Below are 48,587 nucleotides of genomic sequence, written 5' to 3' on the forward strand. Positions count from 1 at the left end.
GGCGGGGCGGGGCGGTCCGCAGGATTCCGCCGCCGCCAAGGGATTCTACGAACGCGCTGCGGCACTCGGCAATGCCGACGCCGCAGCCGCTTTGAAGCGCGCCGACTGCCCGTATTCGATTAAGGACAAGCAGGGGAAGCTTGTGACCAATCTGTGCTTCTAAGGTCTTTCCAGCGACGCCGCCGGGGCATTCCGTCCTGACTTGAAAATCTGCTAGCGAACGAATTCGGAAAACGGCCCGGATCAGACGGCGCGGCCGCGCGTCTGATCCGGGCCGTCTGATCCACGTCAACAACAGAGCACGGCCCCTATGAATAGAAACGCGGGATCGGAATCGGACGCCGGCCGGCAGGCTCGGCCGGTGCGTTGTCCGGATTGCGGTGGCGATCTCATGCGACCCGCGCCTCACGTCCAGGCCGGCCGCCCGGTCAGCCCAGAGGGCGAGCGATGAGCCAGCACAAAAGCAGCGTCGGACTGCTGATCAGCACGGTCGGCGTCGTGTTCGGCGACATCGGCACCAGCCCGCTTTACGCGCTGAAGGAAACCTTCGCCGGCCATCACCCGATCGCGGTGACGCCGGACAACATTTTCGGCGTGCTGTCTTTGGTATTCTGGACCGTGATGCTGCTGGTCACGGTGAAGTACGTGATCATCATCATGCGCGCCGACAACCACGGCGAGGGCGGCAGCCTCGCGCTGCTGGCGCTGGTCACGGAACTAACGCGCGGCCGCCGCGTGCACTATCCGCTGATGATGCTCGGCGTGATCGCTGCAGCGCTGTTCTACGGCGACAGCATGATCACGCCGGCGATCTCGGTGCTGAGCGCCGTCGAAGGCCTCGAGGTGGTGACGCCGGACCTGAAGCTCTATGTCGTGCCGGTCACCGCCGTGGTGCTGACGGCATTGTTCGCGATCCAGTCACGCGGCACCGGCCTGGTCGGCCGGCTGTTCGGGCCGGTGATGACGATCTGGTTCGTCACGCTTGCGGTGCTCGGCATCGTCAACATCGCCCGCTCGCCGGGCGTGCTCGAGGCGATCAGTCCGGTTTACGCGGTCGAGTTCGTGATCCGCCATCCGCTGATGAGTTTCTACGCGCTCGGCTCGGTGGTGCTCGCCGTCACCGGCGGCGAAGCGCTCTACACCGACATGGGGCATTTCGGCCGGTTTCCGATCCGGCTGGCGTGGTTCGGCCTGGTGCTGCCGGCGCTGCTGCTGAACTATTTCGGCCAGGGCGCGCTGCTGATCCACGACCCGAGCGCCATCCAGAACCCGTTCTTCCGGATGGGGCCGGAATGGATGGTGATGCCGATGGTGGCGCTCGCCACGGCAGCCGCGGTGATCGCCTCGCAGGCGGTGATTTCAGGTGCCTATTCGGTGGCGCGGCAGGCGATTCAGCTCGGCCTGCTGCCGCGGATGACCATCGTCCATACCTCGGGCGAGGAGGCCGGACAGATCTACGTGCCGTTCACCAACTGGACGCTGTACATCGCCGTGATGGCGCTGGTGATCGGCTTCCAGTCGTCGAGCAATCTGGCCGCCGCCTACGGCATCGCCGTCACCGGCACGATGATGATCGACACCATTTTGGTGTCGTTCGTGATGGCGCTGCTGTGGCGCTGGAACATGGCTCTGGTGATCGCGGTGATCGGCACGCTGCTGGCGGTCGACTTCGCGTTCTTCGCCGCCAACATCATCAAGGTGGCGCAGGGCGGCTGGTTCCCGCTGTTCATCGGCTTCATCTCGTTCACGGTGCTGACGACCTGGCGACGCGGCCGCGCGCTGGTGCGCAAGCAGCTCAAGAAGCAGGCGGTGCCGCTCGACGTGGTGCTGCGCGCGCTCGGGCCGAACGTGTCGCGTGCCCGCGGCACGGCGGTGTTCCTCACCGCCGCGACCGACGGCGTGCCGCCGGCATTGCTCCATAATCTGAAGCACAACCAGACGGTCCATCAGCGCGTGGTGCTGACGACGGTGATGACGGCCGAGACGCCTTACGTGCCCGACAGCGAACGCGTGCTGATGACCGATATCGGCGACGGGTTCCATCGCCTGATCATCCGCTACGGCTTCATGCAGACGCCCGACGTTCCGGCCGCACTCGCGCTGTGCAAGCAGTTCGGGCACGAGTTCAACATGATGTCGACCTCGTTCTTCCTCAGCCGCGAGACCTTCGTGCCGAGCCTCAATCCGGGCATGGCGTTGTGGCGCGAGCGGCTGTTCACCTTTATGACGCTGAACGCGACCCGGGCGACGACCTTCTTCAAGATCCCGACCGATCGCGTCGTCGAGCTCGGCACACAGCTCGAGATCTGATCGCAGCGCTCAGGCCAGCCCGAGCGCGAAGGCCAGCGTGCCGATCGCGGCGTGCGACACGATCAGCGGCCAGATGTTGCGCATCCACAGATAGGCAGCGCCCCACACCAGGCCGAGCAGGAAGGTGTTCAGCAGCAAGGCCGGGTCGCCGTAGCAGAGGTGGATCAGCGAGAACATCGCCGCCGAGTACAGCACATAGGCCCAGCCGCCGCGCGATAGTTTGTCGGTGATCAGTTTGGGGATCGACCGGCACACCACTTCTTGGCACGGGCTCGACACCAGTACGTAGAACGGCGCGAAGCTCAGCCACGCCGGTGGCTTGGCGTCGAACGTGAAGAACTGCGTCTGCAGCAGCATCACGGCCGCGATTGCGAGCGTGAGTGCCGCGCAGCCAAACCAGTGCCGCCAATGATGTGGCTTGCCGAAACCGAGTTCCGTGAAGGACACGCCGGCCCACACGCAGAGCCCGATGCAGAGTCCCGACACCATCAGCAGGGCGTGGATCCGGTAGGCGAACGGCAGCAGGCCGAAATGGATCGCCAGCCCCGGAGCGGCCAGCAGCAGGGTCAGGCCCGCCAGCGGGACGAGCTGGTGGGCCATGAAGCTGGGGATATCGACCGAGGCCGGCGGCGATTGTCGTAAATTTGTCATCTGACAATCATCGGCATTCCGCCCGATGAGGCCAGTCACAACCGCGCCAGCTCTTCCTGTTGTGATCCCGAGGCGGCCCCGTGGTTCTGCGGGAAACGCGTCAGCGCCGGCTGCTGCCTCCGACCCCAACGTCCAACGCGCCGCCGATCTTCACGCAGGTGCCGCCGCCTTCGACCTGAACGAAGCCGGGACCATACGCCGCGCAAGGATTAGTGGTCGTCGTCTGTTTCGGAGGGGGCGCGGGCTTGGGGGCGAGCCGCCGGTCGTCGGCGGCGGCCGCCGGCGTCACGGTAGCTGCGAGCAGCAGGGCGATCAGCGTGGTTCTCATGCGGATTGAGTAGCGCAGAAGCCGCGCGCCTGCCAGCCGGCCGCAGCGGTTCCATTGCCCCAAACCCGCCGCAATCAGAAGGTCGAGCTTGGTCCTGGTGAAAACTCGAGCCGAGCGCGGGGCATTGCGCTTGACGCCGCCTCGGCGCTCGGATTGACGTAGCGTCGCTGGTGAACAACCGCCACGGCGCGCGGCGTGCCGGGTAAGCGTATCGACGGGGATCTCGATGAGAACGATGGTTGTCATGGTGGCGCTGCTGGCTTCGAGCGCGGCGTTGGCGCAGAGCGCGGGCACGCCGAGCAGTCCGCCGATGGTCGGCGATCGGCCGCTGGTCCAGATCAAGCCGCGCGGCGACAAAATGGCGACCTCGGAGGGCGCCGGCAAACAGGCCAAGTCGGGCAAGCCTTCTGTCGCGTCGCAACTGCAAGCCTGCCTCGAGATCGAGGATGGCAGCAAGGAGCGACTCGACTGCTACGACGCGATCTTCCCTCCCAAGCCGAAGGCGCCGAAGAAGGGGGCCAAGCAGGCGGCCGCAAAGGCTGTCGCGGAGTGCCGCTTCACCAAGGAGCAGGACGAGCGACTGGCCTGCTACAACGGCTTCGCCGACGCGATTCCGAAACTGCCGAAGACCTGACCGGCTTGCGTTTGTTCCGTAGCAGCCTGCGCCCCGCCGCGATCGTGCAGGGCGCATGACTGGGCTTTCTCCAGATACGCCGCTCGGACGCCTGATTGCTGCGCCGATGCGGCCCGGCCGCCTCGCTTGGATCGGTCTGCGTCCGGCGCGGCACGCCGCGATGACGATGCCGACGGAAGCGACGCTGATCGCGCAGACCGGCATCGTTGGCGATCGCTACCGCACCTCCCGCAACGGCACCCGGCAGGTCACGCTGATCGCCGCTGAGGATCTCACGGCCATCGCTGCGTTCCTCGGGCGCGACGCAGTCGCTCCGGAGTTGTTGCGACGAAACCTCGTCACCAGCCGCATCAATCTCGTGGCTCTCAAGGGCCAGCGCTTTCGCATCGGCACCGCGCTGCTGGAAGGGTCGGGCGACTGCGCGCCGTGCAGCCGGATGGAAGAGACGTTCGGCGTCGGCGGCTACAACGCCGTGCGCGGCCGCGGCGGCATCACCGCCCGGGTGATCGAAGGCGGCACCGTGCGGATCGGTGACCCGATCGAACGCATTTAGGATAGGCTGCGGCGCGGCTGCCGCGCGGTCGATCGTAATCAGGAGTTCGCCGATGTCTCTCCGCCTGCTCGTGCTGTACGGCTCGTATCGCTCCGACCGGATGGGAATTCGTCTCGCCAACTATCTGGTCGGGGAGTTCGCGGAGCTTGGCCACGAGGTGGAATTGATCGACGCCAAGGCGATCGGCCTGCCGATTCTGGACCGCATGTACAAGGAACATCCCAAGGGCGAAGCGCCGGCCGCGATGGAAGCGCTCGCCGACAAGATCCGCAATGCCGACGGCTTCGTGTTCGTCACCGGTGAATACAATTGGGGCGTTCAGCCGGGACTGAAGAATCTCACCGATCATTTCCTCGAGGAATGGTTCTGGCGGCCGGCGGCGATAGCGAGTTACTCGGCCGGACGTTTCTCCGGCGTCCGCGCCGCCACCGCGTGGCACGGCACGCTGAGCGAGATGGGCATGGTGGTGATCTCGTCGACACTCGGCGTCGGACCGATCGCGCAGACGCTGGACGAAACCGCCACGCCGATCGGGGACGGCGGCAAGTCGCTGGCGCGCGCATTCCCGCGCTTCGCGGCCGATCTCGCCTGGTGGGCCGAGGCCGCGAAAGCGCAGCGTGCCAAGGTCAAACCGCCATATTGAGCGGCGGCGCTTCGCACCCTACATCTGCCCGATGCACGACATTACCGAAGCGCAAATCGCCGAGCTCGTCCGCACCTTCTATGCGCGGGCGCGCGACGACGATCAGATCGGCCCGATCTTCAATCGCGCCGTCGCGGATTGGGATCATCACATCGCGCAGATCAGCGATTTCTGGTCGTCGATGCTGCTCAAGACCGGCCGCTACGGCGGTCGGCCGATGCGGCCACATCTGATGCTGGGCTTGGAGCCCGCGCATTTCGATCGCTGGCTCGCATTGTTCGAAGCGACCGCGACCGAGTTGTTCGAACCAAACATCGCCGCCGCCTTCATCCTCCGCGCCCGCCGCATCGCCGACAGCTTCGAAATGGGCATCGCGACGACGCAGGGCAGGGTCGCTGCGCCAAGGCATAGTGTGTAGCCGCCCGGGCTGATTGTTCAGCAACTCGTCACTGAGTCCTCATCCTGAGGAGCCCGGCGAAGCCGGGCGTCTCGAAGGATGGGCCACGCAGCACCTGTGGCTCCATGGTTCGAGACGGCGCTGCGCGCCTCCTCACCATGAGGCGGTGTTAGTGGCATCTGCAAAGTGGATTCCGGGTCTGCGCTGCTGCGCAGCGCAGACCCGGAATGACGGGGGAGGCGGTGGCCTTGCTAACGGGCGTTGACATTGCCCATCCCCGCATTCGCTTGTTACTTCGCCGCGAGCTTGTCCTGCGTCTTGGTCTCGAAGTCGCCGGCGTCGTGGCGTTCGTGGAGCTGGGTGGAAGGCTCGCCGGAGACGCGGTTGACCATGCGGCCGCGCTTGACGGCGGGGCGCTCGGCGATCGCCTTGGTCCAGCGCTGTACGTTGGTGTAGCTGGCGACATCGAGGAACGTGGCGCTGTCACCGTACAACAAGCCGCTGGCGAGGCCGCCATACCACGGCCACACGGCGATGTCGGCGATGCTGTATTCGCTGCCGGCGAGATACGCGGTCTCGGCAAGACGACGATCCAGCACGTCCATCTGCCGCTTCACTTCCATCGCGAAGCGGTTGATCGGATACTCCCACTTCTCCGGCGCATAGGCGTAGAAGTGGCCGAAGCCGCCGCCGAGATACGGCGCGCTGCCCATCTGCCAGAACAGCCAGTTCAGGCATTCGGTGCGGCCGGCCGGGGTGGTCGGCAGAAACGCGCCGAACTTCTCGGCCAGATAGAGCAGGATCGAGCCGGACTCGAAAACGCGGATCGGCGGATTCGTCGAGCGGTCGAGCAGTGCCGGAATCTTCGAGTTCGGATTGACCTCGACGAAGCCCGACGAAAACTGATCGCCATCGCCGATCTTGATCAGCCAGGCGTCGTATTCGGCGCCGCTGTGGCCGAGCGCCAGCAACTCCTCGAGCAGAATCGTCACCTTCTGACCGTTCGGCGTCGCCAGCGAATAAAGCTGCAGAGGATGTCTGCCGACCGGCAATTCCTTGTCGTGGGTCGGGCCGGCGATCGGCCGGTTGATCGACGCGAATTTCCCGCCGTTCTCCTTATCCCAGGTCCAGACTTTTGGCGGCGAGTAGGGGGCGTCGGTCATCGGCTGCTCCGGGTTTGTTTCTTGTCGCGCGGTGAGGTGGAAACAATGGCGACGCCGCCGCGCTTTGCAAGGGCCAGTTCCGAGGGGCGCTATGCGAACAGGGCGGATGCGATTGTTCGGCCGCGAGCTACGCGGCGGACAGGCCGGCCCGCGTCGCCGTGGGTTTGTGTTCGCTCACGTCCTGGCTGGCCTCAGGCCAGGCGCAGCCGCCGCCCGAGCGCTTCGCCGCGTACAGCGCCTGGTCGACCCGCTCCAGAAGTTGCGCCGTCGGATTGGCGGCGAGGGCGCCGTCGCAGACCACCAGCCCTGCGCTGGCGCCGATCCGCACCGGGAGCTCCGACAACAGGAATGGCATCGATAATTCCAACACGGCGGCGCGGGCGAGTTGCAGTGCTTCCTCGCGGCCGAGAGGGCCCTCCGAGATCGGCTTCAGCAGCATGAATTCGTCGCCGCCGAAACGCGCTGCAATGCCGGTCGTGCCGGCGCAGGCCTTCAGTCGCTCGGCGACCTGACGCAGCAGATCGTCCCCGGCATGATGGCCGTGACGGTCGTTGACCGGCTTGAACCCGTCGAGATCAATCGCGACCAGCGTGAAGCTGCCGCTCATCTCTGTCAGCGCGGCCAGGAAGCCGGCGCGATTCGGCAGGCCAGTGAGGAAGTCGTGTGTCGCCTGGCGGGACAGCCGATGTTTGGCTTCGAGGCGCTCGGTGAATGCGGCGCTGAGATGCTTGGAAGCTTCGCGCAGGGTGAGCCAGAACAGCACCAGCATCGCCGCGCCGATGTTGTATGCGAGCTCCGGCCGCAGCAACCCGGCGATGATGGTGGGGGTCAGCAGCATCGCCGACGCCGTCAGGATGATCCATGGCCGGATCGCCGCCCGCGACACCATGCCGACGCAATACGACATCGACAGGCCGAAAGCGATCCAGGCGCCGGGGGCATCGCCGAGCCACAACGCCCGGAACGATAATGCGCCGAGCGCGAGGCTGAAGGCCGAAGCGCCGACGCAATACAGCACTTCCCAGCGGACGACGTCGGCATCGGTGAATTGAGCGGCGCGCGCCTTGTAGCGCAGCAGCGAGACGACACGGGCCACCGCAGTGATCAGGATGAACACCGAAATTGTCGCATAGCCGGGATCGCGGTCGATCAGCGTCAGCGCGACCGCACCAGTCACCGAGGTGACGCCGATCGCCGCGACCTGCGGCATCGACGTGTACAGCAGCTCGACCAATTCGCGGCGAATCCGCGGATCGGCGTGCAGCAATCTGGCGAACAAAGAGACGATCATCCGCGGCACCATAAGTCGCGAGTTCCTAACAGCCGATGGCAACAAGGCGCCGCGCGGTAATATCGTCGCGGCAGTGTTAACGGCCGGTCAATGAACGGACTGCGACAGGGTGGACGATATCTTCGAAAGTCTGCTCGCTCGGGGTTCCGGATCGATGCCCTGCAGCGACAAGTCGCGATACGCAACCCACTGTTTGCGGAAGAGCAGGGGACGATCGTGTCGTTCGTTCATCGCGACGAGCGACGCCTCGGATCGAAAGGAACCGAGCAGAAGCTAAGGGCCTGAATCTATCACACCGGCGGCCAGCTACGCAGCGCCATGTCGGCGAGTTTGCGGAGCTGATCGCGCGAGGCGCCACCGGCCGCCTGGACGGCCATGCCTTGCAGGATCGCCGCAACGTAGCGGGCGAGGTCGTCGGCATTCGCGTCGGCAGGGAGGTCACCCTCCGCAATCGCGCGGCTCAAGCGGTCGCGCAGATCCTCTTCGGTCTTGGCACGGCGGGCGGCCAGTTCCTGCTTGATGGTCTCTGCGGTTTCGCCGCAGCACAGCGCGCCCTGCACCGCGAGACAGCCGGGGTTGCTCGGGTCACTCATGGCGTCGACGGCACCGCAAAGGATGTGCTCGACCACCTCGCGCGCTGTCGGCTTCTCGAGGCCGGCCTGATAATAGCGGCCCGGCCCGTCGACATAGCGATCGAGCGCTTTACGAAACAGATCCTCCTTGTTGCCGAACGCGGCGTAGAGGCTCGGCTTGGTGATACCCATTGCCTCGGTGAGGTCGGACATCGACGTGCCTTCGTAGCCTTTGCGCCAGAAGACGTGCAGGGCGAGATCGAGCGCCGTGTCGACGTCGAATTCGCGTGGTCGTCCAATGGCCATTGCAAAACGCCTCCCGAGATTTCTACCAAACGGTAGATAAGTCTCTTGACAGTGGATGTCGATAGTCCATTTATACCGGGCGGTATGGATATGTGCACTGCAGCGTGGTATGATGATCCTATCGCCAGGCTGCAGTCGTCATACGAGTTACTGAATTCGCTGAGCTTTTAGCAAGCTCGCTTAGGTTGAATGGGAATCACGATGGCCAAGACTTTCGCTCGAAACATGACGTTGGGTGCGGGGATTGTGGCGGTTTCGGCCGCATTGGCCGGCGGTGCGGTGTTGATGGACCGAACCGGGTCCGCCCAGGCCGAAACCGCACCGGCCGCGCCGTCTGCTGTCGCGGCCTCGGTCGCGCTGGTCGAGTCCAAGGCGACGACCCCGTCGGATGAGTTTTCCGGGCGGCTCGAGGCGATCGAGCGGGTCGAGATCCGCTCGCGCGTCGCCGGCGCCGTGCAGGAGATCAAGTTCCACGAGGGCACGCTGGTCAACAAGGGCGACCTGCTGGTGATCATCGATCCGTCGCTGTACGCCGCCGAGGTCGACCGGGCGCAGGCGCAACTCACCGCCGCCCGCGCCCGCGTGGTCTTTACCAAGGCCGATGTCGAGCGCAGCCAGCAGCTCTCCAGCTCCGCCATCACCCAGCGTGAGGTCGAGAACCGGCTCAACGCCTATCGTGAGGCCGAAGCCAATGTGAAGACCGCCGAAGCCGCGCTACGCACCGCGGAGCTGAACCTCAGCTATACCGAGATCCGTGCGCCGGTGTCGGGCCGCGTCGGCAAGATCGAGATCACCGTGGGCAATCTGATCGCCGCGGGGCCGAGTTCGCCGCTGCTGACCACGCTGGTGTCGGTGAATCCGATCTACGCCAGCTTCAATGCCGACGAGCAGGTGGTGGCGCGGGCGCTGAAGACGCTGGCCGACGAGAAGACCCCGGGCGCGATCGATCGCATCCCGGTGCAGATGACCACCGGCACCGACACTGCGCCGGTCAAGGGTAAGATGCAGTTTGTCGACAACCAGGTCGATCCGCGCTCGGGGACGGTCCGGGTGCGCGCGGTGTTCGACAACGCCGATGGCCGGCTGATGCCGGGCCAGTTCGCGCGGCTGTCGATGGGCCAGCCCAAGCCCGAGCCGGCGCTGCTGGTCTCTGAACGCGCGGTCGGCACCGACCAGAACAAGAAATTCGTGATGGTGGTCGATCCGCAGAACCACGCCGAATATCGCGAAGTCACGCTCGGCGCCTCGGTCGAGGGCATGCGGGTCGTCGCCTCCGGGTTGAAGGCCGGTGAACGGATCGTCGTCAACGGCCTGCAGCGGGTGCGGCCGGGCGCGACCATCAAGCCGGAGACGGTGGCGATGGACGGTGCCGGCGTCACGACCGGCAAGGCTCTGGCGCAGAACTAATCGCTGCCGATCCCGCGCCGGCGGGATCGGATCTCTCACCCGACATTCGATAGCCGCGCGGCCGATGGCTCGGCCGCGCTCGGATTTCTGCGCCCGCGAGCAAGCGGATCGATACGGACCAGTGCCATGAATTTCTCCAAGTTTTTCATCGATCGCCCGATCTTTGCCGGCGTGCTGTCGGCGGTCATCTTTCTCGCCGGCCTGCTGTCGCTGCCGGTGCTGCCGATTTCGGAGTATCCGGAAGTGGCGCCGCCCACCATCGTGGTGACCGCGAACTATCCGGGCGCCAATCCGAAGGTGATCGCCGAGACGGTGTCGACGCCGATCGAAGAGCAGATCAACGGCGTCGAGAACATGCTGTATATGAGCAGCCAGGCGACCACCGATGGTCGCATGACGCTCAACGTCACCTTCCGGCTCGGCACCGATCCCGACAAGGCGCAGCAGCTGGTGCAGAACCGCGTGTCGCAGGCCGAGCCGCGCCTGCCGGCGGAAGTGCGCGCGCTCGGCATCACCACCATCAAGAGTTCGCCCGACCTCACCATGGTCGTGCATCTGATGTCGCCGAACGACCGCTACGACATGACGTATCTGCGTAACTACGCGGTGCTCAACGTCAAGGACCGGCTGGCGCGGATCGAGGGCGTCGGCCAGGTGCAGCTGTTCGGCTCGGGCGATTACTCGATGCGGATCTGGCTCGACCCGCAGAAGGTCGCCGAGCGCGGCCTGTCGCCGAGCGACGTGGTGCGCGAGATCCGCGCCCAGAACGTCCAGGCCGCGGCCGGGCAGGTCGGCAGTTCGCCGGGCGAGCCGGGTCTCGATCTGCAGCTTTCGATCAACGCCCAGGGACGGCTGCAGACCGAAGAGGAGTTTGGCGACATCATCGTCAAGAACGGCGACAACGGCGAGGTGGTCCGGCTGCGCGACGTCGCCCGCATCGAGCTCGGCGCCGCCGACTACGCGCTGCGCTCGCTACTCAACAACAAGTCCGCGGTCGCGGTGCCGATCTTCCAGTCACCGGGCTCCAACGCCATCCAGATCTCCGACAACGTCCGCAAGACCATGAAGGAGCTGAAGGAGAACATGCCGGACGGCGTCTCCTACGACATCGTCTACGACCCGACGCAGTTCGTCCGCGCCTCGATCGAAGCGGTGATCCACACACTGCTGGAAGCGATCGCGCTGGTGGTGCTGGTCGTGATCCTGTTCCTGCAGACTTGGCGGGCGTCGATCATCCCGCTGATCGCGGTGCCGGTGTCGGTGATCGGCACCTTCGCGGTGATGCACGTGTTCGGCTTCTCGATCAACGCGCTGACGCTGTTCGGCCTGGTGCTGGCGATCGGCATCGTGGTCGACGACGCCATCGTCGTGGTCGAAAACGTCGAGCGCAATATCGAGCGTGGGCTCAATCCGAAAGACGCCGCCTATCAGGCGATGCGCGAAGTCACCGGGCCGATCATCGCGATCGCGCTGGTGCTGGTCGCGGTGTTCGTGCCGCTCGCCTTCATCAGCGGCCTGACGGGACAATTCTACAAGCAATTCGCGCTGACCGTTGCGATCTCGACCGTGATCTCCGCGTTCAACTCGCTGACGCTCTCGCCGGCGCTGGCCGCGCTGCTGCTCAAGGGCCACGACGCGCCGAAAGACGCGCTGACGCGGTTCATGGACAAGACGCTCGGCTGGTTCTTCGTGCGCTTCAACCGCTTCTTCACGAAAAGCTCCGAGGCCTATGGCGGCGGCGTCAAGCGCGTAATCTCGCGTCGCGCGGTCGGCATGGCGGTGTATCTGCTGCTGGTCGGCGTCACGGGCTGGCTGTTCCACGCTGTGCCGGGCGGCTTCGTGCCGGGTCAGGACAAGCAGTATCTGGTCGGCTTCGCGCAGTTGCCGGACGGCGCCACGCTGGACCGTACCGAGGAAGTGATCCGGCGCATGGGCGAGATCGCCCAGCAGGAGCCCGGCGTCGAGAACTCGATCCAGTTTCCCGGCCTGTCGATCAACGGCTTCACCAACTCGTCGAACTCCGGCATCGTCTTCATCGGCCTCAAGGACTTCGCTGAGCGGAAGGGCCCGGCACTGAGCGGCAACGCGATTGCCATGGAGCTGAACAAAAAGTTCGCCGGCATCCAGGATGCCTTCATTGCGATGTTCCCGCCGCCGCCGGTCGCCGGTCTCGGCACAATCGGCGGCTTCAAGCTGCAGATCGAGGATCGCGCCGGCCTCGGCTACGAGGCGCTGAGCGACGCCACCAAGGCGTTCGTCGGCAAGGCGTCGCAGCAGAAGGAATTGGCCGGGCTGTTCACCAGCTACCAGATTAACGTGCCGCAGCTCTATGCCGACGTCGACCGCACCAAGGCGCGGCAGCTCAACGTGCCGGTGACGTCGATCTTCGACACCATGCAGATCTATCTCGGCTCGCTCTACGTCAACGACTTCAACCGCTTCGGCCGGACCTATTCGGTGCGTGTGCAGGCCGATGCCAAGTATCGGGCGCGGGCCGACGATGTCGGTCAGCTCAAGGTGCGCTCCGACAGCAACGAGATGATCCCGCTGTCGACGCTGCTGCGCGTCAAGGAGAGCGCCGGGCCGGAACGGGCGATGCGCTACAACGGCTTCCTCACCGCCGACGTCAGCGGCGGCGCCGCGCCCGGCTTCTCGACCGGTCAGGCGCAGGATGCGATCGAACGCGTCGCCAAGGAGACGCTGCCGAAGGGCGTGTCCTATGAATGGACCGAGCTGACCTATCAGGAGATTATCGCGGGCAATTCGTCGTTGATCGTGTTCCCGGTGGCGCTGCTACTGGTCTTTCTGGTGCTGGCCGCGCAATACGAGAGCCTGACGCTGCCGCTGTCGATCATCATGATCGTGCCGATGGGCCTTTTGGCTGCGATGTTCGGCGTCTGGATCAGCAAGGGCGACAACAACGTCTTCACCCAGATTGGACTGATAGTCTTGGTCGGCCTATCGGCGAAGAACGCCATCCTGATCGTCGAATTCGCGCGCGAGCTCGAATTCGCCGGGCGCAAGCCGATCCAGGCGGCGATCGAGGCCAGCCGGCTGCGGCTGCGGCCGATCCTGATGACCTCGATGGCGTTCATCATGGGCGTGGTGCCGCTGGTGACCTCGACCGGTGCCGGCTCGGAGATGCGCCACGCGATGGGCGTGGCCGTGTTCGCCGGCATGATCGGCGTCACCGCGTTCGGTATCTTCTTCACTCCGATGTTCTACGTGCTGCTTCGCGCGCTCGCCGGCAACCGGCCGCTGACCCAGCACGGGGAGGCGACTGTCGTCGATGCCCCGACGCAGCCGCATGCATCGCACGCGCCCGAGCCCGAACCTCGCTCGGAGCGCGTGCTGATGCCGCACGACTAATCCGGAGGCACGCGATCGGCCCGCTGACGGTGAGCGCGCTGATCGCGGCACGGATCGGAGTAATTCTAAGCCATCGCGGCGAGACATATGGTCGCGATCATGTTTCCAAATGTGGCTGGGAGACAGGGCTTTCTTGATCTATTCTATCGCTCGCAATCGTGCGTGACGATGCTTCAGAGGTTACACGTCCGATGACGCTGACGGTTCAGCGGCATTGGGGACGTGTCCATGGACTTACGAACAAGAAAAGCGACGAAGCAGGCAGCCCTGCTTTGCACGGTCAGCCTGCTCGCCTTGGCGACCGACCTTCCAGGCCGCGCGATCGCGCAATCGCATCTGCCGGCGGTGACCGTCGACGCGCCGCAGCAGCAACAGCGGGCGCGTGGTGCGTCGACGAAACCGGCGCGAGCCGCCGCACGGGCTGCGCGGCCGACCAGGTCGACCCAGCCGGCGCGGCAAGTCGCGCCGATGCCGATGCCCTCGGTCGATCAGAGAATCTACGCCGGCAATCATGGCTATGTGGCGGGGACGTCGAGCTCGGCCTCCAAGACCGATACGCCGCTGATCGATACGCCGCGCTCGGTCAGTGTGATCGATCGCAAGGAACTCGACGATCGCGGCGTCACCAGCATTCCCGAGGCCGTCCGCTATTCGGCGGGCGTCACGACCGGCGGCTTCGGCTATGACCCGCGGTTCGATCAGATCTACATTCGCGGCTTCGCCACCACCACGCTCGGCGACTTCCGCGACGGGCTCAAGCAGTATCCCTCGGGCTTCTCGACCTTCCGCACCGAGCCGTATCAGCTCGGCAGTGTCGAAATCATCAAGGGGCCGGCCGCGGTGCTGTACGGCCAGTCGGTTCCAGGCGGCCTTGTCGATCGGCGCTCGAAATTCCCCGTCGACAACCAGGTCAACGAGATCGCGGTCCAGGCGGGCACATTCGACCGATTCCAAACCGCATTCGACATCGGCGGCGCTGCCAGCCCGGACAAGTCGCTGCTGTATCGACTGGTGGGCGTTGCCCGGACGGGCGACACCAATTTCAACGTTGCCGATCAGCGGCTGCTACTTGCGCCGTCGATCACCTGGCGTCCGACCGCCGACACCACATTCACCGCCTATGCGCTCGGGCAGAAGGACGAGACCGATGCGAGCGTCGCTGCGCTCAATCGCAACGGCAAGCTGCTGACCGTCAACGGCCAGTATCTGCGTTCCAGCGACCCTTCCTATGACTATCTCAGGCTGACGCAGGCACAGGTCGGCTACAAGATCGAGCATCGCTTCGACGATGTCTTCACCTTCCGGCAGCACACCCGGTTCGGATCACTGCATACCGAATCGCGCTATCTCAGCGGCAGCTTCGCCGATGCGACGACCCCGATTTACAACCGCGCCGCCTATGCGGTCGGCGACGACCAGACCAGCTGGCAGACCGACAACGCGCTGCAGGCGGATTTCGTCACCGGGCCGGTCACCCACAAGGTGCTGACCGGCGTCAACTACGACCATAATGTCTGGGATTTCAAGCTCGGCTACAGCAGCGCACTGGCAGCCTATGCACTCGACATCCGAAACCCGACCTATGGCATTGCCGGCACCACGCCGGCGTATAGTTCGGGGTCGCGTTCGACCCAGCAGCAGGTCGGGGTCTATGTCCAGGACCAGATGCAGATGGGCGGCTGGCACCTGTCGCTCGCCGGCCGACACGACTGGGCCGATCAGACGCGGATCAACACCTACACCAACGCCGTGACGGGGCAGCGCGACGATTCGGCGTTCTCTTACAGCGCCGGGCTGCTGTATCATTTCGACAACGGCGTCGCGCCGTATGTCAGCTACGCGACCTCGTTCCAACCGTCCACGTCGATGGCGCTCGACGGCAGCGTGCTGGCCCCGTCTGAAGGGGAGCAGTTCGAAGCCGGCGTGAAATATCAGCCGCGTCCGGACGTTTTGCTGACCGCTTCAGTCTACGACCTCACCGAGAAGAACGCCGCCAAGCTCGCGGGTTACGTCAACGGCGTCGCGTACTATGCCTCGGTCGGAGAAATCCGCGTCCAGGGCGTCGAGCTCGAGGCCCGCGCACGGCTGACGCCGGAGCTCGAGACGGTGACGGCCTATACGTATGCCGATGCCGAGATCACCAAGACGACCGTCGCGAGCGAACTCAACAAGGTGCCGGCCGTCACGCCGAGGCACACGGCATCGAGCTGGTTGAACTACACCTTCCTCAACGGTGGATTGGACGGTTTGGGGCTGGGGGCGGGCGTGCGCTACATCGATGCGACCTGGACCTCCAATGCCAACACCTCACGCAATAGCGGCTATACGCTGGTCGATCTGGCGTTGCGTTACGATCTCGGCAAGCTGGCGCGGCAGTTCGCCGGGTTCCAGGCCTCGGTGAACGCCAACAATATCGCCGACGAGCAGATCGCGGTGTGCAACGCCGGCTATTGCTATCTCAGCCAAGGCCGGACGGTGATCGGGACGCTGCGCTATCGGTGGTAGCCCGGCGTCGCGACTCAATCGGCCGGGACGATCGCGAGTCTGATTGTGTTTGTCGCGACGCCGCTGATCTGCAGCGAGAGTTCGCCCGCAGCGAGCCGGTAGCGCACCAGCTTGCGGAGACCATCGCACTCGGTGGCTCCGCTGAAGTCGGCGGGCTTGAGCGGGTGGCCGTTCTGCAGCGCATCGATCCAGCCGCCCGCGGACAGCGCGATGGTGTAGAGGCCCGGCTTCTCGATCTGCTTGATCCGCATAAAGCCGGCGAAACGATCCGGGGGCGCCGGACGCTCGGGTGGCGTCGGCAGGGCTGCGTCGGCGCCGGGCCGAAGCGCCAACACGATGGCGTCCGCGGGGAGCGATGCGAGTTCGGCGCCCGAAGCAACCTCAGCGGCGGCGGCGGCGGTGAGCAGCGCGCGCTCCCGCTCGACCGGCCATTTGAACGCGGCGCAGCCGCTCGGCTCCGCGACCGCTGCGGCGCTGATCCACAATCCCAATCCGATCGGAATGGACGTCGCCAAGGAGAGGGCAAATCGCACGAGGCGTATCGACATCACGTGACTCCAACCTGCGCCCGAGCAGCGCCGGGCGCGTTCTGAACGGTCGGAACCCTCGTTCCTGTGACAGACACGCGCTTACGGCGCGGGCTGCGGACAGGATAGCAAAAGCAAAGCGGGAGGGAAGCGCGCCTGATCAAGTCCGACGCGCTTCCGCTGTGGTGTGCCTCAGTATGGCGTGCCTCAGGCCGGCTGCGCGCCGGTCTTGATCAGCGTGCCGACGTGCTGGCCGCGGAGTGCCGCGGTGAGCTTGCCGGGCTTGAGGCCGTTCACGAGCTGGACCTGCTCGATGTGGCGGGCATTGGCCATCACGTCGAACAGCGCTCGGTCGAGCGGCAGCGTGCCGTCGTGCTTGGCGAGATCGGCGTAGCTGGTTTCGCGCATCATCAACGCAGAGTCGCCGGCGGGCGCATTCGGATCGATGTCGTAGACGCCGTCGACGTCCTCCACGAAGGTCAGGCCCGCCGCGCCCAGCGCGTCGGCGAGCAGGAAGGCGCCGACATCGGCGCGATGCGGCGGCAGCCGGGCGCCGGGGAATTCGTGGTTGTGGTAGGGCGGGAAGGCGCTCGCGACCACCGCGCGTGCGGCGCTGAGATGGATGGCGAGCTGGTTCGCCACCGTCGGCTTCTCGACATAAGAGACGCCTTCCGGCGCCAACAGCGTTGCGAGGATATGACCGTTCTGGCCGGCCTCGCTGGCGGCGAGCGGCGCAAGCGTCCCGGCCGGCAGTCCGAGATCGAGCGCCACGCTGTAGAGATGCCGCGCGCGGATGCCGGCGCCGGTCAGAATCAGCAGGCGATGCTCGGGCAGCAGCGCCCGCAATTCGTCGACGATCGGCAGAATCGCCTCGGCGCCGCGGTCCATGATCGAGCGACCGCCGATCTTGACGACCTGCAGCCACGGCAGGATGCGGATCGGCTTCTTGCCCGCGACCGGGCGGGTGAGATTGCTGTCGAGCAGCGTCTGGCGCGCGAGCGGCGAGGCGACGTGCTTGATGTGGTTGGTATCAGCCATGGTCGATCCTCAGTTCGCGGTGATGATGGTGCCGACATGCTCGCCGGCGAGCGCGCGGCTCAGATTGCCGGGCACCAGGCCGTTGACGACCTGGACCTCGCGAACGTGGCGCGCCGCCTTCAGCAGGTCGAGCACCGGGAATTCCAGGATCGAATCCTGCAGGCCCTTGGCCTTCATCTCGTCGACCGAGATCTTCGGAATGAAGGTGGCGTTCTTCGAGGTCTTCGGATTCTCGGTGTAGAGGCCGTTCTCGTCCTTCACATAGATCATCGCCTTGCAGCCGAACTGCTCGGCGACGAGATAGCAGCCGGCGTCGGTGCGATACGGCGGGATCACCCCGTCCGCGGACGGGCGCATCCACAACCCGTAAGGCGGCATGCCGGAGAACACCACCGCGTTGACTTCCTTGAGATACAGCGGGACCGCCGACAGGCCTGCATCGCCGACCGACGAGATGCCGTGCTTGGCGAGCAGCTGCCCGAGCATCTCGGCATTCTGGCTGGCGACCGAAGCGCCGAGTTGCGACAGCACGCCGGCGGGCAGGTTGAGGCCCGCCGCGATCGAATACAGATGCCGCGCGCGGGTGCCGGCCCCGGTGCCGATCAGCAGCTTGTGGTCCTTGCGCGCCGAGACGATTTCCTCGACCAGCGGATAGACCGCGGCGCGGCCGCGATCGATCATGCTTTGGCCGCCGATCTTGATCACGGTGGCGTCGGGCAAGATGCGGTAGTCGGTCGCCGCTTCGGTCGCAGCGATCAGTTCGGGATCGGACATCGAGCGCTGCATCAGCAACGCTTCGAGCTCCGCGGTGGCATTGGCCATGGGTAGTTCCTTTGTGATGCAAATCAGGAGCGTCACGATGGACGCTTGCGCCCCGTGAGCGTTTCGGTGGGTCTTTCTTGATTGGAGGCAAATGCCTCGGCCGCCGGGCAGCGTCGGACACGGAAATTATGCCCGGTTCATGGAAGAACGGTATGACGGTGTCGGGAAAAGAGCTGCCGGTCAATCCGGGAAAACCCGACAAGCGTGAGTAAAATCAAGGCGTTGTATAGATCTGGGTGATCACGGAGCCGGCGACGCTGACGATTGTGCAGCGGCCCGCGTCAAGCAGCTGGGCGGTCGGTATTATCAGACCGCGGCGTTGACGATCTCGAGTTATGTGAATTCAGCCGGCCTCGTGTTCGGCGAATTCGACGCCGATACCGGACTGCTTGGCGGCGCCAAACGGAATGCGCGGCGCCATGGCGCGGTTGGCGCTGCGCCCGTTCGGTCGACGACGTGTCGTCGATGCCAGTCGAGGCCACAGGTTGTTACGCAGCGATCGGGTCTCCTCTTAGAGGCATTCCAGTTCGTCGACGGAGATGCTGTCGAGAGCGAGACCGCGGCCTGCGGCACAATGTACTAAACGCCAGTCCTATCGGCGAAACTTCGTCGCCCGGCAACGCGACACATCGATGTTGTCAGCTTCGTCACGTGCCGGCGATCTCCACAGTTTGAGACGTTCTAGCCTTCCTCACGATGAATCCGGGTTTGCGATGCTGTAGGCGAAGCCGGTTTGTAGCGGGGGCTCAAAATGACAAGAACACTTCACCTCTCCGGCGCCAGCGGCCTGCTCGCAGCGATCTCACTGCATCTCCTGTCCACCGCCGCGGTTGCGCAAACCGGGCTGCCCGCGGTGACGGTGGAGGCACCCCGCGCCGAGCGGCCGCGTGCGACGCGACCTGCCGCCAGCAACCGCACGGGGACGACGCGTCGCGTGGTGGCGCGGCGCGAAAACAGGCCGTCGCGCCGGTGCCGTATGTGACGCCGTCGACCGGCACGCTCGGCGCGCTGCCGGCCAGCTATGCCGGCGGCCAGGTCGCAAGTGGCGGGCAGGTCGGTTTCCTCGGCAATCGCAGCCTGCTCGACACGCCGTTCAGCCAGACCAATTACACTGCTAAGCTGATGCAGGATCAGCAGGCGCGCACCATCCGCGATGTCGTCGCCAACGATCCCTCGGTGCGGGCGGTGACGTCCGCCGGCGGCGGGCAGGACGGCTATTTCATCCGCGGCTTCTACTACGACGTCGGCGATCTGGCGCTCAACGGCATGTACGGCATGGCGCCGTTCTGGAGTGTCGGCGCCAATTTCGTCGAGCGGGTCGAGATCCTCAAAGGCCCGACGGCGCTGCTCACCGGCATTTCGCCGCTCGGCGCGGTCGGCGGCAGCATCAATCTCGTCACCAAGAAAGCGCCCGACTACGACATCACCCAGCTCACCGCGACCTACGCGTCGCGCTCGCAATTCGGCCTGCAGGCCGATGTCGCGCGGCGCTATGGCGAGCACAAGGAGTGGGGCGTCCGCTTCAACGGCAGCTACAGCGACGGCAAGACGCCATTCGACCGGCAGAGCAGCGAGTTCGGCAATGCCGTCCTCGGCCTGGATTATCGCGGCGAGAACGTCCGGGTCTCGGCCGACGTCGGTTATCAGGCCAACAATCTGAATCCGCCGATCCGGTTCTTCAGTTTCCAGCCGAACGTCGTGCCGTTACCACCTGCGCCCGCGGCCAATTCCAACGCGATTCCGGACTGGGCCTATTGGAAGCCGAAGGACACCTTCGCGACGGTCCGAGCCGAAGTCGACGTCACGCCCGGACTCACCGTGTACGGCGCCGCCGGCTATCACCAGGCCAAGATCGACTTCAAATTCCTGTCGCCGACCATCATCAACCAGGCGGGTGACTATGGCTCGCGCCCGTTCGGCGGCGAGCAGACTTTCACGGCCAAGACCGGCGAAGTCGGGCTTCGCGGCGAGGCCGACACCGGGCCGATCAACCACAAATTCGTGGTGAACTACGGGGTATTCGACCGCCCGAACGAGAACTCCTATCTGGCCGCGAACGGTCTCGTCGGCTCGAACATCTACAATTACAAGGCGATCCCAGAACCGCTGTTCTCGATTCCGAGCAGCAGTTCGGTCAGCCTGAGGCAGTGGAGCGTCGGGGCGGCCGATACGATGTCGATCCTGAACGGCGGTGTACAGGCCGTCGTCGGCCTCCGCCGTCAGCACGTCAGCAACAGCTCGACCGATCTGCAAACCGGCATCACCACCGGGCAGGACGGTGCCGCCTGGAGCCCGGCCTACGCGTTGCTGATCCGGCCGTTGTCGAACGTCACGCTGTACGCCAACTACATCGAAGGACTGCAACCCGGCACGACCGTGGGGGTCGGATATCAGAATATCGGGCAGGTGTTTCCGCCGTTCCAGAGCAAGCAGGTCGAAACCGGCGTGAAGGTCGACTTCGGCAAGATCAGCGTCACCGGCAGCCTGTTCGAGATCAAGCAGCCGAGCGCGATCGCGTCGAGTACGAACGGCATGCTGACGCTGTCGGCCAACGGCGAGCAGCGCAACCGCGGCGCCGAGCTCAACGTGTTCGGCGAACTGGCGCCAGGCCTGCGGCTGCTCGGGGGCGCCGCTTTCATCGACGGCGTGCTGGAGAAAACCGCCAACGGCCTCACCGATGGCAATCGCGCGCCCGGCGTGTCACGGGTCAACGTCAATCTCGGTGCCGAGGTCGACGTGCCGGGCATCGATGGCTTCACGCTGACGGGGCGTGTCGTCCACACCGGCTGGACCTACGCCAACGCCGCCAATACGCAGGTGCTGCCGGCCTGGACGCGGTTCGACCTCGGTGCGCGTTACACCTTCCTGTCGCCGTGGAACGGCAAGCCGATCGTGGTCCGTGCCGCCGTCGAGAATGTCGAGAATGTCAGCTACTACGCGTCGTCCTACAGCGGCAGTGCGATCGGCCTCGGCGCACCGCGCACCTATCTGGTGTCGACGACGTTCAACTTCTGACCAAGCAGCGCGAGGGCGTGGCGCGGCCGCGGCGCGCCCTCGCTAAGGTAGAAGCCACCGTGAGTGCGCGATCGGATACAGACATCGCGCTGGTCGCGCCCCTGTGGCTTCACCGGGCTGCGGCCCGGCAGCTTTCCCGATTCATGAAAACGTCATATAAGATTAACGTCGCCGGAGAGCAGCGTTCCCTTTCCGGGAGAGTGCTCAGGCTTTGCCGTCACGGCGTCTCGGCGCCAGGAGAGTTCGACCGATGCGGCTGCGGATACGAAAGGCGGCCCACATTCTCGAACGCAGCGGCTTGGCGCTCGCGGGTGCGGCATGCGGGCTGTTTGTCGGCGCGCATGTCGGGACCAGTATCGGCGCGTTGACCACGGTCGCGTTTCTTTTGGCGATGATGGTGATCGGCGCCTTCGGCTTCTATCTCGGTATCGATATTCCGCCGCTGCCATTTCATGGCGAGAACGGGGATGCGCATGGCCGCGGCAAGATCGACGCGGCCGAATTCCTCAGCGCAGTCGGCACCTTCTGTGCAACGCTGGCGGCGTTCGCGTCGGTGACCATGGTTGTGCTGCACCTCGAACCGCATCTCGCCTGGACCGGCTTGATGCTGGCCGGCTGGCTCGGCGGCGTCGCGATGCAGATCGTCGCCGGTACGATCGGCCGGGTGCGACGGTGAACGCGCGCAAATAGCGCCCTCAACAACAAACCGCCCTCGCGAAGAGGGCGGCTGTCAGAGCCAGGCCGGGGAGTGTCCGTCCGGGAGCAGGAGGGCGGACTGTGGCGGTGGCTATCTCTTCGATTATCGCTTGCCGAGCAGGCCGGTGACAGCGGCCGGCAGCGGGATCTTGGCGACGAGCTGCGGCGCGAACACCACGGCGGCGATCGCCAGCGCGATCAGCACCGGCAGCAATTCCAGCTCGCTGACCTGCACCACCAGCCAGATCGCGACGACCAGCGCCGCGAGCTCGGCGGCGAGATAGAGCAGCACGGTCGTCAGGCCCGGCCGCGGCAGCTTGCCGACCGGCGGCGCCGTGAACGCGATGAAGATGGCGACGACCAGCAATGCGACCACCAGCAGGAACAGGAAGGCTGCGGTCTGAAAGGTGGCTGCCAGCATCGTCATGCTCCTCGACGTCGATGAAAGCGGAAGACTAGGACGATTCCGCGAGGCGCGGAAGCAGCAGCAATGTCAGGATCGAGCCTGACGACGAACGGCCGTCCCGGCGCGATCGCATGGGTGCGGCAATGGACTTTCGCGCGCCGTGCCCTCTATGCTGCCGTTCTGCAGCCGCGGCTCGAACCGTGGCGCGACACAACAGGGATGGGAGACGCGGCGATGAGGGATTTTGCCGGCAGGATTGCGGTGATCACCGGCGGCGGCACCGGAATGGGACGCGAGCTCGCCCGCCAACTCGTCGCCGAAGGCTGCCATGTGGCGCTGTGCGACGTCTCCGCCGAGGCGATGGCGGAGACCAAGGCGCTGTGCGAGACCGACGGGCTGCCACAGGGACTGCGCGTCACCACCCATCTGGCCGATGTGTCGATCGAAGATCAGATGACGCGCTTCCGCGACGAGGTCGCATCGCAGCATCGCACCGAGCACATCCATCTCCTGTTCAACAATGCCGGCATCGGCGGTGGCGGCAGCATGATCACCAACAGCCGCCAGCAATGGGAGCGCACCTTCAGCATCTGCTGGGGCGGCGTCTATCTCGGCACACGCATCTTCCTGCCGATGCTGATGGCAGCGGACGAGGGGCACATCGTCAACACCTCGAGCGTCAACGGCTTCTGGGCCTCGATCGGCCCGACCACACCGCACACCGCCTACAGCGCGGCGAAATTCGCCGTGAAGGGCTTCTCCGAAGCGCTGATCGCCGACCTGCGGATCAATGCGCCGCATGTGAAATGTTCGGTGGTGATGCCGGGCCATATCGGCACCTCGATCGTCGCCAATTCGCGCAAGATCCAGGTCGGAGATGTCGGTGAGGAGCTCACCGCCGACGAGATCGCGGCCGCGCGCGCGCGGATGCGCGCCGGTGGCATCGCTGAAGCGGACCTGTCGGACGATCATATCCGGGCAATGGCGCGGGAACGCGCCCGCAGTTTCCGCGAGGATGCACCGACTAGCGCGGCTGCGGCCGCACGCGTGATTCTGGACGGCGTGCGGGCGGAGCGCTGGCGTATCCTGGTCGGCGACGACGCGCATCTATTGGACCAGCGCGTCCGTACCGCGCCGGAGCGCGCCTACGAACTCGACTTCTATCAGAGCTTCGCCGCCGAGGTCGGCTGGAAGCTCGGATAACCGGGCCGTGGTGGCGCGGATGCCGGTTTGGGGTGTGAGCCATAAGGGATCCATAAAGATCCATTCATCTTCCACCAGGTTCCGGCGTGTTTTCGCCGCGTAGTAGCGCGAGGTGATACTCACGTGCACTGTCTTGAAATATAGCTGGCGCAAAGCACGCCGAATGCTTCGAGGGGGCCTTCCATGAGCGATGCCGTCATCGCGCCGCAGACCGCAACGCCGAGCCATCGGCCGAGCTCGTTCCTGACATTGTCGCTCGGCTCGATCGGCATCGTCTATGGCGATATCGGCACCAGCCCGCTCTATGCGCTGAAGGAGAGCCTGACGGCAGCTTCGGCCGGTGGTGCGCTGACATCCGCGATGGTGCTGGGCGTGATGTCGCTGGTGCTGTGGACACTGATCGTGATCGTCACGCTGAAATACGTGCTGCTGATCATGCGGGCCGACAATCACGGCGAGGGCGGCACGCTGACGCTGATGGCGCTGCTGCAGCACGTGATGCACCGCCGCTTCGCGGCGATCTCGCTGCTCGGCATGGCCGGCGCGGCGCTGTTCTACGGCGATGCCATCATCACCCCGGCGATCTCGGTGCTGTCGGCGGTCGAAGGCCTCAAGCTGGTGACGCCGGCGTTCGATCCCTACATCCTGCCGCTGGCGATGGCGATCCTGATCGGCCTGTTCGTCGTGCAGTTCCTCGGCACGGCTGCGGTCGCGGCCTGGTTCGGCCCGATCATGCTGCTGTGGTTCGGCGTAATGGCGGTCGGCGGCATCGTCAATCTCGCCGGCGATCTGAGCGTGCTGAACGCCATCAATCCGCTCTACGGCATCGACTTCCTGCTGCATCACGGCCACGCCGGATTGATCGCGCTCGGCGCGGTGTTTCTCACCGTCACCGGCGCCGAGGCGCTGTACGCCGACATGGGCCATTTCGGCCGCAAGCCGATCCGCGTCGCGTGGTTCATCGTGGTGTTTCCGGCTTTGGCGCTGTGCTATCTCGGCCAGGGCGCGATGCTGCTGCATCATCCGGAGCGGCTGGAAAATCCGTTCTTCTTCCTGTTTCCCGAATGGGCGCTGCTGCCGATGGTCGGGCTCGCCACCGCGGCGACGATCATCGCCAGCCAGGCGGTGATCTCCGGCGCCTACTCGCTGACTCAGCAGGCGATCCAGCTCGGCCTGTTGCCGCGCATGGAGATCCGTCGCACCTCCGAAACCGAGAAGGGCCAGATCTACCTGCCGCGCGTCAACTGGCTGCTGCTGATCGCGGTGTTGTATCTGGTGTTCGCGTTCAAATCGTCGAGCGCGCTGGCTTCGGCTTACGGCATTGCGGTGACCGGCACGATGGTGATCACCAGCATCATGGCGTATTTCGTGATGCGGAAATGCTGGCATTGGTCAGCCGCGGTCGCCGCGCTGGTGATCACGCCGTTCATCGCCGTCGACCTGATCTTCCTGATGGCCAACATGCTGAAGATCTTCGAGGGCGGCTGGATTCCGCTGCTGATCGGCGGCGGGCTGATGGCGGTCATGATCACCTGGCGGCGCGGCAGCAAGATCGTCGCCCGCAAGACGGTGCGTGACGAGGTCGACCTCAACGACTTTATCGCATCCATTTCCGGCTCGTCGTCGATCAGCCGGGTGCGCGGCGTTGCCGTCTTCCTGACCGGCACGCCGAATTCGACGCCGACCTCGCTGATGCACAACCTCAAGCACAACAAGGTGCTGCACGAAAAGAACGTGATCCTCAGCGTCGTCACCGAGGACGTGCCGCGCGTGCCCGAAGACGAGCGCTCCAGCATCGAGATCGTCAACGACCGGTTCTCGCGGATGACGCTGCGCTTCGGCTACATGGAGAGCCCGAACGTGCCCAAGGGCATCGCTGCCTGCCAGGGGCGCGACTTCAATTTCGACATCATGAACACGTCGTTCTTCCTGTCGCGCCGGGTAATCCGGCCTGCGACGCCGTCGGAGATGCCGCGCTGGCAGAGCCTGCTGTTTGCCAACATGGCGAAATGGGCCGACGATGCCAGCTTGTACTTCCGGATCCCGACCGGACGTGCGGTCGAAGTGGGGATGCAGATCAATGCCTGATGGAATGACGCCGGAGCAACCACAGCCGTTCGACTTCGCCGCGATCGTCGCGGATCTCAACGCGCTGCTGCGGCTCAAGACCACCGTGATCGGCATGAAGATGTTCGCCACCGCCGCCGAGATGGAGGCCATCCCGAAGATCCGCCGGCCGACCGCGATCCACACCACCGACCAGATCGTCAGCATGGCGTCGCGGCTCGGCTGGACAGTCGGCATCACCGCCGCCGATCTGGTCGGCGCGCAGTGCCGCGCGGTGATCGGGCTGGCGCCGCAGGACGAACAGTGGCTGTCGGGCCAGTCCTATGTCGGCGTCTGGCACGGCACGGCGGAGGACGCCGCCGCGCGGCAGCGGGCGCTCGACGTGGTGCCGTTCGGCCGCTATCAGGCAATGGCGGTGTCGCCGCTGGCGAGCGGCCGGCTCGATCCGCCGGACATCTGCCTCGTTTACGCGACGCCGGGCCAGATGATCATCCTGATCAACGGCCTGCAATATGTCGGCTACAAGAAGTTCGACTGGGGCGTGGTCGGCGAGACCGCCTGCGCCGACTCTTGGGGCAGGGCGCTCGCCACCGGCCAGCCGAGCCTGTCGCTGCCCTGCTTCGCCGAACGCCGCTACGGCGGCGTGCCCGACGAGGAGATGCTGATGGCGCTGCAGCCCGCGCATCTGGCGAAAGCGATCGATGGCATGAAGCAGCTCGCCAAGAACGGCCTGCGCTATCCGATCCCGCCTTACGGCATCCAGGCCGACGTGCGGGCGGGGATGGGCGTATCGTATGGGAAGTAGCAGCCTCTCGTTTGTCATTCCGGGGCGCGAGCGCAGCTCGCGAACCCGGAATCCATAACCCCCGCGTTCGCGATCGTGCACAAGGGTAACGACCTCCGCCCGCAAGAGCTGACGCTGCGGCGTATGGATTCCGGGCTCGCGCTACGCGCGCCCCGGAATGACTCGTAGAGAGGGCGCCGAAAAAGAAGAGTCTTCAGTACGCGTTCTCACCCTTGAGCAGGGCCCACGGCGTCTTCAGCAGGATAAACAGGTCGAACAGCACCGACCAGTTCTCGATGTAGTACAGGTCGAATTCGACGCGCTTCTGGATCTTCTCTTCGTTGTCGATCTCGCCGCGCCAGCCGTTGATCTGGGCCCAGCCGGTGATGCCGGGCTTGACACGGTGACGGGCGAAATAGCCGTCGACGGCTTCGTCGAACAGCCGGCTCTGCAGCTTCATCTGCACCGCGTGCGGGCGCGGCCCGACCAGTGACAGATTGCCCTTGAACACCACATTGAACAGTTGCGGCAGCTCGTCGAGACTGGTGCGGCGGATGAACTTGCCGACGCGGGTGACGCGCGGGTCGTTCTTGGTCACGACCTTGGAGGCGGTCGGGTCGGCCTGATGGTGATACATCGAGCGGAACTTGAACACGTCGATCCGCTCGTTGTTGAAGCCGAACCGCTTCTGCCGGAACAGAATTGGGCCGGGGCTGTCGAGCTTCACCGCCAGCGCCACCAGCGCCATCACCGGCGCGGCGGCCAGCAGGATCAGTCCGCCGACGACACGGTCGAACAGTTGCTTCATCACCTGATCCCAGTCGGTGATCGGTGCTTCGAACACGTCGAGCGTCGGCACGTTGCCGACGTAGGAATAGGCGCGAGGCCGGAAGCGCAGCTTGTTGGTGTGCGCCGACAGCCGGATGTCGACCGGCAGCACCCACAGCTTGTTGAGCATCTGCAGGATGCGCGTCTCGGCCGAGATCGGCAGCGCGAACAGCACCAGATCGACGCGGGTGCGGCGCGCGAATTCGAGAATGTCGTCGATCTTGCCGAGCTTCGGGCTGCCGGCGCAGGTGTCGAGCGAACGCGAGTCGTTGCGGTCGTCGAACACGCCGAGAATCCGGATATCGCTGTCGTCGTCCTGCTGCGCGTTGAGCGCCCGGATCAGCTTCTCGCCGTTCTCGTCGGCGCCGACAATGATGGTGCGGCGATCGAGCCGGCCTTGGCGCGCCCAGTGCCGCACCAGATTGCGCAGGATCAGGCGTTCGACGATCAGCAGCGCCAAGCCGAGCAGGAAGAACGACGACAGCCAGACTCGCGAGACTTCGCCGCCGAGCTTGGCGAAGAACGAGGCGCCGATGAACAGCAGGAACACGAATGCCCAGGCCGAGATCAGCCGCGTGATCTGCTTCAGCGTCCGGCGGAACACCTGGACTTCGTAGAGGTCGGCTGCCTGGAAGCTGATCAGAGCGGCCACCGTCATCGCGAGAATGGCGGCGATGTATTCCCAATGCACGCCGTCGCGCCGTGCCACATAGCCGAGATACAGCGCGATCCCGACACTCGCGATCAGCACGAAGTCGGCCAGCCGGACGAGCCCGGCGATCACCACCGGCGAGTAGGCGGGCGGCACCTTCTGGTTGGCGACGGCGAGAGCTGCGGGAGACAGCCGCTTGCGCCGCTCCACCATCGGGCGGTTCGGGTCAGGGCTCGCCGCTGTTGCGGCAGCTTCGATCATGGCGCGTGCGCTGATCGGTTCCACGTCGCGATTCCGTTGTCACATCGCGCGCAGCAACGCCGCGCGCAGACACCCCCGTCACGCACTTAAACGGAAAATGGCAAGAAAACGTTAGCGCAACCATCAACTCACGGTGGTCCGAACGCGGCCCGGTAGCCGTCCAGCACGCCCTCGACCATTGCCTTCTGCGAGAAGTGCAGTAAGATCCGCTCGCGCAAGAGGCGCGCCCGCTCGCGCGCCGCCGGCAGATCGTCGAGCGCGGTCCGGATCGCGGCCGCCATCGCGCCGGGCTTGTTCGGGGCGAACAGCGCGGCGGTGTGCTCCGGTCCGAAGATCTCCGGGATGCCGCCGACATTGGCGGCGACCATCGGCACACCGGCTGCGGCGGCCTCGATCACCACATAGGGCATCGAGTCGCCGCGCGACGGCACCACCAACAAGCGGCCGCGCGCGAAGCCGCTGCGGGCCTTGACGTGCCCACTGAAGCGCACCGCTTCGATCAGGCCGAGATGCTTCACTTGAGCCCGCAGCGCCTGGGTTTCCTCGCCGTCTCCGCCGAGCGTCAGCGTCAACGACCGGCCTTCCGCCCGCAGACGGGCGATCGCGTCGATCAACAGGTCGGCGCCCTTGATCTTGCGGAATTCGCCCACGTAGGCGACGTCGGTCGCGTCGTCGCTCGGCCTGACCGGATCGAATTCGCCGGCGGTGACGCCGTTGAACACGCAGCGCACCAGGCCTTCCGGTTTGCCGATCATCCGCTCGTAGGTGGCGCGCGCGAATTCGCTCTCGAACAGGAACAACTCGGTGCGATTCATCAGCAGCCGTTCCATCCGGCTGTAGACCTGTCCCTTCAGCGTCGACGTCGGATAGTGCAGCGAGCCGCCATGCGGCGTGTAGACCCGGATCGCATGGGCCGGCTTCGGCACCATCCGCATGAAGACGCCGGCCTTGGCGCCGTGGCCGTGAAGCACGTCGGGCTTCAGCGCGGCGATCAGCCGCGCGAAACGGCCCCACATCCACGCATCGCCCGGCGACGGTTCGCGCCGGATGGGCATCCGATACACGCCGAGGTGCATCCGTGGGGCGATCTCTGCGAGCGCGGCCTCGGCCCGCTCGCCGCCGGTGAGACTGTCGGTGATCAGCGCGACGTGATGGCCGCGATCGGCCTGACCGTTGGCGAGATCGAGAATGTGCCGGATGATGCCGCCCACGGGTGCACGTACCGCGTGGACGATCCGCAAGGGCTGGTTCGGCGAGGCCGCCATCTCAACCACGCGAGCCGCCGGCTCCCGGCCGCGCGCCAGCACGGCGGCGATCGCGGTCAGCGCCGTCGGGACGGAGGGAAGCAGGGCGATGGCGCATCGGGAACGGTCCGGAGAGAAAAACTCGATTCAGATTAAGGGCTTTCGTAGTTAACAATTCATGATTGCAGGCGGCGGTACTACCCGTTTTCCGTCGACCGGAACCGGATTTTAACGCCCCGGCAACCTTAATCGAATGTAATCGCAGCATCGCAAGACCGGGCGTCGAGTCAGTCGCGTCAAGTAGGAGTGTGCAATGCGGTTCGCGTTCTGGCGTCGGACGAACGACACGACGGCCCATCGTGACGATGCTTCGGCCGCTTCCTCGGCGGCAGCGCCGCGCTCGCGGGCGGAGCGCATCAAGGCGGCGGTTCGTGAGCCGCTGCTCCGCCGCCCGCAGGCCGAAGAGCCGATCCTCAAGCGCAGCAAACAGCCTCCGGCTCCGATCGTGCCAGCCGCCGACGGCGATATCGATCTGCGCTTGATCGGACAGGCGCTGGCCCGAAAGAAGCACCTGATCATCGCGCCGACGCTGCTGGCGCTGGTGCTGTCGCTCGCGGTCGTGAACCTGATCACGCCGCGTTACAAATCCGAAGCGCGTATCCTGATCGACGGTCGCGAAAACATCTTCCTGCGCCCGAACGGCGAGCGCGACGAACAGCGCACCGCGCTCGATCCCGAAGCCGTCACCAGCCAGGTCCAGCTGCTGCTGTCGCGCGAGCTCGCGCTCGATGTGATCAAGAAGAACAAGCTCGCCGAGCGTCCGGAATTCGATCCGGTGCTGCAGGGAATCAATCCGCTGAAGTCGCTGCTGGCGCTGATCGGCATCGGCCGCGATCCGTTTTCAATGACCCCGGAAGAGCGGGTGCTCGACGCCTATTACGAGCGGCTGACCGCCTATGCGGTCGACAAGTCGCGGGTGATGGTGGTCGAATTTCAATCCCGCGACCCGGAGCTGGCGGCTCGGGTCGCCAACTCGATCGCTGACGGGTACCTCGTGCTGCAGCAGAATGCACGCCAGGCGCAGGCGCGCGCGGCGGGGCAGTGGCTGTCCGGTGAAATCGACTCGCTGCGCAAGAAGGTCGCCGACGCCGAGGCCAAGGCGGAAGACTTTCGGTCCAAGTCCAGCCTGTTCGTCGGCACCAACAACACCACGCTGTCGAACCAGCAGCTCGGTGAGCTGAACACCCAGCTCGGCAATGCGCGCGCGCTGAAATCCGACGCCGAATCGAAGGCCAAACTGATCAAGGAGATGCTGCAGGGCGGTCGCCCGATCGAGGCCTCCGAGGTGCTGAACTCCGATCTGATCCGCCGGCTGTCGGAGCAGCGCGTGATGCTGCGCACGCAGCTCGCCGAACAATCGTCGACGCTGCTCGACAATCATCCGCGGATCAAGGAACTGAAGGCGCAGCTTGCCGATCTCGATCGTCAGTTACGCGACGAGGCGATGAAGCTGTCGCGCTCGTTCGAGAACGATGCCCGGATCGCCAGCGGGCGGGTCGACAGCCTCACCGCCAGCCTCGAGCAGCTGAAGAAGCAGGCGTCGTCCACCAACGGCCAGGACGTGCAGCTCCGCGCGCTCGAGCGCGAAGCCAAGGCGCAGCGCGATCTTTTGGAGACGTACCTCGCCAAATATCGCGAGGCGACCACCCGCGAGACCATCGATCAGGCGCCGGCCGATGGCCGGATCATTTCCCGCGCAATCGTCTCGAATACCCCGGCCTATCCGAAGAAGCTGCCGATCGTGCTGATCGCGACGCTGGCTGCGCTGGTGCTGAGCGCCGGCAGCATCGCCACCGGCGAACTGCTGCGTATGACGCAGCCGCGCGCTGTTGCCACGGCGGCCCCCATCATCGAGCCAGTGCTGGTTCCGGCGTCGCCGGCTGCAGCAGCCGTACCGGCCGCGCCGATGGATCCGGTCGTATTCGCCGCAACAACGCCGCCCGAGAGCGTCGCCGAGCAAGCCCTGTCAGACGATATCGAAGCGCTCGCGCAGCGGCTGCGCGGTGCCGGCGAAGCGGCTCGCAAGGTCACCGTGCTCGGGACGGGGTTCACTGACAACGTCACCGCAACCGCGCTGACACTCGCGCGAAGACTGGCGCAGGACGCCAAGGTGGTGCTGATCGACTTGTCGGAATCCTCCGGGATGCTGAAATCGGTGTCGGCCGATCCGGCCGCACCGGGGCTCGCCGAACTGATGCAGGGCGATGCCTCGTTCGGCCAGGTGATTACCCGCGACCGCGGCAGCGCGCTGCATCTGGTCAGCGCCGGCCGCCCCGGCTTCGATCGCAGCCTGCTGCAATCGCCGCGGCTGATCCTGGCGCTGAACGCGTTGCTACGCGTGTATGATCACGTGCTGCTCGACGCCGGGACGGCGGCGGATTTGCCCGCGGAACTCCTCACGGCGCAGGCTCAGGCGGTGGTGGTGCCGGCGCCCACCATGGCGGCGGACGCCCGCGCGCGAATGGCCGAGCAGCTCAAGGCGGTCGGCTTCTCCGACGTCACCATGGTCGCCGCCGCACCGCGCCCGGCCGACGTCGTCGAGACTGGTGAACACACCGCCGCAGCGTGAGGGCTGAAGCGACGAGTTACTGACTTTGCGTCGCCATGCCCGGGCTCGTGCCGGGCATCTACACCTTGCACACTTGGGTCCGTGAAAATGACGTCGATGCCGGTACAACCCGGCCGTGGCGCGTGGACAAGATGTTCACTTGGGGAGGCGGCGACGGCAGTTAGGTCGCGGACTCGTCGGTGGCCTGAGCGGGGCCCTTGCGTTGCAGAACGGCGCGTAGTCGTTGCGCCATCTGCTTCAGGGCCGGGCTCTGCTTGACGGTGCGCTTGGCGCGCGCCAAGGCGGCCATCGCGGGGGCGGCGAGGCGACCACGCGGCGACAGGGCGACGTAGCTGTCGACGATCGGCTCGAGATCCTTGCAGAACATCTTCTTGTAGTCGTCGGAGCCGATGCCGAGGTCGATCCGGCGATAGCCCCGCTCCGCGTAGTGATCGATGATCGACCGCATCAGGATCAGGCCCGGGCTGTAGCGTGCGGCGTCCGACAGTGTGTAGGTGTTGAACATCATCGAATAGCGTTCGCCGTCGGCGACGCCGGCGAACAGTGCGATCATCTCGTCGTCGCTCTGCAGCGCGTGGATATCGATGGCGCGGCCGCCGTCCGCCAGCTTGGTGAGGCAGGCTTGCCGGATGAAATCCGCAACGCCCGGATCGGCGAAGACGTCGGGCAGCTTCTGCGCCGCCATCCGGATCGGCTTGATGCGGAAGAACGCGGCGAGCAGGCGCTCGATATCGGCATCGGTCGTCGCCTGCGCATAGCGATAGCCGGGCAGCGCCTGCAGCTTCTTCTCTTTGCTCTTGAGGCGACGGCGGAACGAGTTGCTGATCCGGTCGGTCGCGGGTGCGCCGGGCTCGAGCACCAGCACCGGGCAGTCGTTGACGGCGGGCTGATGCGGCAGCAGCGCCATCGGGTTGGCGAGATCGCGCCAGCGCAGCGGCTGCTGACGCAGCGCCAGCACGTCGGCGCCGTGCGGTGCAGCTTGCAAGCCGGCGATCAGCGCCGCGATCTCGCCAGCACCGGCGGTCTTCGCCACGTCACGGTGCCAGAGCGGCATGTTGAAGGTGGGATGCTTGCCGCCAAGAAAGCTCGCGATGCGGAGACCGGCGCGGCGTTCGAGGCCGAGCGGCAGCAACAGCAGCGGGCGATGCTCGGCGTCGCTGGCGATCACGATGAACGGCTCGGTGCCCTCGGCGGCGCCGACATGGCGTTGCCAGGCGTTGAGGAAATCGAAGCGCTGATACGGAGTGGAGACGTGTTCCGGCCGTTCCAGCACGCGCCAGATCGGCTCGGCCGCCGCCATGTCACGGACGATGTCGACGCGTGCGATGCGGCCTGGCTGCACCGAGGAGGCAACTTGGTCCGCAGATCGGCCTTTGCTCAGCACGGCCGTCGTCGCCATCGGCGAACTTCCTTTAGTTAATTCTTTGTAGCTTTGAGATCACGCGGACCTTTACAAACAAACATCAACAAACCGTAATGAGCTGCGATGAAACGGGGCGGGAGGGCGCCGTGAGACCGGGGGACGGAGCTTGTCAGCAGGTGGCTTGGGTGCGGCGGCAGGGCTCGAGCTCGCCTATTTCAGCGGACTCGCACGGCTTGCGCAGGCACGAGGCGGAGGCTGCGGTGTCATCCTGCGGTTCGAACGCGTGCGGCCGACCCGCAAGGCGAAGTTCCAGCCGCTGCGCAACCGCGAAATCACGCCGCAATTTCTCGACCGGCTGCTACGCGCGTTGCGGCGGTGGGATTGCGACATCGTCTCGCCGGCCGACCTGCTCGCGCGCCTGACGCGGCCGCGTCCGGGGCGTTTCGTCTGCCTGACATTCGACGGCGGCTCGCGCGACCTGATCTCGTTCGGGCACCCGGTGCTGGCGCGGCACAAGGCTCCGTTCGCGGTGTATCTGCCGACCGCGTTCCCGGACGGACTTGGGGAAGCCTGGTGGATGGCGCTGGAGCAGGTGATCGCCGATCACGATCGCGTCGGGCTGATGATCGATCACGCCGAGCGTCATTTCGACACCGCCACGGTCGACGACAAATATCGGGTGTTCCGCTTCGTCGGAAACTGGCTGCGTGCGTTGCCGCCGCAGGACCTGGCGGCCGCGGTGCACGATCTGTGCGGGCGCTATGGCGTCGACGTGCGGCGGCTGACGCGCGAGGCGGTGATGAGTTGGGAAGAGCTGGCGCGGCTGGCATCGGATCCGCAGGTGACGATCGGCAGCGCGACGGTCAACTATCCGCGGCTGGCCAATGTCGGCGACGTTCTCGCGCAGCGAGAGATCGCGATGGGCGGCGCCGTGTTGCGGGCCGCGCTCGGCCGCGACGCCGCGCACTTCGCTTATCCGTATGGCGAGCAAGGCAGCTTCACGGCCCGCGACGTACGGATCGTCGAACAGCTGGGCTATGCCAGCGCTGTCAGCGCGATTCCGGGCGTGATCTGCGCCGGCGCGTCGCCGCTGCCGCAGATGCTGCCGCGGATCGCCTGGGACGGCCGGCGCAAATCGCTGCGCGGATTGCGCGTCCTGCTTTCGGGGATGATGCCGGGCGCCGCTACGCAGCTCGGCCGACGCTATTGAGGATCGGGCCGCGACATCCAGGTGACGACCGGCATCGCCGGCAGCACCCAGCCGAGACCGGCGACCACGTAATAGACGGCCTGCAGCCATTTGGACTCGGCGATCACCGGCGCCTGCGCGATCGCCATCGCGGTCAGCGACCACACGATCGCGATCACCAGCAGCACGATGGTTCCGAGCAGTTTTCGAGTGCGGATGTTCATGGCGATGACGGGTCCCGGTCACACGCGCTTGATGCGGCCTCGCGGCGCTTTGCGCGCAAATGTGGCCGGACTATAAGGGGCGCCTTAATCCGTTCAAGGTATGCTTTATGACCGCAGCAGCGGCACCTCGTTCGTCCCGTGTTCGTGCCGTCCGGATCTGGCTGACGCTGGTGGCGACGCTGATCGCCGTGATGGTGCTGGTCGGCGGCGCAACGCGGCTCACCGAATCCGGCCTGTCGATCGTCGAGTGGAAACCGATCACCGGCACGCTGCCGCCGCTCACCGACGCGCAGTGGCACGCTGCGTTCGACGGCTACAAGCAGATCCCGCAGTATCGCGAACTCAACGCCGGCATGACGCTCGGCGAGTTCAAGACCATCTTCTGGTGGGAATGGAGTCACCGGCTGCTCGGCCGCGTGATCGGCATCGCCTATCTGTTGCCGTTCCTGTGGTTTTTGTGGCGCGGCGCGATCGGGCCGGAGTGGAAGCGGGCGCTGTGGGGCATCTTCGCGCTGGGCGCCCTGCAGGGCGCAGTCGGCTGGTGGATGGTCGCGTCCGGTCTTTCGCAGCGGACCGAAGTGTCGCAGGTGCGGCTCGCGATTCATTTGACGCTGGCGCTGATCATCTACGCCTCGATCGTGTGGACGTTGCGCCGACTGTCGGATCGGCCGCCGGTGCTGGCGGCGGCGCGGCTGAAGATCACCGCGATCGCGCTGCTGGCGATGACGCTGATCCAGTTGTTTCTCGGCGCGCTGGTCGCGGGCCTGCGCGCCGGCCGGGTATTCAACACCTGGCCGACCATCGACGGCGGGCTGATCCCGGCGGCGGAGCGGCTGTGGTTCGAGACGCCGTGGTGGAAGAACCTTTACGAAAACCATCTCACAGTGCAATTCGATCACCGCATGATGGCCTATGCGCTGTGGGCGCTGGCAGCCATGCACATGATCGATGCGCTGCAGGCGCGGGCAGGGGCCGCAGCACGCGGCGCAGCCCTGCTGTTCCTGGCACTCACGGCGCAGGCCGCGCTCGGCATCTTCACCGTGCTGTACGCCGTGCCGATCGACCTCGCCTTGGCGCATCAGGCGATGGCGCTGGTGGTGCTGACGCTGGCCGTGCTGCAGGCTGAACGGCTGACGGCGGCGCGTGAGGATCGAACCGCGCTCGATCGCAGCCCCACCGGGCGACTGGCGGTGCCGTCCGAGCCAATCCGATCGGCATAGTCGCTGCCGCGGACTACGGCATCGGGCTTCTGTTCGGACGCGCAGGCTTTCGCGCACCGCCTCGCCGCGACGATGCGAATTCAGCAACGATACGGCTGCGAGCCGTTTTGGTGACGACGCCCAGCAGCAGCAGGCGGGTGGCCAAATGCATCTCCTGCGCGAAGCGCTTCCTGCTCCAGGTCATGGCCAGCCAAGCCTCGGTTGTTGAAGCCATGGCACGCAGCAGCACCTCGGTGAAGGCCTCATCGTCCACAACGCGCTCGATTTCGCCGGCGTCCACTGCGGCGCGCACCATCGCGCACCACAATTGCTGCCCTTCGGCGAGCATCATCCCGCGCAGCTCGGCGGCGTGTTCGCCCTGCATGGCAGCGTAGAGACCGCGATAGAACGCCGGTTCTGCGCAATAGTGTTTCACCACCAGATCGACCGCCGCCTCGAGCTGGGCGAGCGGCGAGCCCGGGGGGCGGGTGACGAGGCGGGCTTCGAACGCAGCGAACTCGTCACGGACGACCAGCCGCAACAGATCGGCTTTTGTGCCGACGAGATTGTAGGGCGTCGCCGGGCTTACTCCCGCACGCTTGGCGAGCTGAATCATCGAAAAGCCGGCGCCGCCGGCTTCGCGGATCAGGGCGTGCGCGGCTGTTACCAAGCCGCGCCGCCGGGATTCCAAAGTGCTCGTCGATAGCGTCATCTCATGCCGTGTCTGCAGGGATGTTCTCGTAATAGGGGATCAACACGTCGTTGCTGCCTTCCTGAACCTGACCGAGCATCGCCACCGTGACGGGATGGACTACGTCGGCATCCGTCATCACCTCAACAAAGGCCGGGCCGCCACTGGCGAAGGCGCGCTCCAGCGCCGGCGCGAGGTCGGCAAAGCGGGTCACACGCTCGGCGTGGCAGCCGAAGGCCCGGGCGATGTTGGCAAAGTGCGTCCCGCCCAGTTTCGAGATCACATGATAGTTGCTGCCGAACATGATTTGCTGCCCGTGGATCGACATTCCCCAGACTTCATTGTTGAGAACCACGGTGACGATCGGCAGACGATGCCGGACCATGGTGTCGAGTTCCTGAAGGTGGAATCCCAATGCGCCGTCGCCGGTCAGGTGGATCACCCGGCGTTCCGGGGCAGCCAGTTGGGCGCCGATCGCGAACCCCGGTCCGATTCCCAGGCAGCCGAGATAGCCGTGACTGAGCAGCGCGCCCGGCCGGTCGACGACCGCGGCGGCTGCGCCCCACGACGCCGCTTCACCGCCATCGAAGACGTAGCTTGCCTCCGGTCCAGCCGCCTCAGCCACGGCGCGGGCCGCGTGATACGGATGGATGCCTCGGGTCGTTTCCCGTTCGGGAAACATCGTCGCGAACAGCCCGGTTGCTGAGACAGCCTTGGCCCGCCAAGCCTCCATCTCCCGGAACTCGCCGTCTTTCAGAACTGCGTCGAGCGCGCGCGTCGCCTCGGTGCAGTCCGCCAGGATGGCGAGATCGACGTCGCGGATCCGGCCGATCTCGGCCGCATCGCCATGGATCTGCACCAGGGTTGCATCATGCGGCACCAGTGCGCCCGAACGTCCGCCGAGCAGCAGGCCGAGCTTGCCGCCCAGCAGGATGACGAGGTCCGGCCGATCGATTCCGAGCATCGGCAACACGGCGAGGTTGCCCGCCGCACCGCCATTGCAGCGGTGGCCCGGCGGCAGGATGCCGGCCGCCAGCGACTTGGTGAAGACTGGCAGAGGCACCCTAGCACACAGCGCTCGCAGCGCCTCCGCCGTTTCACGATTGGCAGCGCCATTGCCGGCGATCAGCACAGGGCGCTTGGCCGCCTGCAACAGTTCAACTAATCGCGCGACCTCAGCGGGGGCAGGCGCGGGGTGCGGATTGACGCCGACACCGGCCGGAGGAGTGGCCCGGGCAGCAGCGACGCTCATGTGCAGCACGTCGATCGGCACCTCGAGCAGTACGGCGCCCCGCGGCAACGTCATCGCCTTGCGGATCGCCATCGCGGTGAGATCGGCGATCCGCTCGGTGCTCGGAATCGAGAACGCCCATTTCACCGCCGGCCGGGCCATCGCGACCTGATCGATCCCGCCCTGGAGCGGGTTGGTTTCGATCTCGCGTAGCGGCGGCGCACCGACGATGAACAGCACCGGTGAGCCATCGAGCTGTGCATTGGTCACCGCCGAGAGCACGTTGGTGAAGCCGGGCCCGGCCGTGACGATGCACACTCCGAGCTTGCCGGTCGCACGCGCATACGCATCGGCAGCGTGGCCCGCCGACGACTCGTGACGGAAATCGATCAGGGCAATCTCTTCTTCGATACACCCTTTGAGCAACGCTTCGAGATGTCCGCCGTGCAGCGCAAACGCCTGGCTTACACCGGCGGCCTTCAGCGTCTTCGCCAGCAATTGTCCGCCGACCAGGCGATCCTGTTCTGCCATCTCATTCCTCCCTGTTGCAGCGTCTGCCGCGCTGTTATTATAGTGCGCTATAATTATAAGCATCGAACGGGGAGGACAAGAGGATGATTGAGCGCACCCGCTTTGGCGGCAAAGTCGCGGTGATCACAGGCGGAGCGTCCGGAATCGGCGCGGCGACCGCACGGCTGCTTCACGCCGAAGGCGCGAGCGTGGTGATCGGCGATCTCGACGCAGCGGCCGGCAACGCACTGGTGACCGAACTCGGGGTCGAACACACGCGGTTCATCATCACCGACGTGTCCGATTTCGCATCGGTGACAGCGCTGATCGACGGTGCGGTAGCGGCGTTCGGCCGGATCGACGTGCTGGTCAACAACGCCGGGATTGGCAGCCTGTCGTCGATCGGCGCATTGCCGGTCGAGGATTGGAAGAAGGTGCTCGCGATCAACCTCGACGGCGTGTTCTTCGGCTGCAAGGCCGTGTTGCCGGAGATGGTGGCGCAGCGAGCAGGTGCGATCGTCAACACCGCCTCAGCCTCCGGCCTCGCTGCTGATTTTGGATTCGCGGCCTACAATGCCGCCAAGGCCGGCGTCATCAATTTCACCCGCACCGCAGCCATCGACCATGCCCGCGATGGGGTGCGGATCAATGCGGTCTGCCCCGGTCCGGTCGACACGCCGATCCTGGCCGCAATTCAGGGCATCCCCGGTCTGCGGGCCGATTGGGAAGATCGGGTGCCGATCGGCCGGTTCGCGACCCCTGCGGAGATCGCGCAAGTCATCGCCTTCCTGGCCTCCGATGCAGCGTCGTATGTCACCGGCATTGCCATGCCGGTCGATGGCGGACTGACCGCGCATACCGGACAACCCAATCTGCCCCGGGTGATGAGCGTCTTGGCGAGTGCAGAGCCGTCATCCTGAGACGCGGGCAGAGCGCGCCTCAAAGGATGCGGCCGAGATGCCGATCGGCTGCTAAAGCGCTTCATCGATTGATTGAAGCGCTAACGTCCTTTCCACATTGCACTGAGCCCTCATCCTGAGGAACCCGGCGAAGCCGGGCGTCTCGAAGGATGGGCAACGCATCCCATGAGGCCCATGGTTCGAGACGGCGCTTCGCGCCTCCTCACCATGAGGTTGAATGTGTGGCAGCCGTCCCGATCGCTACCCCTAATTCCGTCAAGAACTGAAACGCTCTAGCGCCGTTTCTCGATCCAGGCGCTGAGCACCGGCGAGAGGAATGCGATCGGCCAGATGAACACTGGCCAGTGCGGATTGACCAGACACGCCAGCAGCGCCGCGACGAACACGGTCAGCGACCCCGCCGGCGTGATGAAGCTCGGCCAGTCCTGCTTCCGGCCGATGGCGATCGCCCACAAGGTAGTGTTGAACAGCGCGATCAGCAGCAGGTTGACGGCATAAAGCGTGGTGACATTGGGCGAGCCATAGTTGTTGCCGTACAGCCCGCAAGTCACCGGCAGCAGGATCACCGACAGCAGGAACAGCAGGTTGAGCAAGACTTCGCTGCGGCCGGTGTCGGTGGCATAGGCCAGCCGGCGCTGGTGGCTGTACCAGAACATGCCGGCAACGATGAAGCTGAGCAGCAGCGTCGACAGGAACGCGCCGTAGAGATGCCAGATCTCGCGCCACTGCGGATCGGCGCTGGCGAATTTCTCACGCGGCGCTTGGTAGGCGAGCAGCGTCATCGCAACACCGAACACGGTGTTGCTGAGCTGCTCGAGCCGCCGCGATTCGAAATGGCCGTTCATCGCCGATCCCCAGACGGCGGCGCTGGTTCAGCCGCCGAGCGCCTCGTCGAGATCGGCGATCAGGTCTTCCTTGTCCTCGATGCCGATCGAGACGCGGACCATATCGGGCGCGGCACCGGCCGCCGTCTTCTGTGCGTCGTCGAGCTGGCTGTGCGTGGTCGAAGCCGGATGAATGATCAGCGAGCGGGTGTCGCCGACATTCGCCAGATGTGAAAACAGCTTGAGGTTGGACACCAGATCGACGCCGGCCTGGTAGCCGCCCTTGAGGCTGAAGGTGAACACCGCGCCGGCGCCCTTCGGCGCGTATTTGCGGGCGAGGGCGCTGTACTTGCTCGATGCTAGGCCCGAGTAGTTCACTGCCGACACCGCCTTGTGGGTGGACAGGAATTCGGCGATCGCCTTGGCGTTTTCGCAATGCTTTTGCATCCGCAGCGGCAGCGTCTCGATGCCGGTCAGCAGCAGGAAGGCGTTGAACGGCGACAGCGCCGGGCCGAGGTCGCGCAGGCCGAGCACGCGGCAGGCGATCGCGAAGGCAAAGTTGCCGAACGTCTCCTGAATCTTCAGGCCGTGGTATTCAGGACGCGGCTCGCTCAGCATCGGATATTTGCCGTCCTTCGACCAGTCGAAGGTGCCGGCATCGACGATGATGCCGCCGAGCGAATTGCCGTGGCCGCCGAGAAACTTGGTCAGCGAATGCACCACGATGTCGGCGCCGTGGTCGATCGGGCGGATGAGGTAGGGGGTCGCCAGCGTGTTGTCGACGATCAGCGGCACATGGGCGTTGCGCGCCACTTCGGCGATCGCCTCGATGTCGGTGATACTGCCGGCCGGGTTGGCGATCGACTCGATGAAGATTGCCTTGGTCTTCGGGCTGACGGCGCGCTGGAAGCTCGGCAGATCGTCCGGATCGGCCCACACCACGTTCCAGCCGAAGCTCTTGAAGGCGTGGGTGAACTGGTTGATCGAACCGCCATAGAGTTTTCGCGCCGCGATGAATTCGTCGCCGGGCTGCAACAGCTGCTGCAGCGCGACGAGCTGCGCCGCGTGCCCTGACGCCGTCGCAAGTGCCGCAGTGCCGCCTTCCAGTGCCGCAACACGTTCTTCAAGGACCGCCGTCGTCGGATTGGTGATACGGGTGTAGATGTTGCCGAACGCCTGCAGTCCGAACAGCGATGCGGCGTGGTCGGCGTCGTTGAAGACGAAGGACGTGGTCTGATAGATCGGCGTCGCCCGCGCCCCGGTGGTGGGATCCGGCTGCGCGCCTGCGTGAATCGCAAGCGTGGCAAATCCCGGGCTGCGTTCGGTCATGGTCGATCCCTCCGTCGATTGAACTGCTGGTTTCGCGCTATCTGAGCGCAACCCGGCGCAAGGTCAAGCGAAGGTCGGCGGCACCGCTCCGTCAGTTGCCGTCGCCGCGCTCGCGCACGGCGCGATCGGAAGCGACCGTATCGGCGCCGGCCAGGCTGGTCCGATCCAGCGACAGCCGCATGCCCTTGATCGGAGCGGGGGCGCGCTTGGAGCTCAACGTCCGCGAATTGACGCCCATCCACGAGATCTCCGACGTCAGCCGGCCGTATTCGATCTTCGGGCAGCGATTCATCACCACCTTGAGCCCGGCGGCCTCTGCCAGCGCCGCGGCTTCGTCGTTGCGGATGCCGAGCTGCATCCAGATCACCTTCGGCGGCGGCGACAGCGCCAGCGCGTCTTCGACGATCGGCATCACATGCGCGGAAGCGCGGAAGATGTCGACCATATCGACCGGCCGGTCGATGTCGCGCAGGCTGGCGACGAACGGTTTACCGAGCAGTGACTTGCCGACCTGGCCCGGGTTGATCGGAATCATGTCGTAACCGCGTTCGGCCAGATATTTGAACGCGAAGTAGCTCGGCCGCACGTTCTGCGGCGATGCCCCGACCATCGCGATCGTCTTCACGCCATTGAGGATCTGGCGGATGTAGTTATCGGGGTAGCTGTCGTGGTTCATTTTCAATCAGCCGTCATTGCGAGGATTACTCGGATCGCCGCTTCGCGGCGTCCGAGCACGGGCTCCGCGACGAAGCAATCCAGCTTCCGGTGCGTGGCCCTGGATTGCTTCGCTTCGCTCGCAATGACGGGGCAAGGTGAGGGCGCTGTTCAGCGATCCTTCCACTCCGGCTCGCGCTTCTCGAGAAACGCGCAGATGCCTTCTTCCGCATCCTGAGCCATCATGTTCTCGGTCATCACCTGCGCGGCGTAGTGATAGGCGTCGGCGAGGCTGAGTTCGGCCTGTTTGTAGAACGCTTCCTTGCCGACCTTGATGGTGTGCGACGATTTGCGGGCGATGCGCTGCGCCAGCGCGATCGCGGCGTCGCGCTCGGTGCCATGCGGTACCACGCTGTTGATCAGGCCGATGGCACGGGCCTCGTCTGCGGGGACAGGCTCCCCAGTCAGCAGCATGTGCATCGCCTGCTTGCGCGGCACGTTGCGCGAGAGGGCGACCATCGGGGTCGAGCAGAACAGCCCGATATCGACGCCCGGCGTCGCGAAGCTGGCTTGGTCGGAGGCGACCGCGAGATCACAGCTTGCCACCAGCTGACAGCCGGCGGCGGTCGCGATGCCTTGCACGGCCGCGATCACCGGCTTCGGCAGCAGCACGATCGCCTGCATCATCGCGCTGCACGCCGTCATGATCCGGCTGAAGCTGGCGCGGCCGCGGTCGGCATCATTGCGGTGCGCGGTCAGTTCTTTCAGATCGTGCCCGGCGCAAAAGGCCGGGCCATTGGCAGCGATCACCACGGCGCGGACACCATCGTCGCGTGCGATCAGATCCAGCGCGGCCTGCAGATCGGTGATCAGTTCGAGGGACAGGCTGTTGCGTGCGACGGGGCGATTCAGCGTCAGCATCGCGACACCGCCGTCGATGGTTTCGCGCAGCAGGATCGGCGACGACGCGGTCGCCGCGATGACGGGCAGGGCTGTCATGAAATCATCCGAGAAGGAATCCAGCGCTGGGAACGGACGTCACCTTATTGTAACAAACCCGTCGAAGCGAGAGCAGGGCGGGAACGACATGACACATGCGAGAATGAGCGTAGCCGAACTCGAGACATTTTTGAATCGCGAGTTCCCGCAGGCCTTCAGCCACGGCGACATTTCGATCGAATCCGCCGACGGTCGCACGTCTCTGTTACGGCAGCGCTACAGCGACCGCATGTTGCGGCCCGGCGGAACCGTGTCTGGGCCGACGCTGATGGCGCTGGCGGACTTCGCCATGTACGTGGTGCTGTTGTCGGCGATCGGCCCGGTCGCGCTTGCCGTCACCACCAATCTCAACATCAATTTCCTGCGTAAGGGGCAGCCCGGTCAGGACGTCGTCGCGGTGGCGCGGCTGCTGAAGCTTGGCAAGCGGCTGGCGGTCGGCGAGGTCTCGCTGCTGTCCGGCACATCGCCCGATCCGATCGCCCATGTGACATCGACCTATTCCATTCCAATGACTTGATCTTTTCGATGGTATTATTGCACCGTATTTACAAGTGGCTGATATATAAGGATCATTTGGCGGCTTGGGGGATTGACGACGGCGTTCCGCTTATCTACAAGCGCGTCAAGTCCGGCGTCCTGCGCCGAATTTCCCCCTGTCATGGATCAATTCTCATGAAGACGTTTTCGGCCAAGCCCGCCGAAGTCACGAAGAAGTGGGTCATTATCGACGCCACTGGTCTCGTGGTCGGCCGGCTCGCCACGCTGGTCGCGATGCGCCTGCGCGGCAAGCACCTCCCGACCTACACGCCGCACGTCGATTGCGGCGACAATGTCATTATCATCAACGCCGCCAAGGTGGTGCTGACCGGTCGCAAGCGCGACAACAAGGTCTACTACCACCACACCGGCTTCATCGGCGGCATCAAGGAGCGCACCGCGAAGGCGATCCTCGAGGGTCGTTTCCCGGAGCGCGTCGTCGAGAAAGCGATCGAGCGCATGATCCCGCGTGGCCCGCTCGGCCGTGTCCAGATGGGCAATCTGCGCGTCTATCCCGGCGCCGAGCACCCGCACGAAGCTCAGCAGCCCGAAAAGGTCGACATCGCCGCGATGAATCGCAAGAACATGAGGGCCGCATAAGATGTCCGAAACCATGCAGTCTCTCGACCAGCTCTCGTCGCTGAAGGTTTCGGCGCCGGACGCGCCGACCTACACCAAGAAGGTCGACAAGCACGGCCGCGCCTATGCCACCGGCAAGCGCAAGGACGCGGTCGCCCGCGTCTGGATCAAGCCGGGCGCCGGCAAGATCGTGGTCAACTCGCGTGAGGTCGAAACCTACTTCGCCCGTCCGGTGCTGCGCATGATGATCCAGCAGCCGCTGGTCGCCGCGGCCCGTGCCGGCCAGTACGATGTGATCTGCACCGTTGCGGGCGGCGGTTTGTCCGGCCAGGCGGGTGCGGTTCGTCACGGCATCTCCAAGGCGCTCACCAATTTCGAGCCGGAGCTGCGCGGCGTCCTCAAGAAGGGCGGCTTCCTGACCCGCGACAGCCGCGTCGTCGAGCGTAAGAAGTACGGCAAGGCCAAGGCCCGCCGCTCCTTCCAGTTCTCGAAGCGCTGATCCGTCGCTGCCTCGCTATTCTGCAGAGGGCGTCCTTCGGGGCGCCCTTTTCGTTTGTGCGCCGCGCGCCGGCCGGGCAGCGGGTTACATCGCATTTTTGGAAACTTCGCCGCCAAAGCGAGGCATTGCACACACCCGATTTCAACGCGGTGCAGCGACATTGGGAATGATACGGGGCACTTCCGCACATCCGTGGCGTTGCAGCCTGCTCATTCGACTCGCCTGGAAATTCGCATCATGTCGCTTGATTTCTCGACGTTATTCCTGGTTGCGACGCTGATCTGCACGCTGCTCGGGGGAATGCTGCTGTATTTCGGCCGGCACGAAAAGATCCGGGCGCTGCACTGGTGGGGCTGTGCCTATCTGCTGGGCGCAGCGGCCGTCGCGCAGTGGCAGTTTCTCAGCCCGCACGTGCCGGAAATCGTCGTGCTGTCGCTCGCCAGCGCCGGCTTCATCGCCTGCGGCATGGTGTGGAACGCCGCCCGGGTGTTTCACGGGCTGAAGCCGAACTGGCCGGGCCTCGTGCTCGGCGCGTTGGCCTGGGTCGCCGCAGTCGTCAGTCTGCCGGATGAATTGTCGTCGCTGCGCGTCGCGATCGGCGCCGGCATCGTGGCGATCTATGCGGCGCTGACGGCGGGCCAGCTGTTCGCGGAGCGGCGCAAGACGATGAAGCGGCAATGGCCGGCGATGCTGGTGCCGCTGCTGCACGGCACGGTGCTGATGCTGCCGATCGTCTTGGCCGAACTGTTGCCGACGCAGCGGGCCGGCGCCAGCAACAACGTCTGGGTGCTGATCTTTGCGATCGAACTGGTGCTGTACGCCGTCGGCACCGTGTTCGTGATCTTCATGCTGGTCTCGGAGCGCACCGTGCGGGCGCACAAGACCGCCGCGTCGCTCGATCCGCTGACCGGGCTGTTCAATCGCCGCGGCTTCTCGGAGGCCACTGCGCGCATGATCGAGCGTGAAGCCGAGGCCGGCCGGCCTGTCACGGTGATGATCTTCGACCTCGATCACTTCAAATCGATCAACGACCGGTTCGGTCATCCGGCCGGTGACGAGGTGATCAAGTTGTTTGCCAGCATCGTGTCGGGTTCGCTGCGGATGTCGGATCTGTGCGGCCGGATCGGCGGCGAGGAATTCGCCGCGCTGCTGCCGTGCTCGATCGAGGAGGCGATGACTGCGGCAGAGCGCGTCCGCGAGGCGTTCGAAGGCTGCGGACTCGAGGTTGACGGCACGCCGATCGCCACCACGGTCAGCATCGGCGTCGCCGGCGGGCCGGCCAATATCGAACTCGAGGTGCTGCTCGCGGCCGCCGACACCGCGCTGTACCAGGCCAAGCGCGGCGGGCGCAATCGCGTGGTCGCAACCGTCGAAGAGCCGCTGTCGCTGGAGCAGGGGCGGCGGCGCGCTGCGCAGCGCCACGAGCCGCGCCAGCAGGTGGTTGTCCGCAACGCGATCAGCATGGGCGCTTGAACGGTCCCTGTCCGTTATGACGAACATGGCGAAAGCAGTCCGGCTTCGCTGCTCTTGTCGCCATGACGCCAGATGCAGACATCGCGAGGCAGCGTCTCGAAACCCCGGCTTCAATTGCCGTGCGCGGTGCGATAAGGCTCTTGCCCTCAGATAATCGCGAGGGACGCGCGCATGATCACCGAAATCGCACAGATCGACATCAAGCCGGGTAGCGGAGCCGACTTCGAGGCCGCGGTCGCCAAGGCTGGCGCCGCCTTCGGCCGCTCCAAGGGTTTTCATGGCTTCGAGCTGCACCGCTCGATCGAGAAGCCGCAGCGCTACCGCCTGATGGTGAAATGGGAGACGCTGGAGAACCACACCGTGGACTTCCGCGGCTCCGACAACTTCGCCGAGTGGCGCGGCCTGGTCAGCGCGTTCTTCGCTTCGCCGCCGGACGTCGAGCACACCAATACGGTCGTCACGATTCCGGGCTAGGCGCCAGCACGATCGGCGGGGCGGTCGTGACCACTTCAGGCCCGCCGGGGCCTTCGGCACGGAGGTGATTGATCACCACCTTGCCGATCGCCATCAGCGGCAGCGCCATCGCCAGTCCCCACAGCCCGAACACGATGCCGAGCAGGATCTGCATCGCGAACAGCGTTGCCGGGGGAATGTCGATCGCCTGGCGCTGGATCAGCGGCGTCAGGATGTAGCTTTCCAGCGCATGGACGCCGAGGAACAGCAGAAAGGCGCTCAGCACCGCGAACCAGCCCGAGGCGATCGCGGCGAGCACGATGACGAGGCCGCCGAGGATCGCACCGACGGTCGGGATGAACGCGAGCAGGCCGGCCTGAATGCCGAGGATGAAGGCGCCCGGAATCCCGATCAGCGACAGCCCGGTCGCGGTCACGGCAAACACCACCGTCATGGTGATGAGCTGCGCCAGGAGCCAGCGCTTCAGCATGTCGCCGGTGTCCTTGACGATGGCACTGGCCTGAGAGCGATAGCGTAGCGGCGCCACGCGCTCGAGGCCGCGCCGGTACACGTCGGGTTGCGCCGCAAAGGCGAGGCCGAGAAACAGCACGATGAAGAAATTGCCGACCGCGCCGATGGTGCCGAGGATCAGCTTCAGCGTCTGACTGACGATGGCGCCGCCGCCGGAGGCGATCTCGCCGGCGCTGGGCAGGTTGCGCGGCTGCGGGGCCGGCTGCGGCTCGGCCGCGGTGCTGCCGGCAGCGGCCGTATTGGCGGCGTTGGTTGCCGCGTTCAGCTCCATGAAGCTGGTGTCGACGCCCTGACGCTCCAGGAAGGTCTTTACATTGACGATCTGCGTCTTGATCGTGCCCGACAGCGCGGTAGCCTGCTGGGCGATGGTGCTGCCGCCCAGCACCGCGATGCCGACGAACATCGCCGCCAGTAGGAAGCACACCAGCGACAGTCGCGCGCCGTGGGGGCCGCCCACCACCTTGCCGAGCAGCTCGGTCAGTGCGTTGAGGAAGACGCCGAACAGTATGCCGGCGAAGATCAGGAACAGCGTGCCGGCAAAATGCCAGGAGGTGTAGAGCAGGGCGCCGAACGCGACGGTGCTGATGCCGCCAATGGCGATCGCCCAGGCAAGATCGTTGCGGGCCTGGATCCGATCGAGAACTGGGATGGTCACGGACGATTCCTCTGATGACGGGGCAGAGCATTCCGTCAAAACGACAGCGACGCAAGCGGCGCGCAATCTGGCGGCAGCGGGGCGAACCGTTAACCATGCGCAAGGGCTCCCCATTTTCGCCTTGATCGCTCTGCGATATGTTCACCAGTCGATGCTGTTGTGGGCCGGCGTCGACGTCGTGGCTCGGGCAAGTCCGAAATGGGCGGCTGAGCACGGTAATGGTATTTGGGGATCTATGGGGATTCGCGAGCGAGATTCGTTGGGCCGGGCCGCGCGCGTCGTTGCCGCTGCTGGTGCGTGTTTGGCTCTCGCCAACTGCGCGCAGAACGGGGCATTCAGCCGCGTCGATCCGAAGTACGGCGTATCGTCGAGCCCACGGGTCGTCGGCCCCGGCGAGCCGGTGCCGAAAGGCGGGGGGACCTATCG

42 protein-coding genes and 2 pseudogenes are annotated in these 48,587 nt (G+C 65.4%); 24 read left to right on the forward strand and 20 right to left on the reverse strand.

The window, feature by feature from the left end; genetic code table 11:
• Both IP86_RS29350 and IP86_RS11280 read left to right on the forward strand, forming a co-directional pair.
• A pseudogene (locus tag IP86_RS29350) lies at nt 1–163 on the forward strand (tetratricopeptide repeat protein); the annotation flags it as partial.
• Nucleotides 164–447: 284 nt separating this feature from the next.
• A complete protein-coding gene (locus tag IP86_RS11280) occupies nt 448–2,310 on the forward strand; it encodes a potassium transporter Kup (protein WP_054162624.1) in 1,863 nt (620 codons plus the stop codon).
• A gap of 9 nt (nt 2,311–2,319) precedes the next feature.
• On the opposite strand, the gene IP86_RS11285 is transcribed toward IP86_RS11280, so the two are convergent.
• The gene (locus tag IP86_RS11285; RefSeq protein ID WP_082363949.1) at nt 2,320–2,961 is read right to left on the reverse strand and encodes a CPBP family intramembrane glutamic endopeptidase; all 642 of its coding nucleotides are present in this window, start codon (nt 2,959–2,961) and stop codon (nt 2,320–2,322) included.
• A gap of 100 nt (nt 2,962–3,061) precedes the next feature.
• Nucleotides 3,062–3,535: a hypothetical protein gene (locus tag IP86_RS29630; protein WP_349509526.1), complete on the reverse strand. Its 474-nt coding sequence runs from the start codon at nt 3,533–3,535 to the stop codon at nt 3,062–3,064.
• On the opposite strand from IP86_RS29630, the gene IP86_RS11295 reads away from it, so the two are divergent.
• From IP86_RS11295 to IP86_RS11310, 4 genes are read left to right on the forward strand one after another with little or no spacing between them, the layout of a single operon-like run.
• Complete coding sequence (locus IP86_RS11295; RefSeq protein ID WP_054162627.1) at nt 3,516–3,923, forward strand: hypothetical protein; 408 nt, start codon at nt 3,516–3,518, stop codon at nt 3,921–3,923. The genes IP86_RS29630 and IP86_RS11295 overlap by 20 nt on opposite strands.
• 55 nt (nt 3,924–3,978) lie before the next feature.
• Nucleotides 3,979–4,476 (forward strand): MOSC domain-containing protein, encoded by a 498-nt coding sequence (locus IP86_RS11300; RefSeq protein WP_054162628.1) that lies wholly within the window; start codon nt 3,979–3,981, stop codon nt 4,474–4,476.
• A gap of 52 nt (nt 4,477–4,528) precedes the next feature.
• The gene (locus IP86_RS11305) at nt 4,529–5,119 is read left to right on the forward strand and encodes an NADPH-dependent FMN reductase (RefSeq protein WP_054162629.1); all 591 of its coding nucleotides are present in this window, start codon (nt 4,529–4,531) and stop codon (nt 5,117–5,119) included.
• Between the two features lie 31 nt (nt 5,120–5,150).
• A complete protein-coding gene (locus IP86_RS11310; RefSeq protein WP_054162630.1) occupies nt 5,151–5,537 on the forward strand; it encodes a group III truncated hemoglobin in 387 nt (128 codons plus the stop codon).
• 269 nt (nt 5,538–5,806) lie between these two features.
• Here IP86_RS11310 and yghU read toward each other — a convergent pair whose 3' ends face one another.
• The 3 genes from yghU to IP86_RS11325 form a co-directional block, all read right to left on the reverse strand.
• Nucleotides 5,807–6,679, reverse strand: a complete 873-nt coding sequence (gene yghU, locus IP86_RS11315; protein WP_054162631.1) for a glutathione-dependent disulfide-bond oxidoreductase — start codon at nt 6,677–6,679, stop codon at nt 5,807–5,809.
• Nucleotides 6,680–6,806: 127 nt separating this feature from the next.
• Nucleotides 6,807–7,970, reverse strand: coding sequence for a GGDEF domain-containing protein (locus tag IP86_RS11320; RefSeq protein WP_054162660.1), 1,164 nt, complete (start codon nt 7,968–7,970; stop codon nt 6,807–6,809).
• A gap of 290 nt (nt 7,971–8,260) precedes the next feature.
• Entirely contained in the window at nt 8,261–8,848 is a 588-nt protein-coding gene (locus IP86_RS11325) for a TetR/AcrR family transcriptional regulator (RefSeq protein ID WP_054162632.1), read from the reverse strand.
• A gap of 201 nt (nt 8,849–9,049) precedes the next feature.
• On the opposite strand from IP86_RS11325, the gene IP86_RS11330 reads away from it, so the two are divergent.
• The 3 genes from IP86_RS11330 (at nt 9,050) to IP86_RS11340 (ending at nt 16,129) form a co-directional block, all read left to right on the forward strand.
• Nucleotides 9,050–10,255: an efflux RND transporter periplasmic adaptor subunit gene (locus IP86_RS11330; RefSeq protein WP_082363956.1), complete on the forward strand. Its 1,206-nt coding sequence runs from the start codon at nt 9,050–9,052 to the stop codon at nt 10,253–10,255.
• 126 nt (nt 10,256–10,381) lie between these two features.
• Nucleotides 10,382–13,624, forward strand: coding sequence for an efflux RND transporter permease subunit (locus IP86_RS11335; protein WP_054162633.1), 3,243 nt, complete (start codon nt 10,382–10,384; stop codon nt 13,622–13,624).
• A gap of 228 nt (nt 13,625–13,852) precedes the next feature.
• Nucleotides 13,853–16,129 (forward strand): TonB-dependent siderophore receptor, encoded by a 2,277-nt coding sequence (locus IP86_RS11340; protein WP_082363951.1) that lies wholly within the window; start codon nt 13,853–13,855, stop codon nt 16,127–16,129.
• A gap of 14 nt (nt 16,130–16,143) precedes the next feature.
• Here the strand turns inward: IP86_RS11340 and IP86_RS11345 are convergent, their stop codons facing one another.
• The 3 genes from IP86_RS11345 to IP86_RS11355 form a co-directional block, all read right to left on the reverse strand.
• Nucleotides 16,144–16,677, reverse strand: coding sequence for a hypothetical protein (locus tag IP86_RS11345; protein ID WP_054162635.1), 534 nt, complete (start codon nt 16,675–16,677; stop codon nt 16,144–16,146).
• A 186-nt stretch (nt 16,678–16,863) separates the two neighbouring features.
• A complete protein-coding gene (locus IP86_RS11350) occupies nt 16,864–17,694 on the reverse strand; it encodes an amino acid kinase family protein (protein WP_054162636.1) in 831 nt (276 codons plus the stop codon).
• 9 nt (nt 17,695–17,703) lie between these two features.
• Complete coding sequence (locus IP86_RS11355; RefSeq protein ID WP_054162637.1) at nt 17,704–18,516, reverse strand: amino acid kinase family protein; 813 nt, start codon at nt 18,514–18,516, stop codon at nt 17,704–17,706.
• Between the two features lie 978 nt (nt 18,517–19,494).
• On the opposite strand from IP86_RS11355, the gene IP86_RS11360 reads away from it, so the two are divergent.
• On the forward strand, nt 19,495–21,531 hold the full coding sequence (locus tag IP86_RS11360; RefSeq protein WP_245290597.1) for a TonB-dependent receptor: 2,037 nt from the start codon (nt 19,495–19,497) through the stop codon (nt 21,529–21,531).
• Between the two features lie 250 nt (nt 21,532–21,781).
• Nucleotides 21,782–22,207, forward strand: a complete 426-nt coding sequence (locus IP86_RS11365) for a hypothetical protein (protein ID WP_054162638.1) — start codon at nt 21,782–21,784, stop codon at nt 22,205–22,207.
• Between the two features lie 123 nt (nt 22,208–22,330).
• On the opposite strand, the gene IP86_RS11370 is transcribed toward IP86_RS11365, so the two are convergent.
• Nucleotides 22,331–22,648: a hypothetical protein gene (locus tag IP86_RS11370; RefSeq protein ID WP_054162661.1), complete on the reverse strand. Its 318-nt coding sequence runs from the start codon at nt 22,646–22,648 to the stop codon at nt 22,331–22,333.
• A 219-nt stretch (nt 22,649–22,867) separates the two neighbouring features.
• Here IP86_RS11370 and IP86_RS11375 point away from each other — a divergent pair, with 219 nt between their 5' ends.
• From IP86_RS11375 to IP86_RS11385, 3 genes are all read left to right on the forward strand, one after another.
• A complete protein-coding gene (locus IP86_RS11375; RefSeq protein ID WP_054162662.1) occupies nt 22,868–23,836 on the forward strand; it encodes an SDR family oxidoreductase in 969 nt (322 codons plus the stop codon).
• A gap of 183 nt (nt 23,837–24,019) precedes the next feature.
• The gene (locus IP86_RS11380; protein ID WP_054162639.1) at nt 24,020–25,924 is read left to right on the forward strand and encodes a potassium transporter Kup; all 1,905 of its coding nucleotides are present in this window, start codon (nt 24,020–24,022) and stop codon (nt 25,922–25,924) included.
• Nucleotides 25,925–25,928: 4 nt separating this feature from the next.
• Nucleotides 25,929–26,708 (forward strand): DUF169 domain-containing protein, encoded by a 780-nt coding sequence (locus IP86_RS11385; protein WP_054162640.1) that lies wholly within the window; start codon nt 25,929–25,931, stop codon nt 26,706–26,708.
• A 193-nt stretch (nt 26,709–26,901) separates the two neighbouring features.
• On the opposite strand, the gene IP86_RS11390 is transcribed toward IP86_RS11385, so the two are convergent.
• Together IP86_RS11390 and IP86_RS11395 are read right to left on the reverse strand one after the other, a co-directional pair.
• On the reverse strand, nt 26,902–28,452 hold the full coding sequence (locus IP86_RS11390) for an undecaprenyl-phosphate glucose phosphotransferase (protein ID WP_054162641.1): 1,551 nt from the start codon (nt 28,450–28,452) through the stop codon (nt 26,902–26,904).
• A 104-nt stretch (nt 28,453–28,556) separates the two neighbouring features.
• Nucleotides 28,557–29,693, reverse strand: coding sequence for a glycosyltransferase family 4 protein (locus IP86_RS11395; RefSeq protein WP_054162663.1), 1,137 nt, complete (start codon nt 29,691–29,693; stop codon nt 28,557–28,559).
• A gap of 292 nt (nt 29,694–29,985) precedes the next feature.
• Between IP86_RS11395 and IP86_RS11400 the strand changes: the two genes are divergently transcribed.
• Complete coding sequence (locus tag IP86_RS11400; RefSeq protein ID WP_054162642.1) at nt 29,986–32,301, forward strand: GumC family protein; 2,316 nt, start codon at nt 29,986–29,988, stop codon at nt 32,299–32,301.
• A gap of 160 nt (nt 32,302–32,461) precedes the next feature.
• Here IP86_RS11400 and IP86_RS11405 read toward each other — a convergent pair whose 3' ends face one another.
• A complete protein-coding gene (locus IP86_RS11405) occupies nt 32,462–33,700 on the reverse strand; it encodes a GNAT family N-acetyltransferase (RefSeq protein ID WP_054162643.1) in 1,239 nt (412 codons plus the stop codon).
• Nucleotides 33,701–33,830: 130 nt separating this feature from the next.
• On the opposite strand from IP86_RS11405, the gene IP86_RS11410 reads away from it, so the two are divergent.
• Nucleotides 33,831–34,874: a polysaccharide deacetylase family protein gene (locus IP86_RS11410; protein WP_054162644.1), complete on the forward strand. Its 1,044-nt coding sequence runs from the start codon at nt 33,831–33,833 to the stop codon at nt 34,872–34,874.
• Here IP86_RS11410 and IP86_RS11415 read toward each other — a convergent pair.
• Entirely contained in the window at nt 34,868–35,077 is a 210-nt protein-coding gene (locus tag IP86_RS11415) for a DUF2842 domain-containing protein (RefSeq protein WP_054162645.1), read from the reverse strand. The genes IP86_RS11410 and IP86_RS11415 overlap by 7 nt on opposite strands.
• Before the next feature lie 107 nt (nt 35,078–35,184).
• Here IP86_RS11415 and IP86_RS11420 point away from each other — a divergent pair, with 107 nt between their 5' ends.
• Nucleotides 35,185–36,297, forward strand: coding sequence for a COX15/CtaA family protein (locus IP86_RS11420; protein WP_054162646.1), 1,113 nt, complete (start codon nt 35,185–35,187; stop codon nt 36,295–36,297).
• Between the two features lie 13 nt (nt 36,298–36,310).
• Here the strand turns inward: IP86_RS11420 and IP86_RS11425 are convergent, their stop codons facing one another.
• Entirely contained in the window at nt 36,311–36,988 is a 678-nt protein-coding gene (locus tag IP86_RS11425; protein WP_054162647.1) for a TetR/AcrR family transcriptional regulator, read from the reverse strand.
• Nucleotide 36,989: 1 nt separating this feature from the next.
• Nucleotides 36,990–38,729 carry a thiamine pyrophosphate-binding protein gene (locus IP86_RS11430; RefSeq protein WP_054162648.1) on the reverse strand — a complete coding sequence of 580 codons (1,740 nt, stop codon included), beginning with the start codon at nt 38,727–38,729 and terminating at the stop codon, nt 36,990–36,992.
• A gap of 83 nt (nt 38,730–38,812) precedes the next feature.
• Here IP86_RS11430 and budC point away from each other — a divergent pair, with 83 nt between their 5' ends.
• Entirely contained in the window at nt 38,813–39,628 is an 816-nt protein-coding gene (budC, locus tag IP86_RS11435) for a meso-2,3-butanediol dehydrogenase (RefSeq protein ID WP_054162649.1), read from the forward strand.
• Nucleotides 39,629–39,900: 272 nt separating this feature from the next.
• Here budC and IP86_RS11440 read toward each other — a convergent pair whose 3' ends face one another.
• The 4 genes from IP86_RS11440 to IP86_RS11455 form a co-directional block, all read right to left on the reverse strand.
• On the reverse strand, nt 39,901–40,473 hold the full coding sequence (locus tag IP86_RS11440) for a TMEM175 family protein (protein WP_054162650.1): 573 nt from the start codon (nt 40,471–40,473) through the stop codon (nt 39,901–39,903).
• 27 nt (nt 40,474–40,500) lie between these two features.
• The gene (locus IP86_RS11445) at nt 40,501–41,781 is read right to left on the reverse strand and encodes an O-acetylhomoserine aminocarboxypropyltransferase (RefSeq protein ID WP_054162651.1); all 1,281 of its coding nucleotides are present in this window, start codon (nt 41,779–41,781) and stop codon (nt 40,501–40,503) included.
• 91 nt (nt 41,782–41,872) lie between these two features.
• Nucleotides 41,873–42,457, reverse strand: coding sequence for a CoA-binding protein (locus IP86_RS11450; RefSeq protein WP_054162652.1), 585 nt, complete (start codon nt 42,455–42,457; stop codon nt 41,873–41,875).
• Nucleotides 42,458–42,606: 149 nt separating this feature from the next.
• The gene (locus tag IP86_RS11455; protein ID WP_054162653.1) at nt 42,607–43,434 is read right to left on the reverse strand and encodes an enoyl-CoA hydratase; all 828 of its coding nucleotides are present in this window, start codon (nt 43,432–43,434) and stop codon (nt 42,607–42,609) included.
• Nucleotides 43,435–43,522: 88 nt separating this feature from the next.
• Here IP86_RS11455 and IP86_RS11460 point away from each other — a divergent pair, with 88 nt between their 5' ends.
• The 5 genes from IP86_RS11460 to IP86_RS11480 all read left to right on the forward strand — a co-directional run bounded on the left by IP86_RS11460 (nt 43,523) and on the right by IP86_RS11480 (nt 46,996).
• On the forward strand, nt 43,523–43,951 hold the full coding sequence (locus IP86_RS11460; RefSeq protein ID WP_054162654.1) for a PaaI family thioesterase: 429 nt from the start codon (nt 43,523–43,525) through the stop codon (nt 43,949–43,951).
• Nucleotides 43,952–44,106: 155 nt separating this feature from the next.
• A complete protein-coding gene (rplM, locus tag IP86_RS11465) occupies nt 44,107–44,571 on the forward strand; it encodes a 50S ribosomal protein L13 (protein WP_054162655.1) in 465 nt (154 codons plus the stop codon).
• A 1-nt stretch (nt 44,572) separates the two neighbouring features.
• A complete protein-coding gene (gene rpsI / locus IP86_RS11470) occupies nt 44,573–45,049 on the forward strand; it encodes a 30S ribosomal protein S9 (RefSeq protein WP_054162656.1) in 477 nt (158 codons plus the stop codon).
• Between the two features lie 237 nt (nt 45,050–45,286).
• Nucleotides 45,287–46,522, forward strand: coding sequence for a GGDEF domain-containing protein (locus tag IP86_RS11475; protein ID WP_054162657.1), 1,236 nt, complete (start codon nt 45,287–45,289; stop codon nt 46,520–46,522).
• A 171-nt stretch (nt 46,523–46,693) separates the two neighbouring features.
• Nucleotides 46,694–46,996, forward strand: coding sequence for an antibiotic biosynthesis monooxygenase family protein (locus IP86_RS11480; protein ID WP_054162658.1), 303 nt, complete (start codon nt 46,694–46,696; stop codon nt 46,994–46,996).
• Here IP86_RS11480 and IP86_RS11485 read toward each other — a convergent pair.
• A complete protein-coding gene (locus tag IP86_RS11485) occupies nt 46,980–48,161 on the reverse strand; it encodes an AI-2E family transporter (protein WP_054162659.1) in 1,182 nt (393 codons plus the stop codon). The genes IP86_RS11480 and IP86_RS11485 overlap by 17 nt on opposite strands.
• Between IP86_RS11485 and IP86_RS29355 the strand changes: the two are divergent.
• Nucleotides 48,154–48,587 (forward strand): annotated as a pseudogene (locus IP86_RS29355) (hypothetical protein); the annotation flags it as partial. The gene IP86_RS11485 and the pseudogene IP86_RS29355 overlap by 8 nt on opposite strands.

It is taken from the genome of Rhodopseudomonas sp. AAP120 (assembly GCF_001295845.1).
GTDB lineage: Bacteria > Pseudomonadota > Alphaproteobacteria > Rhizobiales > Xanthobacteraceae > Rhodopseudomonas.

Bases quoted from the DNA above. Each gene is read 5' to 3' on its own strand.
- IP86_RS11280 (WP_054162624.1), top strand. From the start codon at position 448: ATGAGCCAGCACAAAAGCAGCGTCGGACTGCTGATCAGCACGGTCGGC.
- IP86_RS11285 (WP_082363949.1), bottom strand. From the start codon at position 2,961: ATGACAAATTTACGACAATCGCCGCCGGCCTCGGTCGATATCCCCAGC.
- IP86_RS11295 (WP_054162627.1), top strand. From the start codon at position 3,516: ATGAGAACGATGGTTGTCATGGTGGCGCTGCTGGCTTCGAGCGCGGCG.
- IP86_RS29630 (WP_349509526.1), bottom strand. From the start codon at position 3,535: ATGACAACCATCGTTCTCATCGAGATCCCCGTCGATACGCTTACCCGG.
- IP86_RS11300 (WP_054162628.1), top strand. From the start codon at position 3,979: ATGACTGGGCTTTCTCCAGATACGCCGCTCGGACGCCTGATTGCTGCG.
- IP86_RS11305 (WP_054162629.1), top strand. From the start codon at position 4,529: ATGTCTCTCCGCCTGCTCGTGCTGTACGGCTCGTATCGCTCCGACCGG.
- IP86_RS11310 (WP_054162630.1), top strand. From the start codon at position 5,151: ATGCACGACATTACCGAAGCGCAAATCGCCGAGCTCGTCCGCACCTTC.
- yghU (WP_054162631.1), bottom strand. From the start codon at position 6,679: ATGACCGACGCCCCCTACTCGCCGCCAAAAGTCTGGACCTGGGATAAG.
- IP86_RS11320 (WP_054162660.1), bottom strand. From the start codon at position 7,970: ATGATCGTCTCTTTGTTCGCCAGATTGCTGCACGCCGATCCGCGGATT.
- IP86_RS11325 (WP_054162632.1), bottom strand. From the start codon at position 8,848: ATGGCCATTGGACGACCACGCGAATTCGACGTCGACACGGCGCTCGAT.
- IP86_RS11330 (WP_082363956.1), top strand. From the start codon at position 9,050: ATGGCCAAGACTTTCGCTCGAAACATGACGTTGGGTGCGGGGATTGTG.
- IP86_RS11335 (WP_054162633.1), top strand. From the start codon at position 10,382: ATGAATTTCTCCAAGTTTTTCATCGATCGCCCGATCTTTGCCGGCGTG.
- IP86_RS11340 (WP_082363951.1), top strand. From the start codon at position 13,853: ATGGACTTACGAACAAGAAAAGCGACGAAGCAGGCAGCCCTGCTTTGC.
- IP86_RS11345 (WP_054162635.1), bottom strand. From the start codon at position 16,677: ATGTCGATACGCCTCGTGCGATTTGCCCTCTCCTTGGCGACGTCCATT.
- IP86_RS11350 (WP_054162636.1), bottom strand. From the start codon at position 17,694: ATGGCTGATACCAACCACATCAAGCACGTCGCCTCGCCGCTCGCGCGC.
- IP86_RS11355 (WP_054162637.1), bottom strand. From the start codon at position 18,516: ATGGCCAATGCCACCGCGGAGCTCGAAGCGTTGCTGATGCAGCGCTCG.
- IP86_RS11365 (WP_054162638.1), top strand. From the start codon at position 21,782: ATGCGGCTGCGGATACGAAAGGCGGCCCACATTCTCGAACGCAGCGGC.
- IP86_RS11370 (WP_054162661.1), bottom strand. From the start codon at position 22,648: ATGCTGGCAGCCACCTTTCAGACCGCAGCCTTCCTGTTCCTGCTGGTG.
- IP86_RS11375 (WP_054162662.1), top strand. From the start codon at position 22,868: ATGAGGGATTTTGCCGGCAGGATTGCGGTGATCACCGGCGGCGGCACC.
- IP86_RS11380 (WP_054162639.1), top strand. From the start codon at position 24,020: ATGAGCGATGCCGTCATCGCGCCGCAGACCGCAACGCCGAGCCATCGG.
- IP86_RS11385 (WP_054162640.1), top strand. From the start codon at position 25,929: ATGACGCCGGAGCAACCACAGCCGTTCGACTTCGCCGCGATCGTCGCG.
- IP86_RS11395 (WP_054162663.1), bottom strand. From the start codon at position 29,693: ATGGCGGCCTCGCCGAACCAGCCCTTGCGGATCGTCCACGCGGTACGT.
- IP86_RS11400 (WP_054162642.1), top strand. From the start codon at position 29,986: ATGCGGTTCGCGTTCTGGCGTCGGACGAACGACACGACGGCCCATCGT.
- IP86_RS11405 (WP_054162643.1), bottom strand. From the start codon at position 33,700: ATGGCGACGACGGCCGTGCTGAGCAAAGGCCGATCTGCGGACCAAGTT.
- IP86_RS11415 (WP_054162645.1), bottom strand. From the start codon at position 35,077: ATGAACATCCGCACTCGAAAACTGCTCGGAACCATCGTGCTGCTGGTG.
- IP86_RS11420 (WP_054162646.1), top strand. From the start codon at position 35,185: ATGACCGCAGCAGCGGCACCTCGTTCGTCCCGTGTTCGTGCCGTCCGG.
- IP86_RS11425 (WP_054162647.1), bottom strand. From the start codon at position 36,988: ATGACGCTATCGACGAGCACTTTGGAATCCCGGCGGCGCGGCTTGGTA.
- IP86_RS11430 (WP_054162648.1), bottom strand. From the start codon at position 38,729: ATGGCAGAACAGGATCGCCTGGTCGGCGGACAATTGCTGGCGAAGACG.
- budC (WP_054162649.1), top strand. From the start codon at position 38,813: ATGATTGAGCGCACCCGCTTTGGCGGCAAAGTCGCGGTGATCACAGGC.
- IP86_RS11440 (WP_054162650.1), bottom strand. From the start codon at position 40,473: ATGAACGGCCATTTCGAATCGCGGCGGCTCGAGCAGCTCAGCAACACC.
- IP86_RS11445 (WP_054162651.1), bottom strand. From the start codon at position 41,781: ATGACCGAACGCAGCCCGGGATTTGCCACGCTTGCGATTCACGCAGGC.
- IP86_RS11450 (WP_054162652.1), bottom strand. From the start codon at position 42,457: ATGAACCACGACAGCTACCCCGATAACTACATCCGCCAGATCCTCAAT.
- IP86_RS11455 (WP_054162653.1), bottom strand. From the start codon at position 43,434: ATGACAGCCCTGCCCGTCATCGCGGCGACCGCGTCGTCGCCGATCCTG.
- IP86_RS11460 (WP_054162654.1), top strand. From the start codon at position 43,523: ATGACACATGCGAGAATGAGCGTAGCCGAACTCGAGACATTTTTGAAT.
- rplM (WP_054162655.1), top strand. From the start codon at position 44,107: ATGAAGACGTTTTCGGCCAAGCCCGCCGAAGTCACGAAGAAGTGGGTC.
- rpsI (WP_054162656.1), top strand. From the start codon at position 44,573: ATGTCCGAAACCATGCAGTCTCTCGACCAGCTCTCGTCGCTGAAGGTT.
- IP86_RS11475 (WP_054162657.1), top strand. From the start codon at position 45,287: ATGTCGCTTGATTTCTCGACGTTATTCCTGGTTGCGACGCTGATCTGC.
- IP86_RS11480 (WP_054162658.1), top strand. From the start codon at position 46,694: ATGATCACCGAAATCGCACAGATCGACATCAAGCCGGGTAGCGGAGCC.